Genomic DNA, 57,671 nt, shown 5'->3' with positions numbered 1-57,671 from the left:
AAGGGGTATTAGTTGTAGTTGAACCTGGTATTATGTTTCGTACTATAGGTGTCTTTAGCCTTTTAGGCGGAACTATATTTTTAATATGGCTTGGTGAGCGGATCAGTGTGAGCGGTATAGGCAATGGTATCTCATTAATCATTTTTACTGGCATAACATCTGAATTACATAATGCTTTATCATCTCTGCTAACATTAAATAAAAATGGTAGTATGTCGTTTTTCATTACCCTTTTTGTTATAGCATTGTTTTTTTTACTTCTCCTCTTAGTCATTTTTACAGAATCTTCTTATAGAAAGGTAATTGTTCAATATCCCAAAAAACAGTTTAAAAAATTACATAATGATGATTTTACTTACATTCCATTGAAGATCAATTTATCTGGTGTAATACCAACTATTTTTGCTAACGCAATTTTATTAACGCCTATTTCAATAGCAAATTTCTATAAAGGTCATGCCATTGCTGATTTTATTTTAAACTACTTTATGGCAAATAAAGTGATGTACATTATAACTTACTTAATACTCATAGTACTTTTTAATTTTTTCTATACCAATTTTATATTTAATCCAGAGGAAAATGCTGATTTTCTTAGGAAAAATGGTGGTTTTATTCCTGGTAGAGGGCCTGGAAAACATACTTCTGATTATCTTCAAGATATAGTTTTTAAATTAACATTTATTGGGTCTGCGTATTTGGTGGTAATATGTACTATACCTGAAATTATGAGGTATCATTATGATATACCATTTATTTTTGGTGGGACGAGCTTGCTGATTATAGTTAACGTTATTACTGATACTATTATGCAAGTACAATCTTATGTTTTTTCAAATAGGTACGATAGTTGGATAAAGAAATATGAGTCTAAAACAAGGAGACTAAAGTGATTACTACAATTTTTGGTCCTCCTGGCTCTGGTAAGGGTACTCAGTCCAGTTTGTTAATAGCAAAGTATAATTTTAAATTAGTTTCAGTAGGAGATTTATTAAGGAATATTATATCTAGTGGGAGTAAATTAGGTAAAGGAATAAAGGATACTGTTGAATCTGGTAATTTAATTCAAGATGAAGTTATATGTAAATTATTGTGTGACCAGCTTGCATTAATAGATGGTGATTTTTTGTTAGATGGTTTTCCAAGAAATTTAAATCAAGCTCATTTTTTAACTCAAGTTTTGCAAAAAAGATGCAATAGGGATGTTGATCTTGTAATTGAGTTGCAGCTTGACGATAATATTGCAATTGATAGATTAAAAGATCGTCTTACTTGTTTAGATTGTAAAAGTATATATAGTATATCTTCTTTTAAAAATACTACTTGTGCTAAATGTAAAAGTACGAGATTGGAGAAGAGAATTGATGATGCTAATATGCTTGCAATTAATAAGAGGATAAGAGAATATCATTTTCAGATGAAGGGTTTGCACGAATATTATAAGGGCAAGTTGTTAACAATTAACGCTAATTTGAGTGTTGATAGAGTAATGCAAGAGATTGAAAGTAAAATTTCTTGTAATTTGATTTGACTATAAGTTGTTTTATGGTATAAATTAAGAGTTATTATTAATAAAGTATCGAGGTATCAGTGGCACGTATTGCAGGCATAAATGTTCCAGTGAAGAAGTGTATTCCTTTTGCATTAACTTATATACATGGTATAGGTATTACTACTGCGAATATCATTTGTCGTAGCTGTAAAATTGATGAGCGTAAGCGTGTTTCAGAATTACAAGATGAAGATATAGAGAAAATTAGTAGTTTTATTAGGCAAAAATATGTCATAGAGGGTGAGCTCAGAAAAAAAGTGGCTATGGATATAAAATTTTTAATGGAAATCGGTTGCTATAGAGGATTAAGGCATAGAAAAGGTTTGCCTGTGAGGGGACAAAGAACCCATACTAATGCTAAAACTCGTAAAGGCAGATCTAAATTGCCTATTGCTGGGAAAAAATAAAATTTGTTATTATCGTGAGTTTTTATGAAAAAAGTTAAAACGGTTGGTAAGAATACAAAAAGGTTTATTACTGGTATTGTCCATATTCGTGCAACTTTTAATAATACTTTTGTAAATGTGACTGATGTTTGTGGTAATACGCTTTACCAGACTTCTGTTGGTGCATCTGGTTTTTCTGGTTCGAGAAAATCCACACCTTATGCTGCAGGTAAGGTTGCCGATTCTGCTGCGAAGAAAGTAATAGAGAGATTTGGTATGAAGGTTGTTTCTGTAATAATTCGTGGCCCTGGTTTTGGTGCAGAAGCTGCAGTTAAAGCACTTCGGAATTGTGGATTGACTGTCACTTCAATTGCAGATAAAACGGCGATACCTCATAATGGGTGTAGATTAAGGAAAAAAAGAAGAGTATAGGATATTTGGAAGGTTTTTGTATGTATTATAGTGATAGTGTTTCTTTCTGTGCAAATTTAGATAGATTAACTAAGCCTAATGCGATTAAGGTAATATCAGGTGATTCAAGTAAAAAAAGTGATATAGTTCTAGAACCTTTGGAAAGTGGTTTTGCTTTAACGTTGGGTCATGCATTAAGGCGTGTAATGTTGTCTTCTCTTCGCGGTAGTGCTGTTTATGGAGTAAAAATTGAAGGCGTGAATCATGAATTTACTTCGATCCAAGGAGTTAGGGAAGACATAACTGATATAGCATTAAATATGGGCATGTTGAGATGTAAGCTAAATAACACGTCTAATAAGTGCTTAAATTTGAGCGCTAAAGGGCCTTGTCAAGTATTAGCTGGAATGATAGAAACTGATGACCAATGCTCTATTGTTAATAAAGATTTGGTGATATGTACACTAGGTCAAGATGTGGAGCTTAACATTACTATATATGTTGCTAGTGGAAAAGGTTATCTTTCTGTAAATAAATATAAAGAAAATGAATTTTTAAAGTCTATGAATGAACAAGATTTAATTGGTTTTATTCCAGTTAATGCTTTATATAGTCCTGTTGAGAGGGTTTCGTATAGAGTAGAGAATAGTCGTGTTGGTCAAGTTACTGATAAAGATAAGCTGATATTGTCAATTGAAACTGATGGTACAATCTCTCCAAGTCAAGCTGTTGACTATGCTGCAAGAATATTACAGGAGCAATTTCAGCCTTTTATTAGTTCTGATATGAGTTATAAAAAATCGCAAGTTTCTTTGTCTAGTGGTGCTAAAGATTTGGGCTATGATCCTGTTCTATTGCGTAAAGTAGATGAAATGGAATTATCTGTTAGATCCCATAACTGTTTGAAAAATGAAAATATCACTTATATAGGTGATCTTGTGCAAAAGACGGAAGTTGAAATGTTAAGAACTGCTAATTTTGGACGAAAGTCTTTGAATGAAATCAAGGCAATTTTAAATAATTCAGATTTGTCTTTGGGTATGAATATACCAAATTGGCCTCCTAAGGATATAGATGAACTGGCTAAACAACATACTGATGAGGATTAGGTAGTATATGAAACATGGAATAAAGAAAAATAAACTGTCTCGTTGTACCGAGCATAGGTTATCAATGTTAAAGAATCTATCTATCTCGTTAATTAATCATGAGCAGATTGTAACTACTTTACCAAAGGCTAAAGCACTTCGTCCATATGTGGAAAAGTTTATTACAATTGCTAAGAATAACGATTCTTTACATGGTAGAAGGCTTTTGCTTTCACGTCTTCATAATAGTAAGTTAGTAGTTGATAAATTATTAAGCGTTCTAGCTAATCGTTATCAAGACCGTAAAGGTGGATATTCTAGAATAATAAAATTTGGTACTCGAAAGGGTGATTGCGCTTCAATGGCAGTGATAGAGCTAGTTGATAGAGATATTTCAGCAAAAGGTGAGATTTATAGTAAAAATAAAAAAGGAAGCAAAGTAGTTACACAAAGCTAATTATTCTTTTTATGGTAAGTAGGTTACGCTATTTTGTAGGTTACTTTGGAGAATTGTTAGTTTCGATATATTTAAAGCTGAAATTCTATAATGTTACAAAACGTCGCTTCCGTTGTAAGTTGGGTGAAATTGACTTAATTGTATCTAAAAAAAAGGAGCTGATTTTTATAGAAGTTAAAACAAGTTTATTTGGAAAAGAAGTACCGATATCTCATTTTCAGTGTCAGTCTATTATAAATTCTTCTAAATATTTCTTAAGTAAAAATCTTGATTTTTTAGATTATTCAGTCAGATATGATTTATGTTTTCTTTCCTTAAGGAGAAGACCTATTTATATAAAAAATGCTTGAATTGAGGAATGGTAGCTTAAATAACTTAGATTTACTAGAATAGGTAATTTAATATGAAAAACAATAATTTAGTTTCATCTTATGCTAGAGCACTGTTTCATGTCTCAGGAAGCAGATTAGGTATTATAAGAAAAGAAGTAGAATTTTTGTTAGCTTTTTTTAAAGATCAAGATGTTTTTGTGTATCTATCTCATCCTATGGTTTCTCTTTTGCATAAAAAAGAAGCGATACTTTCTATAAATGAGAACTTGAGTGAAAATTTAGTCAAATTTATTATGGTTACACTTGCAAACAAGCGCTCCCGTTTATTAATCCTTATATTAGAAAAATTCTTAAATCTTGTAAGGGAAAGTGAAAACGAATTGGAAATTACTATAAAATCAGCAGGGGTTTTAAAGAAACCTGATATAAAAATAATTACTGAATCTTTGAACTTTCTTGGTAAAATAATAAAAGTCAATAATGTGGTTGATCCTTCTATACTAGGTGGCTTCGTAGTTAGGTATGGTTTTAACTTGATTGATGCTTCGCTTAAGAGTTATTTGGATAGATTGGTTGATTTGAGTAAAATGGAAATGTTGAAAATAAGGAATTGTATATGAAGAATAGCATAAATGCCTCTGAAGTAGTAAACATAATAAAAGAGAAGGTTGAGACATTTGATAATCCTATAAAACGAGAAAATATAGGTGAAGTAATTTCAGTAACGGATGGTATCACATTGGTCTATGGGCTGGAAAAAGCAAAATTTGGTGAAAAGGTATCTTTTGCAAGCGATGTAGAAGGAATAGTTCTTAATTTAGATCATGATACAGCTGGAATAGTTGTGCTTGGCAATGATCGTGATGTAAAAGAAGGGGACGTTGTAAAATGTAGTGGTGATGTTGTACAGGTGCCTGTAGGTCATGAATTATTAGGAAGAGTTGTAAATGCATTAGGCGATCCTATAGACGATGGCGAAGAAATTAGAGCCAAGAACAAAATGTATATAGAATCTAAAGCGCCAGGTATTATTGACCGTAAATCTGTGCATGAACCTCTGCAGACAGGAATTAAAATTATAGATTTGTTGATTCCTATAGGTAGAGGGCAACGTGAATTAATTATTGGCGATAGACAAATTGGTAAAACCACTATTGCGATTGATACTATTATCAATCAGAAGAAGATTAATGATGAGGTAAACGAAAATCAAAAAATTTACTGTGTTTATGTTGCTATTGGACAAAAAATTTCGACAGTAGCAAAAGTGGTGAATAAGCTAAAAGAAAGTGGAGCATTAGAGTATACAACCGTAGTTGTAGCTAGCGCATCTGACTGCGCGCTTATGCAATTTTTAGCACCTTATACCGGTTGCACTATTGGAGAATTTTTCCGTGATAATGGAATGCATTGCTTGGTGGTATATGATGATTTATCTAAGCATGCTGTGGCATATAGGCAGATGTCCTTATTGCTCAGACGTCCTCCTGGTCGTGAAGCTTATCCTGGAGATATATTCTATGTACACTCTCGCTTGCTTGAAAGAGCTGCCAAAATGTCTGATGAAAAAGGACAGGGATCTTTGACTGCTTTGCCGATTATTGAGACTCAGGCTGGTGATGTATCTGCATATGTTTCAACTAATGTGATTTCAATTACCGATGGACAAATTTTTCTTGAGTCTGAATTGTTTCACAAAGGATTTCGCCCTGCAGTGAATATAGGTTTATCGGTTTCTCGGGTTGGCTCTGCTGCACAATTGAAATCTGTGAAAAAAGTTGCTGGTTCTATAAAGCTGAGTTTGGCCCAATATAGAGAACTGGAAGACTTTGCTAAATTTGGTTCTGATCTTGATGCTACTGTTCAATTGTCCTTAAACAAAGGTAAATACCTTATTGAATTATTAAAGCAAAAACAGTATTCACCTATGCAAATAGAAGAGCAAGTATTGCTTATGTATATCTTTTCTAATCTGTATGGTCAATTAAATAAGGTACAGGTGAGCAACATCAATAGGTTCGAGTGTGATCTTATCAATTATTTTCAAACTGTTCACCCTCTAGTTTTAAAAAAGTTGTCGGGTGACATGAATGATGATATAAAAGATGATATTCTTGGTACTGTGAGTGATTTTGTCACTCAATTTAATTACGTTTAGGCGGTGATTATGACTTCATCCATTGTTAATAAGTTTCCTATTACAAGGGAAGGTTTTGAGAGTATGCAAGTCGAACTTGAGAAATTAAAGGAAGAAAAACCTTCTATCATACAGGCTATTTCTGATGCTCGTGATCAAGGCGATTTATCCGAAAATGCAGAATATCATGCAGCACGGGAGAGATTAAGTTTTATTGAAGGCCGTATAATTGAGGTAGAAAGTAAACTTTCACATGCAGAAGTGATAGAAGTAAAAAATTTGTCTGGTGATACAGTAATGTTTGGTGCAACTGTTACGGTAAGTATGTTAAATGATGATAACAGTGAAATTGAATATGTTTATAAGATTGTAGGTGGATATGAAGCTGATGCTTCAAAGCAGTTGATCTCTACGGATTCACCACTCGGTAGTGCTTTAATTGGCAAAAAAGTTGGTGAGTATGTGGAAGTGATAGTGCCAAATGGAGAGAAATTGTATAAAATAGTTAAGATTGAGTTTAAGTAAATCATGGTACAAGTAACTTATCCTTCAATTAGTCTACCCGGTATTTCTTCTGTGGAAGATGTATTGAGGGATGCTAGTTCTGGTAAATTATTCATTTTAGTTGACGATGAAAACAGAGAGAATGAAGGTGATTTGGTTATTTTAGCTGAAAAGGTGAAACCAGAACATATTGCTTTTATGGTTAGGTATGGCACTGGTATTGTGTTTTTAGCTATGACAAAGTTTTACATGAATAAACTTAACCTTGAATTTATGAAGAGAAGTAATGTAGATGAAGCACTTATTCCTCACACTGCATTTACTACGTCAGTCGATGCTCGTTATGGTATTACAACGGGTGTTTCTGCTCATGATAGAACGCATACGATACTTACCGCTATTGATAAAAAAAGTACTAAGGATGATATTATTACTCCTGGTCATGTTTTTCCTATTATTGCAAGTGAGGGTGGGGTTTTAGCACGCAACGGTCATACTGAGGCAAGTGTTGAGATAGCAAAATTGGTTGGATCTAGTCATGCGGCTGTAGGGTGTGAATTAGTGAATGATGATGGCTCTATGATGCGCTTACCCCGATTGCTTGAATTTGCTGAACAACACAAAATTAAGTTAACTACCATTGATAAACTTATCAGTTACGTTCAAAATTTAAACTAGCGTTTATAAATTCGTATAGTTAAAATGTAAAATTCCTAAAAGTTATACAAACAAGGAACTTCCATGTCTAAGCTTTTTGTTTTACTATTTTTTTTCGTATACTGTAATAGCGCTTACTCTGTTAGTATTATTAGAGATAGTGAAATGGAAGCGGTAGTGAAGGATCTAGCGCAACCTTTATTTTCTGCTGCAGGTATTGATAATGATAAAATAAAAGTTTTTATAGTTGATGATAGATCGATTAATGCTTTTGTAATTAATAATAATAGCATTTTCATTCATTTAGGGCTTTTACAATATTCGACTGAACCTTATGTCTTACTTGGTATATTAGCACATGAAATTGCTCATATATCTGCTGGTCATGTATTACAAATGAGTAGTGATGTAGGTTATTTTCAATCAATAGCAATGGTTAGTTATATGGTAGGATTAGTTTCTAGTATTGTCATTAACCCTCAGGTTGCGAGTGCAATCTTGCTTAGTGGTGTAACGCTTAGTTCAAGGTTGTTTTTTAACTATTCTCAAGAGCAAGAGAGTGTAGCAGATAGCTATGCTTTAAGATACCTAGATGAATCTGGCTATGATAATTTGGGTATGAAAGAGATTTTTGACTATTTTAAGAGTATTGAGCATGAAAACACTGAAGAGTATTTCCGCACTCACCCACTTAGTGATAAGCGTATATTTGCTGTACAGAATTATAAGGTTAAAAACAATATAAAACCAATCCTTGCAGATAAATTGCTGAAGTTTGAGCATATGGTTGCAAAGCTAGACTCTTTCTTTGCTCCTATTCATGTGTTATCTAATAAATATGAAGGTAGTTCTAAGTATGTAAATGCTGTAATTCACTGTAGGCAAGGAAAGATAGAAGAGGCTATTACTAAAGTTAATTCATTGATTCAAGAGTCACGCAATGATCCTTATTTATATGAATTAAAAGCGGAGATGTTATACAAAGCTGGAAATTTAAGTGAAGCAATAAAAATGTATGAAGAATCACTTAGATATTTATCTGAGAAGAATAACTATTTAGTGAAACTTGCGTTATCTCATACTTTATTATTACACGGTGAAATAGAGAAGGCAATTTTTTACCTAGAGCAGGTTGCAAACGTAGAAACAAATAACGCCTTTGTCTGGAAGTATTTAAGTATTGCATATAAACGTAGCGCTGATATGGCAATGTATTATTTTGCTTTGACGAAAAAGGCTTGTATTAAAGGTAATTTAGAGAAATTTATGAAGTATGCTGAGTTAGCTATTAAAACTTTACCGAAAGATAGCTCTTGCTTGCTGCAAATTGAGGATATGAAGGAACAATACACACAAAAACACACTTATTTTTAGGGTTGTTTTGTTCCACACTTCTTCAACATGCCTTCTACTTCAGAATTCATAACGGGTATAATTTTCATTATAATCGTTTTGGCGCCAAAAAATACACCACAAAATATACCTAAGGCAAAGAGAGCTGGCCATGGCATTCTGCCAAATATTGCAAGCAAAGCTGCACCTATTATCACTACGGTCATAAGCGGTCCACCTATTCCCCAAATATAACCAATAATATTGCATATTACTTGGGCAGTTGTATCATCTATATCATTAGCAGCATTTGCGTAATCTGAAAAAGATAGAAACAATACTATACATAAAGCATCAAAAATTTTTTTTATTATATAGCTCATTCTTTTGCCTCCAAGTAATAAACTAATGCAAACCTACACATATTCTTATTTTAGAGTAAAACTTATAATTTGTCCATAAATATAAGTGTTGCTACATAAATAGCCCACCATTGATGTTAAGCACATGTCCCGTTATATATTTTGCTTCATCACTTGCTAAAAACAGGACTCCTGCTGCTATTTCTTTCCCTGTTCCCATTCTTTTCATTGGGATGTTATCTAATATTTTTTCCTTTTGCCCCTCATTTAAAACTTCAGTCATTTTAGTATCTATAAACCCAGGAGCAATACAATTTACTGTTACACCACGACTTGCAACTTCTTTTGCTATAGATTTACTCATAGCTATTATTCCAGCTTTAGAAGCTGCATAATTTGCCTGCCCGGCATTGCCTGTTAAACCTACTATTGAGGAAATATTTATAATTCTTCCCCAGTTGTTTTTAATTAATTTCCTGCATGCTTCCCTATTTAGTTTAAATATAGAGTTCAAATTAATATCAATTACCTTTTGCCATGCTTCATCTGTCATTCTCAACAATAAGCTGTCTTGTGTAATGCCTGCATTGCATATGAGTCCATCAAAGCCTTTCATCAACTCACTTGCTTTATTTATTAGTTGATTTATCTCTTCAGGATTTGATAAGTCGCAAGGAAGTACGTGAATGTTTTTTTCATATTTTTTAGCAACTTCTTCGAGTACTTCTTTTTTTGTACTAGAAATACATAAAGTTGCTCTGGCCTTATGCATAATTTCTACAATTGCCTGGCCTATTCCACCTGATGCACCAGTAATCAGAAGTTTCTTATTCTCTAATCCAAACATAATAATTTTTATTTGTTCCAGCTCTTAACAGAATATTAAAAGACTTGCAATAGATTTTTTTCATAACTTTCATTTAATAGAAGCTTCTTGACAAATCTTGTATTTATTGGCGAAATTATGGCGGCTGCATGCCTTTTTTATTTTTTCTATATTCGGCCAGATTGCGCTTATTTTAAGCGTTAGCACATTATCAATTACAGTAATAAAATTAGCACCATGTGGATTCTTTTGCCTTTTTTTTGATTGATAAATTTCTTAACACTTATAGCTAAAGTAATTTAAGAGAGCCAGCGCGTGACTAGTTCTTATTACTTGATCAGTCTTCTGGATTCTGCAACAGTTTTATCTGGCAGTCCAACAATATTGACTGCTAGTACAACATTGCATAATTCTATTATGGCTATTTTGATCAAAATTTGCAAGACTTTTTATTCGAAATACTATATACAAGTGGTTATGGTTGATTTCAATTTGATGAATTAACATTCTAATAATATTTTGCTTAGTCTGCCAATCTACTTGATCAAGCTTTGATTCAACACTTGAGGAAAAGTTTTTTAAGCTATCTGTAACAAGGCTCAATTCTTCTTGTAATTTCTCTTGATCAAGTACTTTTTCTTTTTCCTCCTCAATTTCTTTCAAATACTGTTTCATTGTTGTAATTCTTGGCTCAAATTCTTCTTGGCTTATAAACCCTTTAGCATAGCTATCAATAAATTTTTTGATACTTAATCTTAACTTATTTTCTTGCTTTTCACGTATTTGATCATGTAGAGGTTTTTTGTTCTCTGACAATCTACGTTGATATTCATTTGCAATCCTATCTGGCTCTTTCAAGATACTCTTTACTTCTTCCCATATAACTCCATCTAATACATCAGTGCGTATTGATTTATTATCGCAGATTTTATTGCCATTGAATTTGCTAGAGTTTGTACCAGAGCAACGATAGTAATAATATGTCGACTTTTTATGAACGTGGTTTGTACCACAATAAGTATATTGACAACGTTGGCATATCATTAAACCTTGTAATAAATATGTTTCTCTTCTTTGCCGTACTCTTGCTATTTGTCTATTTTCAGCTAATTGTGTTTGCACTGAATCAAATAAATTTTCATTGATTATTTTTGGTACTGGAATATAAGTCCAATTCTCTTTATCACTATTAAAGCGACCACTTTTAAATTTACCACAAGTTCCTTTTTTTGACTTTTTTACTTGTGGTTTTGAGCATGTCCTAGTTTTACCATAAGCTGCTTTTCCTATATAAGCAGGATTTCTTAACATGTTCCAAATAGTTCTCCCTTTTCCAATACCTTTTTCCTGTTCGTGTTATTACCGGTATCTTATTCAGTTCATGTACAACTTCTCTTATACTTGCTCTTTCTTGGCCAACCCGACTAAATATTTTACGCACTATATTTGCCTCTTCTTCATCAACCTCAAATTGAGCACTTCCTTCACCTACATGTTTTGCTATGTAGCGATAACCGTAAGGCGCCCTACCCATCACACTTATACACCCAGCTTTGGCCGCATGAAATTTACCTCTACGGTTTCGTTCCATAATCTTTGCACGTTCATACTCTGCTATTGCTTCCTGAATCTGTAGAAATAAATGGGAATCTGGATTATCATCAAACTTATGATTCAAAAATACTATTTCAGATCCAGCCTTTTTAAACTCTTCGAGTAAGATCATTTGATATGAAAATTTACGTGATAGCCGATCAGGTGAATGAATATATATCTTATCAATCTTACCTTCTGCGAATCTATCACGTAAATTTTCTAAGCCAGGACGTTCTAAATTTGATCCACTATAACCATTATCGACAAACTTATGCTCATCTAATAACTCATGTCCATCACTACTAATGCGACGCTCCAACTCTACAATCTGACTCTCTATTGTATTCTCCTGTGCCTGTTGTCTTGATGAAACTCTTGCATACAAGCTTACGATTGTCATTTTCTTCTACCTCCTCTGTTTTACATTTCAATAATTGTTCATAAGCATTTGCCAAATATGTACTCGCCAATCTGTGAGGTTCATAACGGCAATTAATAGTTAATTCCCCTTTTTGCATGTTTTTCTTCCTGTGAGTTTTTTTATAAGGTTAGGAGACTTCTATTAAACTAAATCAACGCACACCTTATTTAAGAAAGCTATCTAGTTCACACAAATTCTCCTTAATTAAATATACAAGATTTGAAAAAATTATGTCCAAAAAATCTTTTCTTGAATTGTCATATTATGTATAATATAGCTTATTTAATCTGTTATGAATATTCATCCAAGTTACGAATTCTGGGAAAGTGATTTAGAAGTTCCGGTTAACCTTTTACTAGATCGCTTTCAGGATTTTAAGATATGTCAATCTTGGTTAGATTCCCTTTTTGGTAAACAACTGAGCATCATTTTTCAGCATTGCTTTAAAAGTCATTTAAATGGACAATTTTTTCAAGATGGAGGTTATGATGATAGATCCACTCAACAAAAACGCAAGATACTTACTAGTTACTCTGACTCTCTTTTTAACTATTATCTCATTAGCTACTTTGATCGTACAAAGCTTGAAGCTACAGTCAGTGAAGTAGCAAAATTTGCCCTCACTCAAGAGTTAATGAGATCGTACCTGATAAAAAATAATACTAAGTATGATAAAAGATCCTTGTTGTTTTTACTGTTTCACATAAATTGCAAACTTCTAAAATCTGTTTATCACTTTGATAAAGTGCAAAAGAAAGGTTTCGTATCATTTGCTCTACAGAAATCACCAAGACAAATAAACAATTCATTCAAGGGATTTATGTCACAAGAAGCTGTAGAGCAGATACCGAAGTTTGAAAACCAATTGCAGGGTTTTTTCCATCACCAAGATCGGATATATATTTTTGTACGCCGAGGAAGTGACATAGATTTACTACTTAATTCAAACAAGGTTGTTTATGGTCATAAACCTGAGTGGATGATTTTAGATTTCTCTCTTGATGGTACTGAGGTTAATCTCTGTGCTAAAAATACTAATAAAGCTGTGGAAATAGCATTGTAAGTGGGTATTTTGACTGCGAATGTACTTTTGTAAATATACAGGATAAGAACTTTCCACTACAAGTGCATAAATTTCTTCAAGCATTTATAGAGGGTTCTTACCCTAATATTTGTATATTTGAGTTAAATTTTAAGTCAGATTATTTTAAAAATAGTAATACATATTTTACTTTGAGTGTAAAGCCGTATGATCCTATTGCACCAGAGTTACATATTTTAAAGCCATCTATTGGCAACATACTACAATCTATTCAATCAGCTAAAGTAATGTTCCAAAACAAAAAGGTAACATTTTCTTTCAAATCAAGTGGGGAAATTTATTATTCAGAGCATCCGCTCAATAAAAAAGAAAGAGAGGACCTGAAGAAACATATGGAACAATCTTATGGTCTTAAAATCCTTTCACGAGCGAATTGCTGATCTTTTAAGTTCAAATAGTTCTTGGGTTAATCCAAGTCAAAATCACATTAAAGCAGCAAGATACTTATTTGATCTTGGATTGATAAAAATGCAAGAAAGGTATTAGAACCTGTTCATAATCTTTTGAGGAGGAAAGCAGCGAAAGCAAGAACGACCATTTGCAGGCTAGTGTTGAGTTTCCGCTCGCAATTTTTCCAAAGTCGCCTACATTTTTGCAACCAAGCAAAAGATCTCTCAACAACCTGTTTTGCTAGCTCTAATAAACCTAGTTTTGGTTTTAATATTTTTGTTTGTATTGTATTCATTTCTAACACTCCTTTCTTTTATTATTTTATAACTTACTTTTTTAAAGTGTAAGATTAAATCTTGTTTAATACATTTTAGCAGCGTGTGGTAGTTTATGCTTGTTTTGTCTACTAAGTCTTTCAGAGTATATTTTCTCTTTAACCTCCAGCTCCTTACTTTTTGTGCTATTTTGTACCTTATCGAGATATTTGCCATAAATATTATACAGGTTAATACTATCAAATAAAGATATACAAGAGGGATGCTTCTTTCTATGTTTGAATTTTAGTTGAATATTTCTTCATAATTGTGTATAATTATTAATGCTTTTTATCTTACTTTCTCATGGATCTTTCGAAGTTTCTTGACGCACGCAATGATTATTCTTTTAAAAGAATACTTGGCACTGAGAAAAACAAAGATATTCTCATTCATTTCTTGAACGATATTTTAGGTTTTACTGGTTTAGCTGCTATTCACGGTTTGAATTCTTAGCTACCATTTTGGACCCTAAAATTGCCGCTAAAAAGCAGAGTATTGTTGATGTTCTTTGTAAAGACTCTCAAGGTTCCAGATATATTATAGAAATGCAGTTCACTAAGACCAAAGGCTTCGAAAAACGTGCTCAATATTATGCTGCTAAAGCCTACTCAAGTCAAGCTGATCAAGGTGATAATTATCATAATCTCAAGGAAATTATCTTCATAGCTGTTGCTGATTGTATTATTTTTTCAGATAAGACTGAGTACAAATCTAATCATGTCATTTTAGATCAAAATAGCTTTGAACATGACTTAAAGGATTTTTACTTCGTATTCATAGAACTACCTAAATTTACAAAGACAAAAGAAGACCAACTAGAAAATATAGTAGAAAAATGGTGTTATTTTTTCCGATATGCAGCAGAAACAAGGGAAGAGGATCTAGATAAGATAGTTGGTAGTGACGTAATAATAAAACGAGCTTATGAAGAGATGAATAAGTTTAATTGGTCAAAAGAAGAGTTACTAGCATATGAACAAATGAAAAAACGTATAATGAATGAGGTAGCTGCTTTAGCTCAAAAATTTGATGAGGGTCTTAAAGTTGGTCAAGAAAAAGGTAGACAAGAAGGCATCCACATCGGCCATCAAAAAGGTAAAATTGAAGGTAAAATCGAAGTTGCAAAAAATTCACTCAAGGCCGGTGTATCTATTGATGTTATCGCTGAAATCACTGGCCTCTCTCTGGACGAAATCAAAAAGTTAAGAAATTAAATATACCCTCTCTTAGCCTGAGTCAAATGACCTTGAACTGAAACATTACTTAAATAACCTTGAGGCTCTAAACTCATTTCCTTTGCACCATCAACTTCTAATCTACTATCTCCGTTGTGTAATATCTGCTCTATTGATTGATTTAGCAGCCCCTTATTAAACTCTACCATAAACTTGTCAAACTTTTTTGGACTTAACTTGCCAGCTCCTCTACCAGGGAACGCTTTCTCTACATATGAGCTTAAAATCCCTAAAATCTCATTAAATCTACCACTCATGACTTTTCTAGTAATCTCTTTTTGCATTCCCATATAATCAATATTTAACCGGTGCATTGATACACCACTTTTTAATCCAGCTTGCTCTACTACTTTCTCAAATCCCTTTTTAATATTGCGTGCATATCCCTGTGCTTCTAGTGGAGATATAGACTGATCTACTGTAGAAACATACTTTTGACCTGTAACTTTTCTAATGAGCATGTCAAGTAACATTATCGTACCATTTACATCCATTTTTGCATTTACTTGTGAGATTGGACTTGGAGTGCTCTCAGGTTTAGAACTTAACAATCCACTTACAGAGCTTTTTACCCAGCCAAATAAATCATTTATAGCTCTTTTTACAATAATCCGAACAGATCGTAATATGCTACTGGCCTGCTATAGCCATCAATACATATCTTATCGCATTCGGACTATTATAAGAAAAGCTATAATTTAAGGTATTCTTGTTGAGTTTTTCCCACTTGATAGGAGCTTTCCTGAAATTTTTTCATAGCAATGCAACAAAAATCTTCTATGAAACAGTAAAGTTCTGTAATATCTTTTTTCATGGGTAACCTCTTAATTATTGCTAAAATACTCGAGTTTACCCTATTTCCTTCTTTATTAATTCTACTTTTATCTGTTTTCTAATCCATAACTGGGGTTATTAAGTTAATATCTCAAGATAGTTTTTAAAAAATCTACTACTATGCTTATGATTTTGGAGTATGATGAATTTTTCTTCTTCAGTATTACTTGGCTTTATTTTAGCTCAAAAGAGGTCATTTGAAGCATTTGGTGTTTCTATTGGAGCATTTTGGGTTTCTTGCTAGTTTCTTACAAGTAGATTAGGATTATTATTATCTTCTTTGTCTAAAATTGTAATAAATATACGTGTGATTAATAGAGGTTCTTATAACTTACTTGTTAGATTAAGTTGTGTCTATTACACATTCTTAGATTGAAAGATAAATCCTCCAGAAACGATGTTAATTTTCTGTTATTTCTCATGAATATTAGTTTGTATCTCAAGTTCGTTCACCTATTACTGTCCTGTTTTTACTTTCAATATTTACCTCTCTCACCTCGGTATTAGGTTCTTTAATATTGGAGGCGGAAAAACACTCACTACTTTGCTTACCTCTATGCATTGAAAATGATGTTCCTATCCACTTTTCAATACCATTGACTGCTTCATTAAACCTTTTTATATCTACGTTGTTTAGAAGTTTAAAGACTTGTAGAGAAACTTCCTCTGGAACTAACACTGGTAAATTATCAGAAACTTGTTCCAACAAATCCAGTATTTCTATCACTGATTTATTTTTACTCTCTATTAGGTAAGCAAGGATAAGAAATTCACTTTTAGCTTCTTCTAACTTGTTTTCCATATCTTTCTCTCGTAGAGAAGATGCTAATTTATTGGACTCCTTACTTGTCAGAACGTTATTCAGAATATTATAAAGAAAAGCTTTTGGTGGAAATATCTTGCGTAAATTACTCGAACCTTGTTCTAGTAAATCAAGTCTTCCTTTCCCTTTTTAATATTGACTTTCTATTCGTTCAGCAAAGATGGGAAATTCACTTTTAGCTTTTTCTAACTTTTCTCTCATATTTCTGTCTCGTACGTAAGATGCTAATTTATTAGCTTCCTTACTTTTCAGAATATCATACAATGTACAACTTTTATTAATCTTTTTTTTCTTTCATTCTTTCTAGTTCATCTATACACCTACTACGATATTCTAACATTTGTTGCGCAAGATCGTGAGATAACCTACTTTGTATGAGATTATACAACTCTTCTCTGTTCTCAAAGTAATCTAATCTAGTTTCAAGTGCTATTAAGGTTTCTACCATTTCCACTCTTTCGGAAACACAATATTCTAAGAAAGTAACCTCAGAGTAGAAACTTACATCTGTATCAGCACCTTCTTCTATTAAAAGTTCTACTACTCCTTATATGTTAAAAACAAGTCTTTGTTAAAGAATAGTAATATAATGACATATAGAGAAGAGGAACCGTACTACTTCTTGGTCATAAGGACCGTCGAGCAGCAAGGTTCTCTTCCCTAATTGATATACTGAAAGTTCCGAACAACTGATTGAGCTTTTAGGCTCGTATATAAGAGTGGAAAATGCAGTATGTATTATTTATTCACATTCACGGAGGAATTATGAGCTCATTAAGTATAATTGCTGGCGTTGACGTTAGCAAAACTAAACTAGATATTCACATTCACCCACTTGGACATTATAAAACATTTGAAAATAATATACAAGCTATTGACAAAATACTTGACTTTTTGTTTCTACATAATGTAACCAAAGTTGGGTGTGAAGCAACTGGTGGATATGAAAGATTATGTACTTACGCTTTACTAGGTAATGGTTTTGAAGTGTATATCATTCAACCTAGATGGATTAGAGATTATGCTAAAAGCCTTGGTATTACTACAAAAACTGATAAAATAGACTGTAGTATCATCTCACGTTATATTAATAACACAGATATGCGCGTTACTCCTCTAAAAGTTAGTAATATTAATTACTTGAAACAAAAATTATCTCGTAGAAATCAATTAGTGGAAATAGTAAAGATACAAAAAACTCAAGCTTATCAGATAACTGATACATCCACAATCAGACAAATAGAAGAGCTACTTGCCGTTTTACAAAATCAAATTCAAACCTTAGAAGATGAGATGATGACGTTCATTGATCAAAGCCAAGATTATAAAAGAAAATATATATCATTAACTAGTATACCAGATATAAGCAAAATCACAGCTATTACTTTGATTTGCTATTTGCCAGAACTTAGAACCCTTCAAAAGAAACAAATATCTAGTCTTGCAGGACTTGCACCTTTCAACAGAGACAGCGGTTTTAGTAAAGGAAAAAGACGTATTCATGGAGGTAGGTCACAGGTTAGAACAGTTTTATATATGTGTATTCTTAGTGCACAAAAGTGGAATTCTTATATAAAAAATTTCTTTACTAGATTATACAATCAACATAAAAAACCATATAAAATTGCTTCCACTGCTGCTATGAGAAAGTTACTTTTACTTGCTAACTCTTTGGTAAGAGATGGTAGAACGTTCATTGAGGAATATAGCCAAAAGTCTACTTCTACCTAGAGTTAACGTAGCTGTGGATAAGTACGCCCACATAAATTATAAGTACTTATCCATAGCTATATAATTAAATTTGTTTGTAAAAGCGAATCTGACTCAAATACTAGGTTAAAACTGTCAGCACGCTTTTGATCTTCGGCAATCTCTTGATCAATTTCTTCAACATCATAACCAAGTTCTGACACTACTTCAGATCTACTTTTGAATCCATTTCTTACTGCCATTCGCTGCGCTTGCTGATCTTTAAGCGGGTCAACCCAATCAAATCCCTGTGGTATCCATTTTACCTCTTTCACCGTTTCTTTTGCTGTTGTAGGAAGTTTTTCAGATATGGTAGCAAGTTCAATCCATATATTCCATACTGGCCTACAAAACTGAAATACTATAATATTGTGTTGTAGCATTGTACATCTTATTCTAAACTCTATTAATCCTGCTCTAATTGATGAGTAATTTACATTGGTCAAATCTCCAGTAAGCTGCTCATATGTTATTTCCATGCCTATTGCTATTGCCCTCAGCTACTGTCTCATGAATGCTTCATAACTTTCTCCAACATCTGATGGCTCTAAAAATTTAATATCTTCACCTGGATCAAGCAATTGCATAGTGCCTGGCTCAAGTCCTGATAATGCTACTCCATGCTCATTTGCTTGCGCCTCACCTAAAATATTTGCTTCAGGATCAAGTCTTGTTATGAATCCTGCAAACATTTCCGCAGTTTTTTTCCGGACTAATTCTGCATCATCATATTGATCAAGTTCATAGAGTTTTAAAAGTACATTAGAAAGCCAAGGTTCTCCCCTTATTTGCCCAGGTCTTAAGGGTTTATAAATATGTAAAACTTCACTTACAGGTACTCTGATAGATTCTCCAAACGAGCCTTCACCTGGGTGCTCTCTAAAAAGATAATAAGCTTCTCTCTGCCCAAGTCTGTTAAATTCAATGCCACTACAAATAATATTACCATTTACTAAAGTTTGATTGGTCTTATTATCTAAATGCTCTGATTCCAACACTTGAAGTTGCAGAGGGACAGAAAAATCATCCTCAGGTTTACGATTTCGCAGCCTTACAAAACATTCCCCTCCCTCTATCATGCTGCGACATACTAAAGCTTGCAGACCATAAAAATCACTTGTTCCGCTGCTGTCTGCTTCATCTGTCCAATTAAGCCATAATTCCTGGACTTTTTTTTCTAAATTCAGCATCTTTTGCCTTTGATTGCGGTTTTATTCCCGTACCAACACAGTTGCTAACTATTGTATCAATAATATTTGTTGCATATGGATTTTTTCTCACCATGTCACGAGATCTGCTGCGTAAGTGTTCCTGGCTATGAAAAAATAAACTATTTATACTGCCTCTCTCTGGCTGCCAATACATCAATCTTCTTCCTGATCTTGCTGCATCCCATGCAGAGCTTTTAATCTTTGGTTTATTAAATAGTTGTTTTAGTGATTTTAGTAACATTTAGCCTCTCTTATACAATAAATCATTTCACAAATTTTGAAATAAATATACATCAGCCCACTAGGTGAAATTCTTTCATTTTTTCTATTGACTTTTAACACAACTGCTGCTCTGAAATAAATAACGACGGAGCAGCTAATGAAGTTAATGACCAAATTTTAGAAAGTCTGCAACCTCAAATTCATTTGCAAGATAGATAAATTCGGAAGTTAGAAAAGCCAGGTAAAGAATTAAAACATGTTGAGAAAGAACTAGAAAAATTAAAGAGTGACGTAGCTGGACATGAGACTCGGTCAGAAGTACTTGATAAGCTCAGTGAAGAGAATCAATCACTAAAGCAAAAAATAAAAGATATGGAAAACGAGAATACAACACTTAATAGTGAATTAAGCAAAACCAAAGCAAATAAAGTATTACTAGAAAAAACAGAAAAAGGACAACTATCTTTCTTAAAAATTGCTTCTGTAAACTTTGCAATCATGTTGACAGTAGGTGTTGCCTTTAGTATAGCCTTCCAATTACCAATTCTATTGATGATTGCAACTTCTGTGATGTCTTCATTGATAGTCGGTGGAGTTACATACGCACTATCACCGCAACCTACTGAATTAAAAGAAGTAAGTATTGAATGCTCAATGCAACATGATGCTTGTAAAACTTAACTTGTGCGCTTCCTGATAATTTTGATATAGTTATTTCAGTTGAAATTTACAGATTTACAAATGGCAAGCTTAAGTGTAAGAGAAGCGTTATGCACAGCAATCAGAGAAGAAATGCAAAATGACCCTGATGTATTTATCATGGGTGAAGAAGTTGCAGAGTATGATGGTGCTTATAAAGTAACAAAAGGATTACTGAAAGAGTTCGGAGAAAATAGGGTAGTTGATACACCTATTACCGAACATGGATTTGCTGGTCTTGCTGTTGGAGCAGCGTTTGCTGGGCTCAAACCTATTGTTGAGTTTATGACTTTTAATTTTTCTATGCAAGCTATTGACCAAATTGTGAATTCCGCAACAAAAACAAATTATATGTCAGGTGGACAACTTGGGTGCCCTATAGTGTTTCGTGGACCAAATGGAGCTGCAGCAAGAGTTGCCGCACAACATTCTCAGTGCTTTGCATCTTGGTATTCGCATGTTCCAGGTCTGAAAGTAATAGCACCTTACTTTGCCTCTGATTGCAGAGGTCTGCTTAAAGCTGCAATTCGTGATCCTAATCCAGTAATATTTCTAGAAAACGAGATCGCTTATGGGCATGAACATGAGATTTCTGATTCTGAGCTATCAAATAAAGATTATCTACTTGAGATAGGCAAAGCCGCTATTATACGGGAAGGAAAGGATGTAACTATCACTGCTTTTTCATTGAAACTAATGGATGCGTTAAATGCAGCAGATTTACTCTCTAGTGAAGGAATAGAAGCTGAAGTTATCGACCTCAGAACCTTAAGACCACTTGACACTGAAACAGTTATTAACTCTATTAAGAAGACGAATAGATTAGTAAGCATAGAAGAGGGTTGGCCATTTGCAGGAATAGGAGCAGAACTCTCAGCCATGGTTATGGAACAAGGATTTGACTACCTTGACGCTCCGGTTGTACGGGTAACCGGCAAGGATGTCCCCTTACCTTATGCTGCAAACCTAGAAAAGAAAGCATTACCACAAGTGGAAGATATAGTTGAAACTGTGCACCAAGTCTGCTTTAGAAAGAAATAGTCCTATTGACTCTTTTTTTTATCTCCCGTTCCATATTCTTGCATAAAAGAGGCATTTGTAGAGTTTATACCACCCATTACTTTTATGACAATAGTTTTAGCGCCAAAAAACACAGCGCAAAATACAACGAGGGCGAAAAGAGCAGACCACGGCATTCTACCAAATATTGCAAGTAAAGCTGCTCCTATTATCACTATGGTCATAAGCGGTCCACCTATTCCCCAAACGTAGCCAATAATATTACATATTACTTGAGCAGTTGTATCGTCATTAGAGTTAGCAGCACTTCCAACATGAGAAAAAGAAATAAATAATACTATAAGTAGAATACAAAAAACCTTTTTAATTGTAGGGTTCATCCCTATACCTTAAGTTTAAATATTATAATTATATCTAAAATAGTATAATTTTAGTAAAACTAGCATTGTGATTTATACAATATTGCATAGCAAATGATGTCTATTGGTTATCAATCACTGTCAATTACTTGAGAGCTTATTTCGATTTTCGAAAAAGAGCAATAACACCCATGAGTAAAATTTCACATTACCACTTTTATGTGTTATGATAAGCTTAAATTTATAAAGAAAATAAAATTGAAAGAATTAAGAGAGAACCGGATAACAAGAACGAGAAAATTTTTATCTTCACTGTTTTTTTTGCTACTAATTGCGCTATCAATACGTAGTTTTTTATTTGAGCCATTTCATATTCCTTCTGGTTCAATGAAAAGCACTCTACTTGAGGGAGATTATATTTTTACTAGTAAATATTCATATGGTTATAGTAAACACTCTTTTCCATTTTCTCCAAACATCTTTAGCGGTAGAATCTTTTATACCCCTCCGGAGCGTGGTGATATAATAGTTTTCAAGCCTACAAGAAATGACAGCATTAGATTTGTTAAGCGGTTAATAGGAATACCGGGCGATAAAGTGCAAATGATAGAGGGGGAGTTATATTTAAATGATCAGAAAGTAAAGCGAAGACAAATTGAAAATTTTTTTGATTATGAGTCAAAGCGTAATATAGCAAGATACATCGAAACACTCTCAAGCGGCAAGGAGCATGAAATTCTAATAGATAATCTTTCTAATAAGTTATCATACAATACTCCAGTTTATTATGTGCCTGATGATCAATTTTTTGTTATGGGAGACAATAGAAATAATTCTTTTGATAGCAGGTTTTCTGAAATTGGGTTAATACCAACTGAAAATATAGTTGGGCGCGTAAGCATGGTTGGTTTATCGTTTAAATTAGGCAAAGTTGATTGGTTGCCGTTTGATTTTAGGTTACCTATTGCTCTGAGATTTGACAGGGTACTTCACAAAGTTTTATGAATTCTATCTGTCTGCTGATTCGCATAATTCTAAAGCAGAGTTTTCTAACTCAGAGATAGCATTATTAATGTTGTCTAAGTCATTTTCCTGTAAAGCGTCTTTTGCGTTCTGTAGTAAAATTTTTAACTTTTGCTCAGTGGAAACATTTTCAACTAGATGTATGAGCTTGTTACCGTTAATTTTAGCCTCTGCAAGGGAACGAGCCTTCATGTCTTCATCAAAATTACTTACTGACTGATTGACCATATCTTGAATATCTTCTTCACTTAAGCCAGAGCTTGAATTTATTTCAACTGTCTGTTCTACTCCAGTAGTTTTTTCTCTTGCAGTGACAGTCAATATTCCATCAATGCTAACTGTAAATCCTATTTCAACTTTTGCAGAACCTGCAGGCAATTGTGGTATACCTTTGAGTTCAAATCGTGCTAGAGATTTATTATCTTTTATCATTTCACGTTCTCCTTGACAAACGTGAATTTTCATTGCTGTTTGCCCGTTAGCGTAAGTTGTAAACTCTTTTATTTCTGAAACTGGTAGTGGTGTATTTCTTGGTATAATTTTTTCAACTATTCCCCCCATAGTTTCTATGCCAAGTGATAAAGGCAGCACATCAAGGAGAATATTCCTATCTTTTGAGTTTGAAGTTAAATAATGAGCCTGCAAAGCTGCCCCATTGGCAACTGCTTTGTCCGGATCCACATCATTCAGCACTTTATTGCCAAAGAGTTTGATTAGTGAATTTTGCACTAATGGCACTCTAGTTGCGCCACCAACTAAAATTACCCCTTTTATATCATCGATTTTAAGATCTATGTTGCTTATAGTACGAGTAACTATATTTATAGTCTTATTAACCAAAGGACTGATTGCTTGCTCGAATTCTTCTTTGGTAATTTTGCACTTAAATAATTCACTATTGATGCTGAATTCAAAAGTGCCAGAGGTATCTTCACTTAGGTACTCTTTTATAGCACGTATATTGCAGATACCAGTTTTAGTGTATGAATGTTGTAATTTGTAGTTAGTTGTATCAGATGGTGTCATTCCAGTGCTTGACACTGGAATCCAGTTCTTATTATATAACTTTCTGGTGTGTTCACTTGCAATCAAACTTTCTGGATCCCAGTGTCGGAGCACTGGGATGAAACTAGAGCATTTTTTATTTAAACCTACCTGTTCTCTATACTTTTCAAGCACGATTAAACTAAGTAGATGATCAAAATCATCACCACCAAGTTTAGTATCACCACCAACTGCAAGAACTTGAAACACTCCTTTATGTAATTTTAATATTGAAATGTCAAATGTTCCACCACCGAGGTCATAAACCGCATATATGCCACTGTTATTGTTCTTTTCAATGGAGTAAGAAAGTGCTGCAGCGGTTGGTTCATTAATGAGGCGAAGAACATCTATGCCAGCTAATTTTGCTGCATATTTGGTTGCGTTACGTGCTGAATCATCAAAATAAGCTGGTACAGTAATCACTGCTTTGTTAACTTTCATCCCTGTGAATTTTTTTACCCTCTTGCATAGAGTTTTTAGTATCTCAGCAGAGATCTCAATAGGAGTGAGATACTTTTCTTCTGAGCATTTTACCCTAATAACTTTTTCACTTTCGTTATCTATTTCACAATTGATACCTTCTTTATGCAAGTCTTTAACACTTTTACCCATTAAGCGTTTTATAGAGCAGATAGCGTTTTCGCCAACATCGTAGCCTACTTTTAGTACATCCTTTTCATATGAAATGACAGAAGGTAATAGTTCACGACCTTGCTCATCTTTAAATATTTCTACATTGCCAGCTTTATTTACCATGGCAATTAAAGAGTTAGTAGTTCCAAGATCTATACCAAAAACTACCTCATTTGAACTTGGTTCAGAAATTTGAACTGGCCGCATTTTCCTTCATCTCCTCAAATGACTTATATAAATATCTCAATCTAAAAACTTGCGTAGCAGCTTCATCAAAATTTTTTGTAGCAAAAGCATTAATTAGGTTTTTAGTACAATCTTTTACCTTTTCATCAATCATCCTACTTGCAAATTGTAAATCATCGCAGTCTAGAAAGTATTCTCTTATTTCCATTGATTCATTTAATATTTCAGGATCAAGATGCTCTTTTTTGCTTTGTACGTCAAAAAGATCCAACAAATGTTCGGCACGCTTTAGTGGTGACTTCAGTACCTGATAAGCTTTGTTGATATTTTCCATATTTTTGGACTCTTTTTCATTTATATCAGTTTTGCTTAGCTCAATATATTTTTTCTCCAGCTCATCAAAGCTGATGTTAAAAGCCAGTTCAATTCCAAATAATGTGAAATGGTTGCTAGACATGAAAACTCTCTCCACAACCACATTTTCCTTTCTCATTAGGATTTTTGAAAATAAAACCTGATGAGAATTTTTCCTCTACATAATCCATTTCAGAGCCAAGGATAAACATGATAGATTTTGGATCGATCAGCACCTTGACTTTTTGATTATCACTGCAGCTTTCTTCAATTACCGACTCCAAAGGACGAACATCATATGCATATTCAATATCATATTTTAAACCAGAGCATCCTTTTTGCTTAATTAGAACTCTTATTCCTATTGCTTCTTCAAGGTTAGCATGCTTCTTTTTGTCCAATAAAAACCTTACCCTCTCTACTGCATTTGCAGTTAGAGTGATAGTTTTTTTAACAGAATTTACTCCTTGAAATTCACTCATATTCCTCAATGTTTTTGTTTATTTTGATAATCATGAATAGCAGCTTTTATAGCATCCTCAGCAAGTACTGAACAGTGTATCTTTACTGGCGGCAAAGACAATTCTTCCACTATTTGAGTATTCTTTATCTTTGTTACATTCTCAATAGTTTTTCCTTTGATCATTTCTGTAAGCAAAGAACTTGAAGCTATAGCAGAACCACAACCAAAAGTTTTAAATTTTGCGTCTTCAATAACACCTTTATCGTTGACCTTTATTTGCAGTTTCATTACATCTCCGCATGATGGTGCACCAACTAAACCAGTACCAACATTTGGATCATTTTTATCCAGAGAACCAACATTCCTTGGATTTTCGTAATGATCTAAAATTTTTTCATTATAACTCATAGATTACCCGTAAATCATTACTTACATTATAACATATTTAGGTTAAAAACTAAAGTAAAATACACTAGCAAGCGGTACATTTTACTCACAAAATATATAGGTTACGAGTGTATTTACTTTACAAATACATATAGTGCATGTCATTCTTTATATGGTAATTTTAGAAGGAGTATTTCTTGAGTTTATTCAGTAATCTTTATCAAGGACTATTAAAAACCTCCTCCCGTTTTAGTGATGGAGTAAAAAATATTTTTTCTGGCAAAAAAAAATTAGATCAGTCGCTTTTAGATGATCTGGAAGAGCTGCTGATTAGCATGGATATAGGTCATAAAACTTCTAGATTGCTTATTGATAAGCTCGCAAGTATCAAATTTGAATCAGAAGTTGAACATAACATTATCACACAGCAGTTAATGAGCGAAATAGAAACAATATTAAACCCTATTGTCCAGCCGCTCATTTTAAATAAAAAACCACACATAATAATGGTATGCGGAGTGAATGGTAATGGAAAAACTACAACTATAGGTAAACTTGCCTATAAATATAAGGAAAAAGGAAAATCCGTTATGCTTGTTGCGTGCGACACATTCAGAGCTGCTGCGAGTGAGCAATTAAATATTTGGGCAGAACGTTCTGATTGCTCTATTGTTACTGGAGAGCACGGTAGCGATTCTGCAAGTGTGGCATATAGAGCTGTAAATCAAGCGATAAAAGATAGCGTTGATGTTGTTTTGATTGATACAGCAGGAAGGATACAAAACAATGTAAATCTCATGCAAGAGCTGTCAAAAATACATAGAACGATAAAGAAATTGGATGATACTGCTCCTCATGATGTTATTTTAGTTCTTGATGCAACTACTGGCCAAAATGCTTATAGCCAATTAGAGGCCTTTAGTAAAATGGTTGGTGTTACCGGATTAATTGTAACAAAGCTAGATGGTACTGCCAAAGGTGGAGTAGTGATTGGGCTTGCAGAAGCTTATAAGGTGAAATTACACGCTATAGGAATTGGTGAAAGTATAGAAGACCTGAGGGAATTTACTGGCAAAGAATTTGCTGAAGCGCTGTTTAAATGTGATTGAAGATCTCTTTAATTTTTTCATATGACCAAGCTTAATTATCATGAGAAGCCGTTTTTAGATGATATCATTCCAGTACTTCCTATTTGAGTAGCCTTTTCTTGTCATCTCAGTCTGGGATCCAGATTGCAAGTGGGTTGGGTGAGCCGTTATAGATAGCTAACGTATAAAAATTACTTCCGCATATTTTCAATCTAATTATAATTACAAATAGAGATATTTTAAGAGCTCAAAATCTATCTTTAGTCTGCAGACTTTTTAATCAAACTTATTAAAAAATGTATTCTTCAGTGTATATCTGTCGTATGTTCACTGCATTTTTTCCTAACTCTTTTTTATACAGGAGTATTTTATGTCCAGAATTTCAGATACTTGATCTTTACTTTAGCCAATAAAAATCAATGGGCGCCCATGGTTTTTATAAAGAAAGTATAAGAAAAAAATATTTTAAAGAATATGAAATAAGGATCTAATATGTTTTGTGGGCAACCAAAAACCACTTCAGCTTGTCACTCATGCCTAAAAAGTAATTATATTAATGTAATATTGATACTTTTATACCAACATAAATATTTTTTAAAAATTTAAGGAGTATATTATGACAATGTCTACCACAAATTAGTGAGAAATTAGCAGCTAGCGCAAAAAGTCTCTTTGATGAGAGCGAAAAATTATTGCTTATAGAAGAGGAAATACACAATTAAGATTTAATGTATCTTTAATCACAAAAAAGAAGATATTCTACATCTTCTTTTTTTATGCGATAATTAGCTACTTGTTTTCCTATTCGTTCAGGCAAGGAAAAATAGCAGATAGTGTCATGCCAGTCAAAGCTGTACGAACATTATCTGTAGGATGCCAGTGTCTGGGCACTGGCATGAAAACGGAGGGCAATTTACAGTAGGTATTATGGTGTCATTCCAGCGCGTGACGATGGAATCCAGAAATTTGATTATCGTAAGCAAACTGATTTGGTGAGCATAAAAGTAGCTGTTTTATTCTAGAACAAACTTCTTTGACGAGGTTGCGTAGAAAGCTGGACCGCAGCTAGGGTGGCATCCTTCCCACAAGCAAAATGTTCATGCAGATAGTATTTAACTGTGATTGAAGACCTCTTTTAACTCTTTTATATGACCAAGCTTAATTATCTCAATATCATGAGAAGAATAATTGCCATTTTTAGGCATAATCGCTTTTTTGAATCCTAATTTCTGTGCTTCTTTTAGTCTGAGATCAGCATGCGAAACGTTTCTAATTTCTCCTGAAAGTGCAACTTCACCGCAGATTATTGAAGAAGTTGGTAGCGGTAAATTTACTAAACTTGAAATAAGGGAAGCAGCAACAGCAAGATCAGCTGATGGTTCCTGTATTTTGAGTCCTCCCGCAATGTTTAGGTATACTTCTTTATCATGCAAAAACATTTTACAACGAGCACTTAGAACCGCAATTATCATAGCTAACCTATTAATATCCCAACCAACTACTGCTCTTCTTGGAGTTGCCATATTAGTCCTTGCTATTAATGCTTGCACTTCGATTAAGATTGGTCTTGAGCCTTCAACTCCTGCAAATACGGCGCTGCCAACTACTTCTCTATCATGTACGGTCAAGAATAATGATGATGGATTATCAACAGGCATGAGTCCTGCTTTAGACATCTCAAAAACACCAATTTCATTTGCAGGGCCAAATCTATTTTTAATAGTACGTAAAATGCGATATTGATTACTATTTTCACCCTCAAAATATAGTACTGTATCTACCATATGCTCCAGGGTTTTAGGTCCCGCTATTTGTCCATCTTTTGTTATATGGCCAACTATTAAGAGAGAAACACCATATTGCTTTGCAAGAACAGTCAATTCATGAGCGCAGGTACGGACTTGAGTTACAGTTCCTGGTGCTGATGTGACTTTGCTATCATACATAGTTTGTATAGAATCAATTATCAAGAACTTAATACTTTTATTTTTCCTTATTGTTGCTACTACATCAGTTAAAGATACTGTAGATAAAAGCTTAATTTTAGGTTCATTTATCTTAAGACGCTTTGCTCTGAGGCTCACTTGCTCTAAAGATTCCTCGCCAGATACATAAAGACATTCAAAAGAGGAAAGTTGTACAACATTAGCTGCAATCCTAAGCAAAAGAGTAGATTTTCCAATTCCAGGTTCACCACCAATTAAAATGCTAGCACCTTGAACGATACCTCCACCAAAAACTCTATCTAACTCTTCTATTCCTGTTAAAAAACGATCGGGGGTAATAATTTCACTATCTGATAACGCTTTTATTGAAATTGATGCAGATGTACTTCTCGTTTCTGTTTTTAGTACTATTTCTTCGACAACCGTATCCCAACTGTCACATGCAATACACCTTCCTACCCACCTTCCAGTGCTATGACCGCAGAATTGACATACGTATGCAATTTTCATAAAAGCCAAAATTATAATTGTAATAAAAATTAGCTAAATAAGTGAAATAAATTTAAATAGAGAAAATTACCAATCACACTTTTTATCTTGTGGTTTTATTTGCAATATTGCTACTAAGCTGACTAATAAGCAAAAAATTACATAAAGCCCAGCAGCAAAGTCTATTTTAGGAAACATTATAGTAAACCAAGTGCATATCATAGGAGTAAATCCTCCATGCAAGGCAAAAGAGATGTTGCGTGATAAGCTAACACCACTAAATCTAACATTAGTAGGAAAAAGCTCAGCAGTAACTATCCCTATAGGATTAATACCCCTCTCGATTATAGAAAGAGCCATCACACTCAACATAATTATTAGGTAGCTTTTATAGTAATATGCAATAGATAACATAGGACAACATATTACCATTGTTATCACTATAAATAAGATTGCAGTGCGTTCTCTTCCTGTTTTATCAGCTAAAATTCCAAGCACTATTGAAGATATCGGCATTAACATACTGGTTATAATGAGTACAACTTCGTTGACATACGTTGTTACATAAGTTTCAACAGACACTATTTCTTTTGCAATTGTTCTAAGAAATATGGTAAATCCAACAGCAACATTAACAGGTACAGATATTAAAATTGCAAACATCAGGGCTCTCTTATAGCGTTTTGTAAGCTCTATTATTGGTAAATTAGGTAAATTTCTTTGTTCTCGATCTTTTTCATACGCTGGAGTTTCTCCTAGAGTATATATACTATATGCGCTTATTAATCCTAAAATGGCTGAAAAAATAAACGGCAGCCTCCAACCCCAAGCGTTAAAATCAGTGGTTTTTTTACAGATGATCACTGCAACCACAGAGAGCAATATTCCAATGGAGCGACCAAAACTTATTATTCCAAAAAACATTCCTAGTTTTTTCTTATTAGGTAAATGCTCTATGAGATAAACAGAGCTACCTCCTTGCTCAGCGCCAAGTGCAATCCCTTGTATCAGATGGATTGTAAGAAGCAACATAGTAGAGGTTATTCCTATTTTACTATAACCTGGAATAAACGCAACGAGACTAGAAGGAATCGATATTAGCAAGATAGCAATCGTTAACGCCATTCTCCTTCCATACCTATCACCAATGTGACCAAATACAGATGCACCAAGTGGTCTTATCATTGCACCCATTCCTGCAATTCCAAACAATTGCAATATGCTGTAGTAGATATCTTTTGCATAACAAAATTCTCTACTAATTATATTAACCAGATCAATAAAGAGCATATGGTCATACCATATTGCGATTCTACAGAGTATTGTTGCAATCAATACTCTTGTTTGTTGATTGTACACTTAGTTTGATTTATAAATGTCTACTTATTTTTATTTTGGCTGCTTTTTAGAACTTTGCAACTCAAGCGTATGGCTTATATGTAAATATTATTAAAATTGGAACTTACATAACCAGCCAGTCTGAGATCAAATAAGAAAATCTGGTCATGCGCTGGAATGAAATGGTGGAATGTCCTTCTTGTCATTCCAGTACTCCTTTTCTTGTCATCCCAGTGCTCCGACACTGAGATCCATTTTTCCATCATCAGAAACGTTGATTACTTTTATACTCGTAAATTTAACTGGATCCCAGTGTCGGAGCACTGGGATGACACCTCTCTTAAATTACTTTAGCTACAAATATCAAGAAATTTACCAAGTAGAAAAAAGACAAAAGAAACCCCCTATTAGCTAGTTGTGACTCCTGAAAATTGGCCTGTCTTAAACAGCCCGTTTCAGCTTATATGGTTAAAAAACTGGAAGTTTTGTAAAGAAATAAGATGCACATAGTGCAAAAAATTAAAAATAAGACGACAACTGCGTTATGCTTTTGTCGTTTAATCTGCACAGACGAAGATAAATAGTATAGCCATATCCTTATGGTAAGGGAGTTGAAAAATTTATAAAGCAGGTTCTTTCATTAGTTTTTTTGAGAACATCAAACAATTACTTAGAACCTGTTCATAATCTTTTGAGGAGGAAAGCAGCGAAAGCAAGAACGACCATTTGCAGGCTAGTGTTGAGTTTCCGCTCGCAATTTTTCCAAAGTCGCCTACATTTTTGCAACCAAGCAAAAGATCTCTCAACAACCTGAGAGATCTTTTGCTTGGTTGCAAAAATGTAGGCGACTTTGGAAAAATTGCGAGCGGAAACTCAACACTAGCCTGCAAATGGTCGTTCTTGCTTTTACTTCTTTCCTCCTCAAAAGATTATGAACAGGTTCTAAGAGATAAGAAATATAAACCAAAAAGCCATTGGATGACAAAGTTAATGCTTTTTTAGTTTTAATGGTTTATATTTTATTTCTATAACAGTAAAGGAATATTAAAATGAGAGATGTTTTTTCGATGTCAATGGAATCTTCTAAAGACAATAAAGATAGAAATGAACAATTTCTCATGCAAGTAGCTGCTTGGTTGGTTGATAACACTAGCTTAACTTTTGATCAAATAGCACAATGTTGCAAGTTATCCCTTGAAAAAGTACAAAATATAGCTGATGAGGAAATAGAAGTTGAAAAGTATGACCTTATTATTTCTGAAATAATTACTGAAAAAGAAATCGATAATTGCAAAAAAAATCCAAATCGTGTACCAAATTTGATTATAAAAAATATGAAAAAAAGGGCAAAGACGATTAGCTTTCTTGCCTTTGCTTCCACAGCAAGGCGTAGAGATAAACCTAATGCGATTTATTATTTGGTAAAAAAATTTCCTATCTTGAACAATAATGTGATAGCTAAGCTAGTTGGTACAACAAATTACACAGTTGAGCAGGTAAGAGATAGATCTCATCATAACATACTTAATATCAAACCTCAAGATCCTGTACTACTTGGTTTATGTAGCCAGGAAAATTTAGAAGCGGAAGTAGAAAAAGCGAAAGTAGAAGAAGAGAAGAAACAAAGATTAAAAAATATAAATAATAGCTATTGATGATTCTCAAATTCTTGTACTTTGTTAATATTAAATTGACTTGACTTGTTAGTTTTTATCAGTATAATGTAAGTAAAGTGTCCAATTTAATGATAATTAAGTCTAAATACGCACTAAAAACTAGCTCAGCCTAATTCATTGTTTTGTATTCACATTTTAGGTTAGTAAGCATCAATTAAAATTTTTGGAGGATTATGACAACAATCAATGAAGATGTCTTAGCAAAAGGAGAGGTTGTAGGTCAACCTGAAAAAAGCGAACAAACTCATAATGCTGACGAAGTAAAACAAATGACCAGTGAAGGTGCTGAAAAAAACAAGAAAACATTGGACCTGAGCGAATTGAAAGAGAAAACAGCAGAAGAATTGTTAGAGCTAGCTGAAGAAAGAAAAATTTCAACTAGTGGTAAAGGCAATGGCAGGATGCTAAAACAGGAAATGATATTCAGTTTAATGAAGAAAATGAGTGAAGAAGGAGGCATAACCACAGGAAGTGGAGTAGTGGAAATATTGCCTGATGGTTTTGGTTTCTTACGTTCATCAAGTGCAAATTATGCTCCAAGTACCGATGATGTTTATATTTCCAATGGCCAAATAAAGAAGTTTAATTTACGTACAGGAGATATGGCATGTGGAAAAATAAGGCCACCTGGTGATAAAGAAAGATATTTTACTTTAACTAAGGTTCAAAGTATAAACTCTACTGAAATCAGTGAATTAAGAAAGTACGTACATTTTGATAATTTGCTTCCGCTTTATCCTGAAAAAAGCCTCATCCTTGAAAACAACAGTAGCAGAGATAATAAAAAAGATATAAACATGCGTGCTGTAGATATAGTTACACCTCTTGGAAAAGGACAAAGAGCATTGATAGTTGCTCCACCTCGTACAGGAAAAACGATATTGCTTCAGCAAATGGCTCACTCTATAGCTACAAATCATACTGAAATAGAACTAATAGTATTACTTATAGATGAAAGACCCGAAGAGGTGACAGATATGATACGCTCTGTAAAGGGTGAAGTGGTAAGCTCTACATTTGATGAACCTGCCTATCGTCATGTCCAACTTGCTGAAATAGTAATAGAAAAAGCTAAAAGAATGGTTGAACACAAAAAAGATGTAGTGATTTTGCTTGATTCTATAACTCGCCTTGCACGTGCTTATAATGCAGTCATTCCTTCTTCTGGAAAGGTTCTAACAGGTGGTGTAGATTCAAATGCGCTGCAAAGACCAAAACGCTTTTTTGGAGCAGCTCGTAATATTGAAAATGGTGGTTCTTTGACAATCATTGCTACAGCCCTTATAGAAACTGGTTCAAAAATGGATGATGTTATTTTTGAAGAGTTTAAAGGCACAGGTAATGCTGAAATTATACTAGATAGAAAACTTGCTGATAAACGTATATTCCCTGCTATTGATATTACAAAATCCGGAACAAGGAAGGAAGAGCTATTAGTTGATAAGGCCATACTAAATAAAATATGGGTATTGCGTAGGATACTTAACCCTATGGGATCTGTTGAAGCAATGGAGTTTTTACGTGACAAATTACTTTTAACAAAGAGCAATGCTGACTTTTTTAACTCCATGAATCACTAAAAGTAAGCCAATTCTAATGGAGCAAAAAAGCAAAGCTCTCTTATAGCTAAAATAATTTGGATTTATCAAAATATATTAAGCTGGCAATCTACCTTAAGTTGCTACTCCAACTTATAGCACTGATTTTGATCAAAAATTTTATGTAGTCAGTTTATTTACAATCGATTTTTCAGTGTCAGCCACTTAGATGACATCTTTTTGACTCTTAATATTAATATGTTTATACAATTGTGTACCAGTGTTGAAATGACACACTCAAAAGGGGATTGTATTTACTCTGAATCAGATGATAAATTAGATGCTTGGTAAGCGTAATTTGGAGCTTCCTGTGTAATGATTATATCATGAGCATGACTTTCTCTTAACCCTGATGAAGTAATAGTGATAAATTTGCAGTTTTTTTTCATCTCTTCTATATTACGGTTGCCAGTGTAACCCATTGCAGCTTGCAACCCACCAATTAACTGACAGATCACTCCTGAAGCTGGACCTTTAAAAGGAACTCTTGCTTCTACTCCTTGTGGGACTAAATCAAGTTTTGAATCTTGAAAATAACGGCTAGCTGACCCTCGTTTCATTGCACTAATAGATCCCATTCCTCGATATTCCTTATATGCTCTACCCTTATACATGATAATCTCACCTGGGCTTTCCTCAGTACCAGCAAAGATTGAACCTATCATCACAGTATCAGCACCAGCTGCAATAGCTTTTGCAACATCTCCCGAATATTTTATTCCACCATCAGCAATTAGTTTGACATTTTTTGTTTTACAAACCTCTGCAATATTCTTAATCGCAGAGAATTGTGGCATACCAACGCCTGTAACTATTCTAGTAGTACAAATTGATCCTGGCCCTATTCCAACTTTCACTGTATCAACACCAGCATCAATCAACGCTTCAGCAGCCTCTGTTGTTGTGATATTTCCGCCGATTAATTGAGTATTCGGATACATCTTTTTTATTTCCTTAATAGTGCTGATAACGTTCTGGGAATGACCGTGAGCGGTATCTACAATAACCACATCAACTTCTTCTTCGACCAAAGCTTCACATCTTTCTATACCGTCTTTTTTACCAGTACCAATTGCAGCGGCAACTCTGAGTCGACCTTTACTGTCTTTACATGAATTTGGATATCTATTGTATTTTTCGATGTCTTTAACTGTGATTAGACCTATGCAACAAGAATTTTCATCAACAACCAAAAGCTTCTCTATTCTATTTGCATGCAACAATTTCATTGCTGAGGCGCTGTTTACTGCCTGCTCTCGAACTGTTACTAACTTATCTTTTGTCATTACCTCGGAAACTTTTATATTCATGTTCTGGTCTTCAATAAACCTCACATCTCGATTAGTTAAAATTCCCACTAACTTGCGTTGATCAACTACAGGAATGCCGGAATAATTATACTCTCTCATTAATGAAACTGCTTCTGCAACTGTTTTATCTGGGGAGATTGTAATTGGGTTATACACGATCCAGCTTTCATATTTTTTCACCCTTCTTACTTCTAACACTTGTTCATCTATTGATAAATTCTTATGTATGCAACCTATTCCACCATGTTGGGCAATAGCTATTGCAAAGCCTGATTCAGTGACAGTGTCCATTGCAGAGGATATGAGAGGGATATTTAGTTCTATATTATTTGTTAGATAAGTTCTTGTATCTGCATCACGAGGCAATACATCAGAATGGGCCGGTAAGAGAAGTACATCGTCAAACGAATAACAAGCTTCCATTTTTTTCATATGCTTTATTTAAAGCTTATACGCCAATTAATGAAATTGCAATAGAGCTTTTGCAAAATTAGCCTGGCTCCAGCTATTTTTAGATCAAAATAGGATAGAAGAGGTATGTAGCTCCTAATATATTTATCGCATAATTATATTTATTTGCTAGCAAACAGAACTGCTCAATAGTTAAGCTTTCTGGACGTTCGTCTCCACTCAGTTTAGCATTCTCAAGAGTAGTTGAGACATCACTAGTTATACTTTGCAAGCTATTTCTCAGCATCTTTCTTCTTTGAGCGAACACAGCACGTGTTAGCTTTGTTAAGGTTTCTAAATTTACTGCAAATCTTGGAGTGGGTAAAGGTTTTGCTGTAATTACTGAAGAATATACTTTTGGTCTTGGAAAAAATTCTTTAGGTTCAATATCAAATTCCTTTTTTATGTCGCATAGTAACTGGCTTAGCACTGATAGGGAACCATAATCTTTAGAATTAGGTTCTGCTGTAATACGCTCTGCTACCTCCTTTTGGAACATTAACGTCAAATTCGTAAAAAATTTTATATTATTTAACCACTTTAAAAACAACGCTACTGAGATATTGTAAGGCAAGTTAGCAATGACTTTGACTGGACATTCTACCAGCTCTTTTTCTACAACATTAAGTGCATCTGCTTCTATAATTCTATATTTTCCCTGATGCTCATTTAGCAATTGTTCGTGATGTTTCACTAAACTACTATCTTTTTCTATAGAAAGTAGAAACTTTGGATTATACGCCAATATTTCTCTTGTTAACGCACCATACCCAGGACCAATTTCAATAACATTAAAATCTTTCAGGCTACCAGCTAAGGCAACTATTCTTTTTGTTATCTCATTCGATAAAATAAAATTTTGCCCTAGATTCTTTTTTGGCTTCAGTGAAAATTTTTTCATATGATCTTAGTATGCAGTATTTTAAAAATTAGTTGACGAAAATTCATCAATAATTGTATATTGTCAGTGTATTTAATGCCGGCTTAGCTCAATTGGTAGAGCAACTGACTTGTAATCAGTAGGTTGTCAGTTCAAGTCCGACAGCCGGCACTCTTATCCATACAAGTAAAGTTGATGTCCTTTTTAATAGTAGCAAATTGGAAAATGAATGGAACACGTTCTTCATTTGTTGATTTTATAGGCAAACTTAACAACAAGAGCAACGAAATTACCTCTAAATTAGTAATTTGCCCTCCTTTTACATCATTTCCAAGCAGTATAGAGTTGAACAATAATATTAAAATAGGAGGACAGAATTGCCATCATAAAGAGTTCGGTTCTTACACAGGTGAAATTAGTGCAGGAATGTTGAAGGAACTAGGATGTAGTTACGTAATACTTGGACATTCTGAAAGGGCTCATGAAAAAGATAGTGAAATAAAACTTAAATCGAAAACAGCAATAGAATCAGGATTACACCCAATCATCTGTGTAGGTGAAAACTCAGAAGATTATAAAAATAAAAAAACAAAAGAAGTAATAGAATATCAATGCAAAAACCGTTTGCTAACACAAGGTGAATATACCATAGCATACGAACCGATATGGGCAATAGGAACAGGAAATGTGCCAAATAATGACGCAATTGCTGAGGTGATAGAGATAATAAAATTGTGTACTGGTAAAAAACGCATTATATATGGTGGCTCAGTCAGCTCAGAAAATATAGAAAAATTGCTCAGTATTCCAAATCTATTAGGAGTTTTAATTGGTAGTGTAAGCTTAGATTTTGATCACTTTTATCAAATTATACAACAAGTCAAGAAAAAATTTTCTCTTAATTAATTCTAAAGGATAAATACTCTTATTGTCATGACGTCCAGTACAATGTTGCAAATTAAAAATCTCTCCATCTTGTTCTGGTTCTTCGATTCTAAACGCCACTTCTACCTGGTCATAACCAATCTGAATTCGTTCTACTAATGCTTTAATGATGCCACGCTTAATTTGCCAATCTAGCTGTTCCAAATTAGATTTTACACTGGAATAAAGACTCTTTATACTGTTGATGATAAGGTTCATTCTCTTCTCTATTGCTTTTTGATCAACTACCTTTTTCTTCTCTTCTTCTATCCCTCTTAAGCGTTCCCTCATTCTTTTCATCGTCTGTTTAAATTCTTCCTCACTTATATATCCTTTATCTCCTACATTTTCTTGACTATAATAGCCTTCCATTAACTTTTCGATGCCTTGTTTTATTTGATTTTCCCTTCTTGCAAACTTCTTATCTGATGATTCATCATTTTTATTTTCTGCAATTCTACGGTGATACTCATTTTTTATTATCTCTGGGTTTTTTAGTAAATTTTTCACCTTTTTCCATATAGCTGTTTCTAACATATCTGTACGGACCAATTTATTAGTACACTTCTCCCTACCATCAGTAATACGTATAGTACTACTACAGCAATAATAGCTAAACTTTTTTCCCTCAACTCCACATTGTGCACCACTATACGCATATCCACAGTTTTGACACACAACTAGACCTTGTAATAGATATTTCTTTTTTCCTCCCTCTCTCTGCATCCTTGCTCTTTTTCTATTTTCATCCAGTTGCTTTTGTACTTTATTAAATAACCCTTCATCAACTATTTTTGGTACTGGTATATAAATCCAGCTTTCCTCATCTGTGCGACAGATAGAAACCTTTTGTTTATTTCTTTCTCTTTTTTCAACCCTCTTTAATTTACCAAACGCTGCTTGTCCTTTATATGCTGGATTTCTTAATACCTTCCAAATTATTATTGGACACCACACCTTCTTTCCAGTTCTTGTTCTAATTGACTTATCTCTTAGTCTACGTATCACTTCCCTTATACTTATTCTTTCTTGCCCTACCCACATGAATATCTGCTTTACTATTTTTGCTTCCTCTTCATTTATTTCAAACTTTGTCTTTTCTCTATCTACATGCTTTATACGATTATAACTAAAAGGTGCAATGCCAATTACACTTACACAGCCTTTTTTTGCTCTATGGAGTTTTCCCCTACGACTACGTTCCATAATCTTTGTACACTCATATTCTGCCACTAATCCTTGCATTCCCAATAACAATTTAGACTCTGGATTATTTTCAGTCTTATGATTTAAGAATATTACTTCTACTCCTGCTTTTTCAAATTCATCAAGTAATATCATTTTATGTGCAGATTTTCTTGATAGTCGGTCAGGTGAATGAATATAAATTTTATCAATTTGATCTTCTCCTACTTTATCACGTAATGCATCTAAACCTTCACGTTCTAAACTCCACCCAATAAGCCCATCATCCTTAAATTCATACTCATTCAATAACTCATGCTTATCTGCAGCAATTCTATGTTTGAGCTCGGCAATTTGACTCTCTATTGTATTGCTCTGCGCTTGACTCTTCGATGAAACTCTTGCATATAAGGCCACTGTTATCATTTTTCTTTATCTCCTTTTCATTGTTTCTTTTTACCGCATACCTTAGTAACAGCTCATAGGCGTCTGCTAGATGTTGTTCCGCTAATTCATCTGGCTCGTATCGGCAAGTTAATGTTCTTTTTCTCATAGTTTCTCCTGCAAATGTTTTTGTAGTGCAAGGAGCCTTACCACTCCTTTTTTCCATCAATCCATTTACTCTTATGAAAAAGACCAACTTTTATCAGCTACAGCCTTCAAATTTGGTCTAGCCCTTCCTTTGCCAACTGCTGTTGCGCTTTCTGATACGACTCTTATTTTTTTAACAAACTTTCCATTTTCTCTGTTTCTTTCTTTAATACCTCGGATATTTCTTTGCTATTTTTTGCATAATCCATCGCTGTCATTCCAAATTTATCTGCTTGCTCTATTTCAGCCACTGCTTTTACTAGCTCCTCCACTATTTCTTTTTCACCTACCATACATGCAAGGTGCAATGGAGTGCATTTATTTCCATATTCTTCCGCATTTACATTTGCTCCTGATTTTATTAATTCTCTCACGGTTTCTAGACGTTTCTCCGTTACCGCTAGGTGTAGTGCTGTGTATCCTTCTACATCTGCTGCATTCACATTCACTCCTTTTTCAACTAATAACCTCACTGTTTTTGCGTCTATTGCATAATACAGAGCTGTTCTTCCATTCTCGTCTCTTGCATAAATATTTTTATATGAGTTCTCTAATAGAGACTCCTCTTTTTTACCCAGCTTTACCATAACTTACTCCACTTTTTCTTTAAATTTAAATCCCTAAGCCTTCCTTCTCACCCCCTCATCTATCATTTCGTTCACTTTGCTCATTATCTTGCTTGCTAAATTTTAACATTCTTTCTTTATTAGCGATTTGTCTCTCTTCCTTATTTCTCCTATCTCTATTATTTTTAGCTCCGGCATGTAGCTTCCATTCAACATGTCTGCTATTTCTCCCACTAGCCCCTCTATTCCATAGCACGTCAGTTCTCTACTTTTTGTTACTCCACCTTTTTCTCTCAAAAATTTACTTGCCTTTTCACTCTCTTTGCTATCACATAGACGATACTTTTCACTTTCCCAGATGTAATACATTGGCGTTGCTCCGTACTTATTCAGTTGATTAACCTCAGCTCCTGCTTTTACTAGCTCTTTTATTATTTCAACTCCTGCTCCTCCTATTTTGCATGCAGAGTGCAGTGGCGTACATCCAGTAACATATTGAGTGGCATTTACTTCCGCTCCTTCCCTTAGCAGCACTTTCACATTTTCTAAGCTTTTTGCGAATACTGCATAGTGCAGAGGTGTATAACCATTTTTATCTCTTGCATTAACATCTGCTCCTTTTTCTATTAATAACCTCACTGTTTTGTAATCAGAGATTTCTACTGCTTGATGCAAGATCGTCTCTCCTTCTTCATTTCTTTTATTAATATCGTTACTTGACACTTCTTTAAAAAACTTACTCTTGCTAAAACTCATTTCATACCTCACAAAATTAGCTTTTCTAGCGCCAGACAAATTTCTTATATTTACCTGCTGCTATTCAAGTCATGTCCTTTTTGGAATGAAAAAGCAAGTCTTTTTCTTTTTATTTCATACATTTTTACCTATTATTAGTAATATATATGAGAATTTAAATATAAATACTTAACTTATTATAGATATAACTTGACTACTTTTCCAACTTCTGTTCAAATGTCGATGTTCGTGCCATTTCAGTACTCCTGGGTAAAATACTAAAATGTGCTTTTCTAATTCGTGTATTGAGTCTTTTTGCTCTGAATCTAATTCACTTTCAAAATGAATGTTGTGCTCTGCTAAAGCGTATTTTGTAATCTTTTGATCGGTATGATTTTTTACTTTGTAATCATGGGTAACGCTAAACCTTTCTAAAATTGGTTTGTGTTTTAAATTCCAACGTTGCCCTGAAAGTTTATCGTTTCCCAATACAAATTTATTTCCTTCTTCTTCTATGCTACTAACCGGAAAGCACGCATTTATTTCTTCTAAGTTCCAACTGTCCGATAATATAACTTGCGCCTTCGCAAACTTAATTTCTGGTAATAAACTCTGTGGTAATGGATATAGTGCTTTTAAATTGTACCACTGATGACTCCTTTCATAGATGCCTTTGTAATCCTTTGTGTGAGTCTCTGTTTCTCCAAGTACTGCTACACCTAATCGATATATGTCATTACTAAATGTTTTTTCATAATGCTCTCTTAAATAGTTGTCTACAATCTCTACTAACGGACCTCTAGAACTGAAAAAATTTATTCTTCCAAACGATAACACTGGCCCATCTTTTTCAACCTTTCTACCTGAATAGTCTGATAGTAAGCTGCCAAATATACTCTCATCTAAAATAAACCTATCAACGTTGTAATAATCGTTAAAAATCCTCATTAATCGCGATCTTGCTGGTAGTGATAGTTTTGCAAGTTCTAATACTGCATCTACAAAAAAGTCATTTGGAACATCTTTTATTCCTACTTGTAATTCAAAAAAATGTCTTCCTGGTGATTCTTCGATAATTGCAATATCTTCTATATTTGCCCACTTTAGTGCTATTTTGAGTGATGCTGGAGTTCCTCTCAGTCTTTGAAATTTCACTCCTTCTACTACAGCTTTTCTTTTGTCTTTTACCCAGCGCAGTATCTCTTCTAAACCATATTCTTCTATTATCCATGGTAATATTTCTTCTTTTAGGTTGAACTTAAACCCTCTGATACAGGTTGGATCAACCTTATAATCTATTGCATCTAACAGCGCTTTTTCTTGTTTTGTTGCGTTTAGTGGCAATAGCATTTTAAATTTCGCAAATTTGCACACTCGTTACCTAGCACCACAACATCCTCTCTTGGCTCGATTAATTCTACGTTTTCTACTCCTTTCACAAACAAATTCGCTATTATCCACGATCTTGTAACATCCCAGCCCAACCTTCTATTTGCTTCAAACTTCTTGATGAACTGCTTCTTGATTTCTTCCTCTGATATTACAGGACTTATGCTCATTCTGCTGTGAATATCTATTTCCGTAATATTGCAACTTATCACTGTTACTGTATCAGTTAAAACCCTTATATCATCTCTAGTAACCTGCTTTTTTACAATTTTAAGTAGCTCTTCTGACGCTGTGGATAATTGTGTTGATAAGATTGAAATTTGTACTTTTCCTGGTATAGGTGATTCCACTAGTGCATCTTTTACTCTACTATCTGCTGACAGTGCATAATACCTATAATACTCCTTGCTTCCACACGCTACTATCTTTGCTTTAATTCTTTTTCTAAATCGTTCATCATCTTCTTCTTTCTGCCTCTCCACTCCATAAAACCCAGCTAAATTATCAAGATCTTCTCCCGTTGCAAATTTTAGTAAATTGCTCTTTACTGATTCATTTATTCTTTGTCTTAGTAACAATTCCCTCCATGCTGCTACTTCTAATACCTTCATCGCTGGGTCACTTTCTACTAATGCTGTAAAACTTTTCACTAACTCTTCCTTCATCCGAGAAAAAATCTCTTCAAAGTTCAGTGGTTCGATAATATTTGGCTGCTGCATTTTTAAACAACTACTCCATTAATATTTATGAACTTACCTTCTGAAAGATAGACACCTTCTAAATTCAATGTTACTCTCCCTTCTTTTACTCCTTCAACTTTTACTTTTTCTAACTTAAATCTCTTTTCCCATTTTTCCAAAGCTTCTGCTGTTGCTGCATATATCTCAAGTGTTAAATCTCTATTTATTGGCTTATCTACTAATTCAAATAGTCTTGACCCATAGTCTCTCCTCATTATTCTCCTGTTAATAGGAGTAGTTAATATATCAATCATTGATTGTTTTAGATGTTCTATTCCCTCTAATTCTTTACCTGTTTTAGCGTCCATTCCTTGTATCTTGAAAAAAGCATCTGATGTTTTAAGCTTAAGCATTAGGTGGAGAAGGGAGAAATTCTGCGTTCATTCCTAGATATAAAATCTGCATGAAAGATTAAGAGTTCCCTTCTCAAAAGTAGAGGCTGGACGGTATCGTAGAAAAACCTAAATGGTTCTAATTCTGTATTCACAAGGTAAGCCTTACTTTTCATTTTAAATGGTAACGTATTGGGTTATATATGATCAACAACTTTTTAGGTATAGACATTTCAAAAGAACACTTTGATGTTTCTCTCTCATTCATAAGTAAAAAAGGAAAACGTGAAGCAAGGAAAAGAAAATTTAAAAACAATGATATTGGGTTTCAAGGTCTGCTGAGCTTTTTACAAAAACATAATTTAGAAGAAGTAAAAGCCTGTATGGAATTCACTGGTTGTTATGGCGAAGCTTTGGCTGAATTCCTTTACAAAGCTGGATATTTTGTTAGTGTTTTGAACCCAGCTTGCATAAGCTTTTATGCAAAAAGTAAGCTTGCACGGCAGAAGAATGACCAGTCTGATGCAGAAATTATTGCAGATTATTGTCAGAGACAGGAATCTTCTCGTTGGACACCACCTTCCCCTGAAAAGAAAAAACTAAAACATCTTTATTCCTCAAATGTTATTCCACAGAACGTAAATTCTGATCTCATATCGTTCCGGAGCGCCGCACCTTCTTGCCATCTTTCATATGCTTCTTTTACTTTTGCATGAGAAGTAAGTGCATCAAAAAACTCAGGACTTACCAGTGCATGAATTCCCGTCACATATTCACCACTTAAGTTATCCTCAATATGCCGCAATACTTCCATACATTACGCTTTACATCTGTTGTTGCTGTTCCAAGGGCAAAATTTACTACTTTTGGTGTGATTTCAAATTCGTTGTACAGATTTAACAACTCTGACCCGTCAGCATCTAAAATTATTCCCTCGACTACCAGCAAAGATTGTGCTGTACTTAATACCTTTTTTTTCGTCAAACCCACTTTGATCTATATGACTTGCTATTACTCCTATACTCCCAACTCCTGAAGTGCAGGTAAGAAAAATCTTTTCAGCGCTAGAGGCTATAGCATATGCAGCAGAGTATGCATCATCATTTGCTATCGCTATTATCCTCTTTTTTCCTCTTGCACTGTAGATAAAATCAGCTAAGTCAAATACTCCATTTACCTCTCCTACTGGGCTATCTATTTCCAGTATAATTGTCTCTATACTACTATCTGCTAATGCTTGTGTAATTTGTTCTTCTATTTGCTCATATGATGTCATCCTGAGCATTTTATCAAACGCACCTGGTTTTTTAGTCAAGATTCCATGTATTGGTATAATTGCAGTTCTTTCTACGTTACTTTTGATAGAGTGATTTTTGAAAATTGGCTGTTTTCCTTTGTATAGCGATAGTAGCTCAAAACTCCTTGGTTCAAGCATTAATGGCTTTCCTAGCAATATCATAACCCTTTGCAATCAGAGTCAAACATTAAATTGAGACTATTTGCACGCTTTTGATCTTCTGCTATTTCTTGATCAATTTCTTCTACATCGTAACCCATTTCTGATACTACCTATTATAGCTACGTGCAAAGAAGATAATTTCATTGCATTTCTGCCACTGCCAACTACATTAACATTCGCGCCAAGATTTGAAAGTAATTTTACTACTCCTAGCTTCTTGTTGTTTACTGCATAATGAATTGCTGCATGATTTCTCGCATCAAGAATGTCCTTATCCGCATTTCCTTCTTTAATTAAAATTTCTACTATTTCTTCATTTCCAGCTCCTACTGCTAAGTGTAATGCTGTATGTAGTAGAGCATTCTGCTCATTAACATTAACCCCTTTGTCGAGTAAAAACCTTACAGCATTTGCTTCATTCAACATCGCAGCTAAGTGAGGTAAGCTATCTTCCTCTGATCCGTATTTGTTATTAATTAGCGCTTGTAATATTTCTTCTCTTGCACAATCTAGCGCACTTTTACCATCATCATCAGTGATCAGTGGATTAATATTTTTCCTGTTCAGTAAGAGTGCAACCATACCAAACTCGTTAATTTCTACTGCATAATTCAGCGGTGTCTTTCCATTTAATCCTCTAAGAGACTGTACATGATCTCAAAAAAGGGATAGAATGAGAGGATAAAGTAGGATATGGGAAGTTTATATCCAAGTGATATAAGTCGAGGAAAGTTTGAGATTATTGTAGCAGATCTGAAGTCTTGCAGGAAGAGGACCCTCTTCCTGCAAGACTTCAGATCTGCTACAATAATCTCAAACTTTCCTCGACTTATATCACTTGGATATAAACTTCCCATATCCTACTTTATCCTCTCATTCTATCCCTTTTTTGAGATCATGTACAGTCTCTTAGATTGTTTGTTCTTGTGAAGAAGATTATCTTGATTGGCCAAATGTAATTGATCCAAGTTGTAGCAATGAGATTTTCATTGATCCAGACTTTGATGAAGCATGTGATGACGCTATTTGTGAAAACTGTTCTCGTCATATTCTGCCTAATACTTATCAAAAACAGAGATTTCATCTCTTATCCATATACTTAAATATAGAGAAAATCATAGACTGGTTTGAAACCGAGTTGAATGATTTAAGACTTATGTGGGAAAAAGTGGAAAAAGGAGTTTATTATGTTTGTAATCAAGGTCGTACTGTAAATCTAATAATCCTTGATTTTTGTACTGATGCAATATTTCTAACTATAGATAAACTTAGAGTCCATCCAACAGTTCTCATTACTCTAAAAAAAGATATACCGAATCTATTATTGAGCCTATATGTAGTGCGAATGGTAGAACTGTTTTGTCAGCTTAAGACTTTAACTGAGATATTTCAAGAAGCAGCTAAAAGAGGAGTACCAGAGGTAGTAGAAAATACTTCTTTGCAAATTTTACCAGCTTCATATATTTCGCTTAAACGTGTTGAACCAATTGTACCAACAAAGCTTTTGGAGTTACAGGTAGTTAAAGGTATGGTATACGTTGATATCGTTGAAGTTATAAATAAAAAAGCTGTATCATGTCTTAATATTTTTCGAATATTGTTCAAGCAATTTTTACATGACTGTGAGAAAGAATTACCACCGGAAAACCATACACTTCTCAATATTAATCAGTTAGAAAAACTCTTGGGACTTAGTTTAGAAGCAGATTTAGAACATCAAATCAGAAAACCATTAAATAAAATGCAAAGAACAATCAAAACTACACTTGCTGAGAGATTAGGATTAAGTATTGAACGTGATGATGTAATACAAACCCTTGGTTGGCAAAGATCATCACATGGTTATCGTATTAACCCTTTTACTTTGACTATAAAAAAATAGAATTTCCTGATTTTAAAAATTTTCAGCTCCATGAGTAAATTTTTCAACTCCACGTGCAAATGGTCCTGTTTTTACATCAAGCCATTTATCTTCTTTTGAACCATTAGCCATTTCTTTAACTATTTGCTTTGCTTGTAAAAGCTCTTGAACTATACGCTCTAGTCTATCTCTTCTCATAATATGAAAAATTTCAGGCAGTCTATGTCGTTGTTTATGTATTCCTGCACTTCCTGTGTGAGTAAATGGATGTCCTGAAATAGCAGCTCGCGCAATTGAATTAATAAGATATATTTTAAGATCCTTATCACTAATATTTTGAGCTTTTAATTGTTCAGTGATGTCTTCTAATAGTCCTGTTTCTTCATTTCTCAGATAAGTACGTACAGTACGATCAGCCAGGCCATTTGCCTTAACAACAGCTCCATAAAATAAGGCATTTTGTCTTGGGATTTTTCCAATTGATCTAAAAATCATTGGTTTAGTTATATCCTCAACAGGCCAAAAAGCAAAAGAACACCTGACTCCATTTACGAGAGCAGAAGTACCTCGAATAGCATCTCGTGCTTGCTCTACTGTTGATATAGGCTTTTCTCCCTTCAGCTTTCTCATATGATGTGCAGTAATTATTGAAGCTCCAGTGCTACATGCTAAATCAGATAATAAACACATGAGATAATCCCCTACTGCTGGGTCAGCATTTAAATCTGCATGAATGAAAGAAGCAATGGGATCAAATATGATGAGCTTTAAATCCTTTATCCTGCTCAGCTGCTTCATTACCGACTCAAATTCTGGAGATATTTCTACAACTTTACCGCGAACATTCTTAAGTATGGCAAAAGATCCTCCTATATTTGGCAGTGGTACAATAAATAGCCTATCTTTATATTTTTATCTTTCACATTTGGGATCAAGTCGTTCTAAGCGACGATGTATTTCATTTGTATCATCCTCTGCGGAAAATATCACCACAGATCCGTGTTCAGTAACAAGTTGGCCAAATCCACACACCTGATCTATGCTACCTGCAATCTTGATGGCTAAGTCAAGAAGAAGCATACCTTTACCAGTATCACCCATTGCAGCCAAAATAGATGTTACACCCAAAAGAAATAATCCTTCAACCAAGAATCCTTGCTTTGGTACTGGACCTACAAAACGCTCTACACTCCAGTTAAAAATATCAAGTGGTGGTTTAATAATTATTTTTCTTGAGTTTTTTTCAATAAATTCTTCAATATTTATTCCCTTTAACACACAATCAGCAGCATCCCAACTCCTTGGTTTATTCGGTGGAATCTTAAGCGTAGCAAGTGATGCAACACCAAGTTCTAAAAGCTTCTTTTCAGCGTTTTTGGCATATTTATTACCTGCTTCATCGTTGTCTGGCCAAATGATAACATGTTTACCTCTAAGTGGAGTCTAATCTGTTCTATCAATAGGCGCATTTGCTCCAAACATCGCAGTTGTAGCTGTAATTCCTTTCTCTATAAGTGCTTCTGCGCATTTTTCTCCTTCTACAAGAACAACTTTATCGGACCTTAAAATACCCGGAATGTTGTAGAGTGGCCTTATCTCTGGCTCTTTGAATCTTTGTTTTTTAACATCAAATGGTTTAAAATGTTTTTTCTCTAAAGGAGGATCATAACGGTAGACTATTACAATCAATTGGTTATTTTCATCGTAGTAGTTCCAACTACAAGTCAGGTATTGTTCTAGATCTCTAATATTATTTTTTTCTTTGATGCCAAGCCATTCACTTATTGAGAGCATTACTTCAGGAAATTCTGTTTTCGCATTCTTCCCGTGTAATGTTGCCCAAAGGTCAATAATGTCACCACCTTCTCCTGTTGCAAAATCTTTCCATAATCCAGCTCTTTCACCTGTTAACTCTATTACAGTGCTTTTGCCTTTGTTACCCTGTACATCACCTACATAAAACTTATCGCCACGAAATGTTCCTCTTGGTAGTAGGTGAAAAAGACAAGATCTGATGTTTTGCAGAAGCTGAGTTTTCACGTTTTTGCAGACAAATTAAGCCGTAGCTATAACTTTAGAGTTTTGCCAACGTCCATTTACTCTGCTAATGAATTTTGCTGGTATTGATTTACCGTTTCTTAGCTCATATACTACTTGCAAGACACTTGCACGTTTATTTGGTTGAAACATTACCATACCAGATGTATAAAAGCTTCTTAAAGCATTAGCACCAATTAAAGCTTGAAAAGGACTTTTTGCGAGTGTAGGTGTGGATACTTTTCTGGTATGACGTGTGATAATTATTCCAGCTGTAGGATTAATCACAGAACGTAATCTTTCTATTCTGCTTTGCAGGCCAGAAAATATATTTTCATAATCAAGAGAATCCAAAACGGTAAGGTCTATCATTTTGATATCAAACTTTTCTTTTATAATATCTTTTATTCTCTCTATACCTTCATCATTTAAAGTTAATCTCATCTTTGTAGTAACAATCAAGTTTTCTTCTGCTAGATTTGGTAGCCTTTGATTAGTTATGATTTGTTGTATGCGTTCCCTGATGTAATTGTACTCCATCTCATTTTGCAGATAGATTATTTTTAGTGGCCTTGCTGACTTCATCTTAAGAAACGACACTCCTGCTGCAAGATGTGCAAGCAAAGAGAGAAGAAAATAACTTTTGCCAACCTTTGGAGTACCACCAATTACTAAAAGACCACCTGGAGTGAGAATTCGTGGAGCTATTATATCTTCTGGTATTGGTGATTGATCACTTAAGTACTGCTTTACAGAAAATATTTTTTCTTCTCTTTTCCCCCCTTTTTTCTCCACTCTTTGATTTTTTATTGAGCCACTTTCTAGCAGAATATATATCACCCTTAATTAAAATCCAAAGATCAATAATATCACCACCAGTTCCTTCAGTAAAATTACGCCAATCACCAGCTTCCTTACCTACTATTTTAACTGTAATTGTATTTCCATTTAAGTCTCCAATATAAGTTTTTTCTCGGTAAAACTCACCATTTGGAAGTAGGTAAGAAACACACTCCTTGGATATTATCAATCAATAACATCTTTAACTCTTTTTGCTTTTTAGACATAAAATTCCCATACATATTTTTCATACGTGTAAAGTTGAGATTAGCTAGCTCACAAACAGTTTCAAAAGATTTTGAATTCAGCCAATTAATTGCTTCTTCTCTTAGCTTTGGGTTTTTGCCTACTGCATCCTGAATACCTCTAGTAACGACAGCAGACCAAAGCTTTTCCTCGTCGTACTTCAAAATGGTACTCTGTCAATTTCATAATTTTTGCGGTATTCTACCGAAGCAATTTTGTTCTTCTCTCCATATTCATCAGTTATAACACCTACCTTTACTGTAAACTCTAAGCCATTTAATTCTGCAATTGAATTTAGCTTACGAGCAAGGATTGCACTTTCTGAGTTATCATGTGGATGAATGTCACGTGCTGATTCCAAGATACTGCGAAGCATAGAGCGGCCCATTTCTCTCCAAGTATCTTCTGCTTTACTACTTTTAATACCAATTATTTGGTAAATCTTATGCTTTTCATATAGACCTTCAATAACGGTAAATTCTGTATTTAAATAAATGCTACCGGTATTGGGGCTTTTAGTAAACCAATGCTCATAACCTCCAGGCTTGATTGTCATTTTTACCTTTACTATTGTACCTTTAGGTATTAGTCTACTTTGCGGTTTTACAGTGTTAAAATCAGTTAATAGGTTTTGTAACATATATCACTCTCCATGTTTAAATTTTAAAACTTGCTTTTAATCTTTGTAAGCAGCTTACCTAAGTGTGGTTCTTCAACCATACTCAGACGTCTACTACGATCCTTAGCTGGGTATCCCCATGGATTTAAAGTGTGGCAAACAAAAGAGCGCTTCTCCGTTCCATCATCTTTCTTGATTCCAACCATACTGATTACTTCGTCAATTATTCCAGGAATTTCACTAGCAGTTTTAGTTCCTTCGCATTGAGGTAGCCAAATTGGACGATTGAAGTCATCGAGATATTGACCTAAAGTGCCAACTATAATGATGTCCTTATCTCTAATATGCTGAAACTGGTTGAGCCAAGCCATCATTTCCTGAGCAAGTAACCCATAGGCAGCTCTCATATCCTGTTTTCCTGATCTCTCAGAAAAAGCTTCAGGTTGCATTTTTGCCCATAATAGACATAAACGTGAAGCAACGGTTATGCTATCTACAAAAATGCATCGGTATTTAGAAAACTCAGAGAAAAGATCTTTGTACTTACCAGATACATGTTCATGGTGTCTTTGGCTATATGCTTGATCAGACTTCAGCGCAGGATTAGGCCCCCCTATAAGACAAGCAATATCTCTAGCTTCATTCCAAGTGCGAAGACTAATTGAATCTCCTTGCCAATCTTGAACAGCAAGAAGCCCTGCTTCAAAATCAAGGCAAAGTGTTGGTTCATCTACGGTCTTTAGGAGACTTGTTTTACCAATACCATAAGGACCAAAGATGACCATTTTTACAGTTGATATTGTTTGCAATCTTTCATTATTATGAAAAATTTTAAGAACCATTATTTATCCATGCTACGATGTATATATACAAGAAAGGCAAAAATTTTGTTCAATTTTTCTTTTTGCCTTCGTAGTAAATAGAAGAAAGTTTGGCACGTATCTTCTTGATAATATTGTTTAAAGTGGTTCTTGAAACGTTGTTCATTTTGGCAACTTCATGTAAGTTAAAAAATTTAAGTTGCTCACATATATTTTGCCATTCCTTTTGTAAAACCGAGATCATATAGTCTACATCAATGCGTTTTGTTATTTCACCCTCAAATAGCTCTGTTACATCAATACTAATGTAATTGTTGATATCACGTTTTGCACATCGCTGTTTCTTTAGCAAGTTAATAGCTTTATTTTCAGTTAATCTTGCTACAAAGGTATTAAAGCTACTTTTGTCTTCATCATACTGGTCAAGATATGGCCAAATTTCACAGAAGAGTTCTTGCTCAAGATCTTCGTGAGCTTCATTAATAAAGCACTTAGCAAGTTTCAGTCTATAAGCTTGATATTTTACATTTTTAATAACTATATGGTAGTTTTGTAATTTCATAACTTTCCTTAAAAACAAATTGATGCTTTTAAGGATGAGAGTTATTAATGCTATTATGTAGGACAGGAGCAAAAATAAATAATACTGATGCGATTTTTAATCTATTGATATTCTTTTATTTTATTGGAGAATAATACTGATGCAATTTAAAATAATACAGTTTAGGTTTTTGGAATCTATTTTAAATGGATTTCAATATTTTTAAGAATGGGTAGCTCAAGCTTCCTAAAGTTATATTAAAAATATATAAGAATTTCATATTTTGAAATTCAATATCACCTAAAGAGCTAAAAATGTGGATTTCGCTATTAAAAGAATAGCTTAGATTTTTAAGAGGAAAATAGTTGAAAAGTATGCTCTCTATAATCTTAAGTTCCGTTCCTAATTACTTGCTTCCTAAATCAGGAATTAGGAATCTAGAATTAGCCTGTATGGCAGGTTTTCACCATGCGTTCCTAAAACCTTTCTTAGGAACGGCATATCTGAAGTTGGAGGATTCTAGCTTCCTGAAACCCTTATATATAATATATATATAATACATATATAAAAATATACACATATATAAAAACATATAAAATATAAGAGTAGAATAATAAAAACCTCTAAAAGTAGAGAAACCCGTTTGAAAGGTCTTCAAATTCAAGAATTATAAAAAAAATTCCTAAAAATTTGAAGATTTTTTGGACGAAAATTTTTCATATCTTGTATATATATGTACCCAACAATTGAAAGGAAATGCTCACACTGGATTTTGGTAAACAAACTGGCTGTAAAAGAGTTTTTATGTTAGTTTCTAGTTGTTAAATTTCGAAAATTAAAGATCTTTTGGACGTAATTTTTTCAAATCTTGTATATATATGTACTCGGCAATTGAAAGGAAATGCTCACCCTAGATCTTGGCAAACAAACCGGCTGGACTATTTTAAATGATGGAATAGTGCAAAGTGGAAGTAAGAGTTTTCATGTTAGCAGGTTTAGTGGTGGTGGAATGTAGTTTTTAAATTTTCGTAATTGGCTTAATTCACTTAAGTATAAATTTCCAGGCATTGAAGTTGTATTCTTTGAAGAAGTGAGAAGACACTTGGGAACTGATGCTGCACATATCTATGGAGGGTTTTTAGCACACCTTTCTGCTTGGTGCGAAGAAAGTAATATTCCCTATCAAGGTGTTTCGGTTAAGACTATTAAACGTTTTATAACTGGCAAGGGCAATGCAAGTAAAGCTGATGTAATTGAAGCAGTGCAGGAAAAGGGTTTTTGTCCAACAGATGATAATGAAGCAGATTCTTTAGCATTAATGTTCTATGTTATGAATTTTAGTAAAGATTTTAATACATTGGAAATATCATAAAAAGTGGGTCCTTTTGGCCAGAATGGCGGATTTGGTGGTCCTGACCTCTGGCCTTCTTTAGCGTTAGATATATTTCAAATGTTAAATACTTACGAAATTATAGCTGAGCAGTGCTAAAAAAGAGAAAAAAAGGTGAGAATCACGCAGACGGAATGGGCAAAAGAACTAGGAGTTTCAAAGCAATATGTCTGTTATTTAGTAAAAAAAGGAATAGTTGAGTTGGAGGATGGTTTGATCGACCGAGAGCAAGCAAATGAAGCGTTAGCAGCAATAAGAGATCCAAGTCAATCACTTAGGAGAAAAGAGCGCGGAGAAAAACTTTCAACGATATTGCTAAAAACGCGAATAAAAAATGAAACGGAGCGTGGTAAACTTTTGGAAGCTAAAGTGAAAGCTGAAATAGGCAAATTTGTGTCAATTGAAGAGGTAAAAACTGAAGCATTTAACGTAGCAAGAGTTGTTCGTAATAATTTGCTTAATATTCCGAATAGAGTTTCAGCACTACTTGCATCACTGAGTGACACTGAAAAGATTCATATCGCGCTAACTGAAGAGATTACAAACTCATTACAAGAATTATCTAATACTAAATTTCAAATATAAAAAAGATTTTGAATATAAAATGGCTGATAACTTAAGTTTGGAGTTAATAAAGTGTCTCATTAATCAACCTGGATTAGATGTTAATGTCAGAGGATTAAATGGAAAGACACCACTACATTGCGCTATAGAGTTTGACGAGTTAAGCATGGTGGATTTATTACTCACGAAGAAGAACATTAATCCTTTTGTTGAGGACAATGAAGGCAAAACCTCCTTAGATTATGCAAAAGAAGGGAAAAAAGCAGAAATATTACAAGCGCTAATTAATAACAAATACGGATCAGAACAAGATAACTTACTTCATCTAGCTGCAATGATAGGTGAAGTTAATGCAGTTAGATATTTGATAGGAAAAGGTGTTGACGTTAATGTACGAAATGCTCTGCATCATACGCCATTACATCTAGCAGCAGGCATAGGACATGCAGAAGTTGTAAAGATTTTGATAAGAGAAGGAAAAGCTGAAATAGATGTCTTTGATACACGAAATCAGACACCAATGCACTATGCAGTTAATAATAAAAAGTTGGAGATAGTAAAGTTACTGCTGAAGCTTGGAGCAGATGTAAATAGTGCACATATGGGACAAAACTCAATGAAATTGTCGCCTGTGCATATAGCTGTAAGTAATACTAATTATGATGAAAGGGATTTATGTCTTGATATCCTCAAATGCTTAATAAAGGAGCCTAATGCTCAAGTAAATTTGCAAGACTATGAAAATAAAACACCACTACATTACGCTGAAAGACTTAAAACAATAGAAATTTTACTAACGCGAGAAGATATAGACCCTCTGGTAAAAGACGATAGCGGCAAGACACCATTTGATTACGCTAAACCTGAGATAAAGAAGGCTTTGATGAGTAATAAATACGGTTCTGAAAAGAATAGTCTACTCCATTTAGCTGCACAAAGAGGAGAAATTGAGATTGTAGATGCAATTTTAAAAGAAGAAATCAATATTGATATTGTAAATAATAAAGGTCTATCACCGATTTATCTTGCTGCGAAAAAAGGACATTTACATGTAGTAAAATTATTACTGAAAAAAGGAGCAAGCTATACACCTGTTTTGCACTTAGCAATCAAGTCAAATAATTTAGAATTACTTAAAGTTTTATTTAATGAAAAAAATGGAGCGTTACTCTGCATAGATACCGTTGTTAATTTTCCAACCCTTCATAATAAATATATAGCATAGAGAGAAATAGCAGATAAAAGGATGAAAAAACATAATAATATTATCTGCATCTGTATTACAGTTAGTGCAGTAGCAATAGCGGTATGTATAGGGTTAACAGCAACAACAATAAGCAGTGCAATCATTTTTGCAACAACAACAGGGATATTTGCGCTTATTATAGCACTAATGATAAGTGAGATGAGCAAAAGATATATAGAAAACGAATTTCAGAAAAAGATGTTTATGGAATTGGAGGAGTGTGGAGGAATAAACTCTACTGTTAACAATATTGAGATAGAACCAATTATGAGTAGATGCAGACAATGATATACGCTAGATTTTTCTGAAGGTTTAAGACCAGATCCCCAGCTTAAAATATCAGAGTGGGCGAATGAGTATCGAGTTTTAGCAGCAACTGCAGCATCAGAGCCAAGTAAATGGAGAACAGAAAGAACTCCTAATTTAAAAGAAATAATGGATTCACTATCTCCATCTTCATCAGCGGAGAAAGTAGTATTCATGAAAGGAGCGCAGATTTGTGGAACAGAAGCTGGTAACAATTGGATAGGCTATATCATCGATCAAACACCAGGTCCAATGCTAGTAGTACAGCCAACAGTTGAAATGGGAAAGCGTTGGTCAAAAGGAAGATTTGCGCCACTGATTGAAAGTACACCATGTTTAAAAAGTAAAGTAAAAGACCCAAGATCAAGAGATTCAGGAAATACTGTACAAAGTAAGGAATTTCCAGGTGGAATAGTAGTAATAACCGGAGCAAATAGCAGTGTAGCACTGAGATCTATGCCAGTAAAGTATCTCTTTCTTGATGAGATTGATGCGTATCCAGGAGATTCAGGAGGAGAAGGAGATCCAGTACTGCTTAGTATTGCTCGAACTAATACATTTGTACGGCGAAAGATTTTTTTTAGTGTCAACACCAACGATTCATGGAATAAGCAGAATTGAGAAAGAGTTTGAAGCAACAGATAAGAGATACTTTTTTGTACCATGTCCGCATTGTAATTACTATCAAGTATTAAAATGGCCACAAATTAAATAGGAAAACAACGACTCAAGAACAGCACATTATGTCTGCACTGAATGTAGCGGCAAAATAGAAAATCGTCAAAAGACAGAGATGCTTGAGCGTGGAGAATGGAGACTTACTAAAAAGTGAGAAAAAAGGATTTCATCTTTCAAGTCTTTATAGCCCAGTAGGATGGTATAGCTGGACTCAAGCAGTAGAAGATTTTCTCCATGCAAAAGAAAGTGAACAATTACTGAAAGTTTGGATAAATACTACGCTTGGAGAAACCTGGGTAGATAAAGGAGAAGTACCAGACTGGAAGCAATTATTTAACAGAAGAGAATTTTTTCAGATTGGCACAGTACCAAGGGGCGAAGTAGTTCTCACAGCAGGAGTTGATGTTCAAAAAGACCGGTTAGAAGTAGAAGTTGTAGCATGGGGAAGAAGCCGTGAAAGTTGGTCAATAGACTACCAAGTATTTGAAGGAGATACAGGAGGTGGGGAAGTATGGGGAAAATTCTCTGAGCTCTTAAATCATCATTTTATCGGTGAAAATGGTCTTGAATACATGATAAGCATGATGGCAGTGGATGCAGGATATGCAACACAAGAAGTATACAATTGGGTAAGGGGTCATCAAGGATCTGGAAGAGTAATGGCAGTGAAAGGTGTAAATAAAGCCCTAGTGCCACTGAGCAGCCCAAGTAAAGTAGATATAACAGTTGGCGGGCAAAAGCTGAAAAGAGGAATAAAGCTCTGGCCAGTAGAAGTATCAATATTAAAGTCAGAGCTTTTTCAATTACTTAATATTTTAAAAGAAGAAGAGAAAGTGCCAGCAAATGATGTTTTACATATTTACAGACCACTAAGACCTGGGCAAGTTATAGGGGAGCCATGGCTTTCGAGTATACTTCTGAAACTTTATGAGCTTGATCAATATGATGATGCAGAGCTGGTGAGAAAGAAAACTGCAGCAATGTTTGCAGGGTTTATTACGAGACTCGATCCTGAAGCAAATATTTTAGGAGAAGGCGAAGCAAATGAGCAAGGAGTAGCACTATCTGGCCTAGAACCTGGAACAATGCAACTTTTAGATCCAGGAGAAGACATAAAATTTTCAGAGCCGTCTGATGTTGGGGGAAGTTATGAAGCATTCATGAGACAGCAGCTGAGGGCAATAGCAATAGGCACAGGGATAACGTATGAGCAGCTAACAGGAGATTTAACAGGAGTTAATTATTTATCCATTCGAGCAGGGCTGATAGAGTTTCGTCGTAGATGTGCTATGCTGCAACACAACATTATAGTATTTCAATTTTGCAGACCAGTATGGAGTAGATGGCTAGAATTAGCAGTGCTTTGTGGAGAACTGAGTATAGATGAAAAAGTAGTAAAAGCAGCGAAAGAAGAAGTAAAATGGATACCACAGGGATTTGATTGGGTGGATCCGCTAAAAGATCAGCAAGCACAGCAAATGGCGGTAAGAAATGGCTTCAAGAGCCTCTCAGAAGTAGTATCAGAAATGGGTTACGATGTAGAAGAAATTGATCAAGAAATAGCAGAAGATCAAAAGCGTGCTAATTCTTTTGGACTTTGTTTCGATTCTGACATTAACCATAAAAGGGAAGGAAGGTGATGTGGATAAATAAGCCAATAATGGTAGAGAGAAGAAGCTTTGAACTACTATCATTATATAACAGCAAACAA

The 57,671-nt window shown here is 34.2% G+C and carries 54 protein-coding genes, 1 tRNA gene and 18 pseudogenes (2 of these 73 only partly in view); 34 read left to right on the top strand and 39 right to left on the bottom strand.

What is annotated here, in order from left to right; all coding sequences use genetic code 11:
• From secY to JSQ73_RS01820, 12 genes are all read left to right on the top strand, one after another.
• On the top strand, positions 1–893 hold the 3' portion of the coding sequence (gene secY, locus JSQ73_RS01875) for a preprotein translocase subunit SecY (protein ID WP_214250031.1). It extends 436 nt beyond the left edge of the window; the window shows 893 of its 1,329 coding nt (coding positions 437–1,329); its start codon lies off the left edge, out of view; the stop codon is at positions 891–893.
• The gene (locus JSQ73_RS01870) at positions 890–1,531 is read left to right on the top strand and encodes an adenylate kinase family protein (protein WP_214250032.1); all 642 of its coding nucleotides are present in this window, start codon (positions 890–892) and stop codon (positions 1,529–1,531) included. The genes secY and JSQ73_RS01870 overlap by 4 nt, the downstream gene beginning before the upstream one ends.
• Positions 1,532–1,590: 59 nt before the next feature.
• Positions 1,591–1,959, top strand: coding sequence for a 30S ribosomal protein S13 (rpsM, locus tag JSQ73_RS01865; protein ID WP_214250033.1), 369 nt, complete (start codon positions 1,591–1,593; stop codon positions 1,957–1,959).
• Positions 1,960–1,983: 24 nt separating this feature from the next.
• Complete coding sequence (rpsK, locus tag JSQ73_RS01860) at positions 1,984–2,370, top strand: 30S ribosomal protein S11 (protein ID WP_214250034.1); 387 nt, start codon at positions 1,984–1,986, stop codon at positions 2,368–2,370.
• Between the two features lie 20 nt (positions 2,371–2,390).
• Positions 2,391–3,458 carry a DNA-directed RNA polymerase subunit alpha gene (locus JSQ73_RS01855; protein ID WP_214250044.1) on the top strand — a complete coding sequence of 356 codons (1,068 nt, stop codon included), beginning with the start codon at positions 2,391–2,393 and terminating at the stop codon, positions 3,456–3,458.
• Between the two features lie 7 nt (positions 3,459–3,465).
• Positions 3,466–3,894 (top strand): 50S ribosomal protein L17, encoded by a 429-nt coding sequence (gene rplQ / locus JSQ73_RS01850; protein WP_214250035.1) that lies wholly within the window; start codon positions 3,466–3,468, stop codon positions 3,892–3,894.
• Positions 3,895–3,905: 11 nt separating this feature from the next.
• The gene (locus JSQ73_RS01845; RefSeq protein WP_214250036.1) at positions 3,906–4,244 is read left to right on the top strand and encodes a YraN family protein; all 339 of its coding nucleotides are present in this window, start codon (positions 3,906–3,908) and stop codon (positions 4,242–4,244) included.
• A gap of 53 nt (positions 4,245–4,297) precedes the next feature.
• The gene (gene atpH, locus JSQ73_RS01840) at positions 4,298–4,846 is read left to right on the top strand and encodes an ATP synthase F1 subunit delta (RefSeq protein ID WP_214250037.1); all 549 of its coding nucleotides are present in this window, start codon (positions 4,298–4,300) and stop codon (positions 4,844–4,846) included.
• Positions 4,843–6,384, top strand: a complete 1,542-nt coding sequence (gene atpA, locus JSQ73_RS01835) for a F0F1 ATP synthase subunit alpha (protein ID WP_214250038.1) — start codon at positions 4,843–4,845, stop codon at positions 6,382–6,384. Before atpH ends, atpA begins: the two co-directional genes overlap by 4 nt.
• Before the next feature lie 9 nt (positions 6,385–6,393).
• A complete protein-coding gene (gene greA, locus JSQ73_RS01830) occupies positions 6,394–6,888 on the top strand; it encodes a transcription elongation factor GreA (RefSeq protein ID WP_006012293.1) in 495 nt (164 codons plus the stop codon).
• Positions 6,889–6,891: 3 nt separating this feature from the next.
• Positions 6,892–7,545 carry a 3,4-dihydroxy-2-butanone-4-phosphate synthase gene (gene ribB, locus JSQ73_RS01825; RefSeq protein WP_214250039.1) on the top strand — a complete coding sequence of 218 codons (654 nt, stop codon included), beginning with the start codon at positions 6,892–6,894 and terminating at the stop codon, positions 7,543–7,545.
• A 63-nt stretch (positions 7,546–7,608) separates the two neighbouring features.
• On the top strand, positions 7,609–8,898 hold the full coding sequence (locus JSQ73_RS01820; RefSeq protein WP_214250040.1) for a M48 family metalloprotease: 1,290 nt from the start codon (positions 7,609–7,611) through the stop codon (positions 8,896–8,898).
• Here JSQ73_RS01820 and JSQ73_RS01815 read toward each other — a convergent pair.
• From JSQ73_RS01815 to JSQ73_RS01800, 4 genes are all read right to left on the bottom strand, one after another.
• Positions 8,895–9,239, bottom strand: a complete 345-nt coding sequence (locus tag JSQ73_RS01815; protein ID WP_214250041.1) for a TrbC/VirB2 family protein — start codon at positions 9,237–9,239, stop codon at positions 8,895–8,897. The genes JSQ73_RS01820 and JSQ73_RS01815 overlap by 4 nt on opposite strands.
• A gap of 91 nt (positions 9,240–9,330) precedes the next feature.
• Positions 9,331–10,065, bottom strand: a complete 735-nt coding sequence (fabG, locus tag JSQ73_RS01810; protein WP_214250042.1) for a 3-oxoacyl-[acyl-carrier-protein] reductase — start codon at positions 10,063–10,065, stop codon at positions 9,331–9,333.
• A 342-nt stretch (positions 10,066–10,407) separates the two neighbouring features.
• The gene (locus tag JSQ73_RS01805) at positions 10,408–11,355 is read right to left on the bottom strand and encodes a recombinase zinc beta ribbon domain-containing protein (RefSeq protein WP_214249416.1); all 948 of its coding nucleotides are present in this window, start codon (positions 11,353–11,355) and stop codon (positions 10,408–10,410) included.
• Positions 11,312–12,040 (bottom strand): recombinase family protein, encoded by a 729-nt coding sequence (locus JSQ73_RS01800; protein ID WP_214249415.1) that lies wholly within the window; start codon positions 12,038–12,040, stop codon positions 11,312–11,314. The genes JSQ73_RS01805 and JSQ73_RS01800 overlap by 44 nt, the downstream gene beginning before the upstream one ends.
• 313 nt (positions 12,041–12,353) lie before the next feature.
• Between JSQ73_RS01800 and JSQ73_RS01795 the strand changes: the two genes are divergently transcribed.
• Both JSQ73_RS01795 and JSQ73_RS01790 read left to right on the top strand, forming a co-directional pair.
• Positions 12,354–13,124, top strand: coding sequence for a hypothetical protein (locus tag JSQ73_RS01795; RefSeq protein ID WP_234301846.1), 771 nt, complete (start codon positions 12,354–12,356; stop codon positions 13,122–13,124).
• 62 nt (positions 13,125–13,186) lie between these two features.
• Positions 13,187–13,543, top strand: a complete 357-nt coding sequence (locus JSQ73_RS01790) for a hypothetical protein (RefSeq protein WP_234301845.1) — start codon at positions 13,187–13,189, stop codon at positions 13,541–13,543.
• Positions 13,544–13,656: 113 nt separating this feature from the next.
• On the opposite strand, the pseudogene JSQ73_RS01785 reads toward JSQ73_RS01790, so the two are convergent.
• Positions 13,657–13,785 (bottom strand): annotated as a pseudogene (locus JSQ73_RS01785) (IS5/IS1182 family transposase); the annotation flags it as partial.
• Positions 13,786–13,927: 142 nt separating this feature from the next.
• Positions 13,928–14,044: pseudogene (locus JSQ73_RS01780) on the bottom strand (XRE family transcriptional regulator); the annotation flags it as partial.
• Positions 14,045–14,173: 129 nt separating this feature from the next.
• Between JSQ73_RS01780 and JSQ73_RS01775 the strand changes: the two are divergent.
• Positions 14,174–15,084 (top strand): annotated as a pseudogene (locus JSQ73_RS01775) (Rpn family recombination-promoting nuclease/putative transposase).
• Here JSQ73_RS01775 and JSQ73_RS01770 read toward each other — a convergent pair.
• The 4 genes and pseudogenes from JSQ73_RS01770 to JSQ73_RS01760 form a co-directional block, all read right to left on the bottom strand.
• Positions 15,081–15,656 (bottom strand): latrotoxin-related protein, encoded by a 576-nt coding sequence (locus JSQ73_RS01770; protein WP_234301844.1) that lies wholly within the window; start codon positions 15,654–15,656, stop codon positions 15,081–15,083. The pseudogene JSQ73_RS01775 and the gene JSQ73_RS01770 sit on opposite strands and share 4 nt — an antisense overlap.
• A 150-nt stretch (positions 15,657–15,806) precedes the next feature.
• Positions 15,807–15,919, bottom strand: a pseudogene (locus JSQ73_RS06910) (IS982 family transposase); the annotation flags it as partial.
• 459 nt (positions 15,920–16,378) lie between these two features.
• Complete coding sequence (locus tag JSQ73_RS01765; RefSeq protein WP_214250200.1) at positions 16,379–16,741, bottom strand: hypothetical protein; 363 nt, start codon at positions 16,739–16,741, stop codon at positions 16,379–16,381.
• A gap of 298 nt (positions 16,742–17,039) precedes the next feature.
• Complete coding sequence (locus JSQ73_RS01760; protein WP_214250199.1) at positions 17,040–17,210, bottom strand: hypothetical protein; 171 nt, start codon at positions 17,208–17,210, stop codon at positions 17,040–17,042.
• Between the two features lie 317 nt (positions 17,211–17,527).
• Between JSQ73_RS01760 and JSQ73_RS01755 the strand changes: the two genes are divergently transcribed.
• Positions 17,528–18,493 carry an IS110 family RNA-guided transposase gene (locus JSQ73_RS01755; RefSeq protein WP_214250201.1) on the top strand — a complete coding sequence of 322 codons (966 nt, stop codon included), beginning with the start codon at positions 17,528–17,530 and terminating at the stop codon, positions 18,491–18,493.
• A 56-nt stretch (positions 18,494–18,549) separates the two neighbouring features.
• Here JSQ73_RS01755 and JSQ73_RS01750 read toward each other — a convergent pair.
• Positions 18,550–19,963: pseudogene (locus JSQ73_RS01750) on the bottom strand (phage portal protein).
• A 353-nt stretch (positions 19,964–20,316) separates the two neighbouring features.
• On the opposite strand from JSQ73_RS01750, the gene JSQ73_RS01745 reads away from it, so the two are divergent.
• Both JSQ73_RS01745 and JSQ73_RS01740 read left to right on the top strand, forming a co-directional pair.
• Positions 20,317–20,625: a hypothetical protein gene (locus JSQ73_RS01745; protein WP_234301842.1), complete on the top strand. Its 309-nt coding sequence runs from the start codon at positions 20,317–20,319 to the stop codon at positions 20,623–20,625.
• 60 nt (positions 20,626–20,685) lie between these two features.
• Positions 20,686–21,684, top strand: coding sequence for a pyruvate dehydrogenase complex E1 component subunit beta (locus JSQ73_RS01740; RefSeq protein ID WP_214250197.1), 999 nt, complete (start codon positions 20,686–20,688; stop codon positions 21,682–21,684).
• 2 nt (positions 21,685–21,686) lie between these two features.
• Here the strand turns inward: JSQ73_RS01740 and JSQ73_RS01735 are convergent, their stop codons facing one another.
• Positions 21,687–22,043: a TrbC/VirB2 family protein gene (locus JSQ73_RS01735; protein WP_214250196.1), complete on the bottom strand. Its 357-nt coding sequence runs from the start codon at positions 22,041–22,043 to the stop codon at positions 21,687–21,689.
• 198 nt (positions 22,044–22,241) lie between these two features.
• Between JSQ73_RS01735 and lepB the strand changes: the two genes are divergently transcribed.
• Entirely contained in the window at positions 22,242–23,027 is a 786-nt protein-coding gene (gene lepB, locus JSQ73_RS01730) for a signal peptidase I (RefSeq protein ID WP_214250195.1), read from the top strand.
• 3 nt (positions 23,028–23,030) lie between these two features.
• Here lepB and JSQ73_RS01725 read toward each other — a convergent pair whose 3' ends face one another.
• Genes JSQ73_RS01725 through iscU form a run of 4 tightly spaced genes read right to left on the bottom strand, consistent with a single transcriptional unit; the run spans position 23,031 to position 26,136 of the window.
• The gene (locus tag JSQ73_RS01725) at positions 23,031–24,932 is read right to left on the bottom strand and encodes an Hsp70 family protein (protein ID WP_214250194.1); all 1,902 of its coding nucleotides are present in this window, start codon (positions 24,930–24,932) and stop codon (positions 23,031–23,033) included.
• Positions 24,910–25,368, bottom strand: a complete 459-nt coding sequence (locus JSQ73_RS01720) for an iron-sulfur cluster co-chaperone HscB C-terminal domain-containing protein (RefSeq protein ID WP_214250193.1) — start codon at positions 25,366–25,368, stop codon at positions 24,910–24,912. The genes JSQ73_RS01725 and JSQ73_RS01720 overlap by 23 nt, the downstream gene beginning before the upstream one ends.
• Positions 25,361–25,747 (bottom strand): HesB/IscA family protein, encoded by a 387-nt coding sequence (locus tag JSQ73_RS01715; protein WP_214250192.1) that lies wholly within the window; start codon positions 25,745–25,747, stop codon positions 25,361–25,363. The genes JSQ73_RS01720 and JSQ73_RS01715 overlap by 8 nt, the downstream gene beginning before the upstream one ends.
• Positions 25,748–25,752: 5 nt before the next feature.
• A complete protein-coding gene (gene iscU, locus JSQ73_RS01710; RefSeq protein WP_007302620.1) occupies positions 25,753–26,136 on the bottom strand; it encodes a Fe-S cluster assembly scaffold IscU in 384 nt (127 codons plus the stop codon).
• A gap of 176 nt (positions 26,137–26,312) precedes the next feature.
• On the opposite strand from iscU, the gene ftsY reads away from it, so the two are divergent.
• Positions 26,313–27,224 carry a signal recognition particle-docking protein FtsY gene (gene ftsY, locus JSQ73_RS01705; RefSeq protein ID WP_214250191.1) on the top strand — a complete coding sequence of 304 codons (912 nt, stop codon included), beginning with the start codon at positions 26,313–26,315 and terminating at the stop codon, positions 27,222–27,224.
• Positions 27,225–28,315: 1,091 nt separating this feature from the next.
• Here the strand turns inward: ftsY and radA are convergent.
• The 3 genes and pseudogenes from radA to JSQ73_RS01690 form a co-directional block, all read right to left on the bottom strand.
• Positions 28,316–29,659, bottom strand: coding sequence for a DNA repair protein RadA (radA, locus tag JSQ73_RS01700; protein WP_214250190.1), 1,344 nt, complete (start codon positions 29,657–29,659; stop codon positions 28,316–28,318).
• Between the two features lie 66 nt (positions 29,660–29,725).
• Positions 29,726–30,997 carry an MFS transporter gene (locus JSQ73_RS01695; protein ID WP_214250189.1) on the bottom strand — a complete coding sequence of 424 codons (1,272 nt, stop codon included), beginning with the start codon at positions 30,995–30,997 and terminating at the stop codon, positions 29,726–29,728.
• Positions 30,998–31,657: 660 nt separating this feature from the next.
• Positions 31,658–31,786, bottom strand: a pseudogene (locus JSQ73_RS01690) (IS5/IS1182 family transposase); the annotation flags it as partial.
• A 2-nt stretch (positions 31,787–31,788) separates the two neighbouring features.
• On the opposite strand from JSQ73_RS01690, the pseudogene JSQ73_RS01685 reads away from it, so the two are divergent.
• The 3 genes and pseudogenes from JSQ73_RS01685 to rho all read left to right on the top strand — a co-directional run.
• Positions 31,789–31,911: pseudogene (locus JSQ73_RS01685) on the top strand (IS5/IS1182 family transposase); the annotation flags it as partial.
• 114 nt (positions 31,912–32,025) lie between these two features.
• Positions 32,026–32,631 carry a cell cycle transcriptional regulator TrcR gene (locus JSQ73_RS01680; RefSeq protein ID WP_214249460.1) on the top strand — a complete coding sequence of 202 codons (606 nt, stop codon included), beginning with the start codon at positions 32,026–32,028 and terminating at the stop codon, positions 32,629–32,631.
• A gap of 194 nt (positions 32,632–32,825) precedes the next feature.
• Entirely contained in the window at positions 32,826–34,232 is a 1,407-nt protein-coding gene (gene rho, locus JSQ73_RS01675; RefSeq protein ID WP_214249461.1) for a transcription termination factor Rho, read from the top strand.
• 272 nt (positions 34,233–34,504) lie between these two features.
• On the opposite strand, the gene guaB is transcribed toward rho, so the two are convergent.
• Together guaB and rsmA are read right to left on the bottom strand one after the other, a co-directional pair.
• A complete protein-coding gene (gene guaB, locus JSQ73_RS01670) occupies positions 34,505–35,992 on the bottom strand; it encodes an IMP dehydrogenase (RefSeq protein WP_214249462.1) in 1,488 nt (495 codons plus the stop codon).
• 123 nt (positions 35,993–36,115) lie between these two features.
• A pseudogene (gene rsmA, locus JSQ73_RS01665) lies at positions 36,116–36,911 on the bottom strand (16S rRNA (adenine(1518)-N(6)/adenine(1519)-N(6))-dimethyltransferase RsmA).
• Positions 36,912–36,988: 77 nt separating this feature from the next.
• On the opposite strand from rsmA, the gene JSQ73_RS01660 reads away from it, so the two are divergent.
• Both JSQ73_RS01660 and JSQ73_RS01655 read left to right on the top strand, forming a co-directional pair.
• Positions 36,989–37,061, top strand: a tRNA-Thr gene (locus tag JSQ73_RS01660).
• 24 nt (positions 37,062–37,085) lie between these two features.
• On the top strand, positions 37,086–37,796 hold the full coding sequence (locus JSQ73_RS01655) for a triosephosphate isomerase (RefSeq protein WP_214249463.1): 711 nt from the start codon (positions 37,086–37,088) through the stop codon (positions 37,794–37,796).
• Here the strand turns inward: JSQ73_RS01655 and JSQ73_RS01650 are convergent.
• The 7 genes and pseudogenes from JSQ73_RS01650 to JSQ73_RS01620 all read right to left on the bottom strand — a co-directional run bounded on the left by JSQ73_RS01650 (position 37,734) and on the right by JSQ73_RS01620 (position 43,337).
• Positions 37,734–39,425, bottom strand: a complete 1,692-nt coding sequence (locus tag JSQ73_RS01650) for a recombinase family protein (RefSeq protein ID WP_214249464.1) — start codon at positions 39,423–39,425, stop codon at positions 37,734–37,736. The genes JSQ73_RS01655 and JSQ73_RS01650 overlap by 63 nt on opposite strands.
• Positions 39,334–39,609, bottom strand: coding sequence for a hypothetical protein (locus tag JSQ73_RS01645; protein ID WP_214249465.1), 276 nt, complete (start codon positions 39,607–39,609; stop codon positions 39,334–39,336). Before JSQ73_RS01645 ends, JSQ73_RS01650 begins: the two co-directional genes overlap by 92 nt.
• Positions 39,610–39,715: 106 nt before the next feature.
• Complete coding sequence (locus JSQ73_RS01640) at positions 39,716–40,177, bottom strand: ankyrin repeat domain-containing protein (protein WP_214249466.1); 462 nt, start codon at positions 40,175–40,177, stop codon at positions 39,716–39,718.
• A gap of 33 nt (positions 40,178–40,210) precedes the next feature.
• A pseudogene (locus tag JSQ73_RS01635) lies at positions 40,211–40,912 on the bottom strand (ankyrin repeat domain-containing protein).
• 168 nt (positions 40,913–41,080) lie between these two features.
• A complete protein-coding gene (locus tag JSQ73_RS01630; protein WP_214249467.1) occupies positions 41,081–42,241 on the bottom strand; it encodes a phage tail protein in 1,161 nt (386 codons plus the stop codon).
• Complete coding sequence (locus JSQ73_RS01625) at positions 42,226–42,999, bottom strand: baseplate assembly protein (protein WP_234301839.1); 774 nt, start codon at positions 42,997–42,999, stop codon at positions 42,226–42,228. Before JSQ73_RS01625 ends, JSQ73_RS01630 begins: the two co-directional genes overlap by 16 nt.
• A 2-nt stretch (positions 43,000–43,001) precedes the next feature.
• Positions 43,002–43,337 carry a GPW/gp25 family protein gene (locus JSQ73_RS01620; RefSeq protein ID WP_214249934.1) on the bottom strand — a complete coding sequence of 112 codons (336 nt, stop codon included), beginning with the start codon at positions 43,335–43,337 and terminating at the stop codon, positions 43,002–43,004.
• Between the two features lie 218 nt (positions 43,338–43,555).
• Here JSQ73_RS01620 and JSQ73_RS01615 point away from each other — a divergent pair.
• A pseudogene (locus tag JSQ73_RS01615) lies at positions 43,556–43,966 on the top strand (IS110 family transposase); the annotation flags it as partial.
• Here JSQ73_RS01615 and JSQ73_RS01610 read toward each other — a convergent pair.
• The 4 genes and pseudogenes from JSQ73_RS01610 to JSQ73_RS01595 form a co-directional block, all read right to left on the bottom strand.
• A pseudogene (locus JSQ73_RS01610) lies at positions 43,966–44,291 on the bottom strand (major capsid protein); the annotation flags it as partial. The pseudogenes JSQ73_RS01615 and JSQ73_RS01610 sit on opposite strands and share 1 nt — an antisense overlap.
• A pseudogene (locus tag JSQ73_RS01605) lies at positions 44,278–44,811 on the bottom strand (S49 family peptidase); the annotation flags it as partial. The pseudogenes JSQ73_RS01610 and JSQ73_RS01605, both read right to left, overlap by 14 nt.
• A 105-nt stretch (positions 44,812–44,916) precedes the next feature.
• A pseudogene (locus tag JSQ73_RS01600) lies at positions 44,917–45,456 on the bottom strand (ankyrin repeat domain-containing protein); the annotation flags it as partial.
• Positions 45,441–45,668 carry a hypothetical protein gene (locus tag JSQ73_RS01595; protein WP_234301838.1) on the bottom strand — a complete coding sequence of 76 codons (228 nt, stop codon included), beginning with the start codon at positions 45,666–45,668 and terminating at the stop codon, positions 45,441–45,443. The gene JSQ73_RS01595 and the pseudogene JSQ73_RS01600, both read right to left, overlap by 16 nt.
• A gap of 281 nt (positions 45,669–45,949) precedes the next feature.
• On the opposite strand from JSQ73_RS01595, the gene JSQ73_RS01590 reads away from it, so the two are divergent.
• Positions 45,950–46,693: a hypothetical protein gene (locus tag JSQ73_RS01590; protein WP_234301837.1), complete on the top strand. Its 744-nt coding sequence runs from the start codon at positions 45,950–45,952 to the stop codon at positions 46,691–46,693.
• 12 nt (positions 46,694–46,705) lie between these two features.
• Here the strand turns inward: JSQ73_RS01590 and JSQ73_RS01585 are convergent.
• The 7 genes and pseudogenes from JSQ73_RS01585 to JSQ73_RS01555 form a co-directional block, all read right to left on the bottom strand.
• Positions 46,706–48,466, bottom strand: a pseudogene (locus tag JSQ73_RS01585) (AAA family ATPase).
• Between the two features lie 261 nt (positions 48,467–48,727).
• Positions 48,728–49,504 (bottom strand): AAA family ATPase, encoded by a 777-nt coding sequence (locus JSQ73_RS01580; RefSeq protein ID WP_234301836.1) that lies wholly within the window; start codon positions 49,502–49,504, stop codon positions 48,728–48,730.
• The gene (locus JSQ73_RS01575) at positions 49,443–49,739 is read right to left on the bottom strand and encodes a hypothetical protein (protein ID WP_234301835.1); all 297 of its coding nucleotides are present in this window, start codon (positions 49,737–49,739) and stop codon (positions 49,443–49,445) included. Before JSQ73_RS01575 ends, JSQ73_RS01580 begins: the two co-directional genes overlap by 62 nt.
• Positions 49,693–49,959 carry a hypothetical protein gene (locus JSQ73_RS01570; protein ID WP_234301834.1) on the bottom strand — a complete coding sequence of 89 codons (267 nt, stop codon included), beginning with the start codon at positions 49,957–49,959 and terminating at the stop codon, positions 49,693–49,695. Before JSQ73_RS01570 ends, JSQ73_RS01575 begins: the two co-directional genes overlap by 47 nt.
• Positions 49,956–50,435: a hypothetical protein gene (locus tag JSQ73_RS01565; RefSeq protein ID WP_214249414.1), complete on the bottom strand. Its 480-nt coding sequence runs from the start codon at positions 50,433–50,435 to the stop codon at positions 49,956–49,958. Before JSQ73_RS01565 ends, JSQ73_RS01570 begins: the two co-directional genes overlap by 4 nt.
• A 23-nt stretch (positions 50,436–50,458) precedes the next feature.
• The gene (locus tag JSQ73_RS01560; RefSeq protein WP_214249413.1) at positions 50,459–51,256 is read right to left on the bottom strand and encodes an ATP-binding protein; all 798 of its coding nucleotides are present in this window, start codon (positions 51,254–51,256) and stop codon (positions 50,459–50,461) included.
• A gap of 49 nt (positions 51,257–51,305) precedes the next feature.
• Complete coding sequence (locus JSQ73_RS01555; protein ID WP_214249412.1) at positions 51,306–51,797, bottom strand: RNA polymerase sigma factor; 492 nt, start codon at positions 51,795–51,797, stop codon at positions 51,306–51,308.
• Positions 51,798–52,677: 880 nt separating this feature from the next.
• On the opposite strand from JSQ73_RS01555, the pseudogene JSQ73_RS01550 reads away from it, so the two are divergent.
• From JSQ73_RS01550 to JSQ73_RS01525, 7 genes and pseudogenes are all read left to right on the top strand, one after another.
• Positions 52,678–53,148 (top strand): annotated as a pseudogene (locus JSQ73_RS01550) (Holliday junction resolvase).
• 132 nt (positions 53,149–53,280) lie between these two features.
• A complete protein-coding gene (locus JSQ73_RS01545; protein ID WP_234301833.1) occupies positions 53,281–53,751 on the top strand; it encodes a hypothetical protein in 471 nt (156 codons plus the stop codon).
• Between the two features lie 19 nt (positions 53,752–53,770).
• Positions 53,771–55,264, top strand: a pseudogene (locus tag JSQ73_RS01540) (ankyrin repeat domain-containing protein).
• Between the two features lie 147 nt (positions 55,265–55,411).
• A complete protein-coding gene (locus JSQ73_RS06615; protein ID WP_369409679.1) occupies positions 55,412–55,903 on the top strand; it encodes a phage terminase large subunit family protein in 492 nt (163 codons plus the stop codon).
• Positions 55,866–56,114, top strand: a pseudogene (locus tag JSQ73_RS06815) (phage terminase large subunit family protein). Before JSQ73_RS06615 ends, JSQ73_RS06815 begins: the two are co-directional and overlap by 38 nt.
• Positions 56,086–57,600, top strand: coding sequence for a phage portal protein (locus JSQ73_RS06710; RefSeq protein ID WP_214249409.1), 1,515 nt, complete (start codon positions 56,086–56,088; stop codon positions 57,598–57,600). Before JSQ73_RS06815 ends, JSQ73_RS06710 begins: the two are co-directional and overlap by 29 nt.
• Positions 57,600–57,671: pseudogene (locus JSQ73_RS01525) on the top strand (S49 family peptidase); it runs 968 nt beyond the window's last position. Before JSQ73_RS06710 ends, JSQ73_RS01525 begins: the two are co-directional and overlap by 1 nt.

Source organism: Wolbachia endosymbiont of Anopheles demeilloni, assembly GCF_018491735.2.
Lineage (GTDB): Bacteria > Pseudomonadota > Alphaproteobacteria > Rickettsiales > Anaplasmataceae > Wolbachia.
Note: the sequence above shows the minus strand (reverse complement) of the source record. Positions and strands in the feature narration are given on the sequence as shown.

Coding starts and splice junctions, on each gene's coding strand:
- JSQ73_RS01625 (WP_234301839.1), bottom strand. CDS start 42,999: ATGCAGCAGCCAAATATTATCGAACCACTGAACTTTGAAGAGATTTTT.
- JSQ73_RS01815 (WP_214250041.1), bottom strand. CDS start 9,239: ATGAGCTATATAATAAAAAAAATTTTTGATGCTTTATGTATAGTATTG.
- rpsK (WP_214250034.1), top strand. CDS start 1,984: ATGAAAAAAGTTAAAACGGTTGGTAAGAATACAAAAAGGTTTATTACT.
- JSQ73_RS01725 (WP_214250194.1), bottom strand. CDS start 24,932: ATGCGGCCAGTTCAAATTTCTGAACCAAGTTCAAATGAGGTAGTTTTT.
- radA (WP_214250190.1), bottom strand. CDS start 29,659: ATGAAAATTGCATACGTATGTCAATTCTGCGGTCATAGCACTGGAAGG.
- JSQ73_RS01630 (WP_214249467.1), bottom strand. CDS start 42,241: ATGCTATTGCCACTAAACGCAACAAAACAAGAAAAAGCGCTGTTAGAT.
- JSQ73_RS01645 (WP_214249465.1), bottom strand. CDS start 39,609: ATGGAAAAAAGGAGTGGTAAGGCTCCTTGCACTACAAAAACATTTGCA.
- JSQ73_RS01555 (WP_214249412.1), bottom strand. CDS start 51,797: ATGAAATTACAAAACTACCATATAGTTATTAAAAATGTAAAATATCAA.
- fabG (WP_214250042.1), bottom strand. CDS start 10,065: ATGTTTGGATTAGAGAATAAGAAACTTCTGATTACTGGTGCATCAGGT.
- JSQ73_RS01565 (WP_214249414.1), bottom strand. CDS start 50,435: ATGTTACAAAACCTATTAACTGATTTTAACACTGTAAAACCGCAAAGT.
- JSQ73_RS01640 (WP_214249466.1), bottom strand. CDS start 40,177: ATGGTAAAGCTGGGTAAAAAAGAGGAGTCTCTATTAGAGAACTCATAT.
- JSQ73_RS01855 (WP_214250044.1), top strand. CDS start 2,391: ATGTATTATAGTGATAGTGTTTCTTTCTGTGCAAATTTAGATAGATTA.
- rplQ (WP_214250035.1), top strand. CDS start 3,466: ATGAAACATGGAATAAAGAAAAATAAACTGTCTCGTTGTACCGAGCAT.
- JSQ73_RS01845 (WP_214250036.1), top strand. CDS start 3,906: ATGGTAAGTAGGTTACGCTATTTTGTAGGTTACTTTGGAGAATTGTTA.
- JSQ73_RS06615 (WP_369409679.1), top strand. CDS start 55,412: ATGGATTCACTATCTCCATCTTCATCAGCGGAGAAAGTAGTATTCATG.
- guaB (WP_214249462.1), bottom strand. CDS start 35,992: ATGAAAAAAATGGAAGCTTGTTATTCGTTTGACGATGTACTTCTCTTA.
- JSQ73_RS01650 (WP_214249464.1), bottom strand. CDS start 39,425: ATGATAACAGTGGCCTTATATGCAAGAGTTTCATCGAAGAGTCAAGCG.
- atpH (WP_214250037.1), top strand. CDS start 4,298: ATGAAAAACAATAATTTAGTTTCATCTTATGCTAGAGCACTGTTTCAT.
- JSQ73_RS01765 (WP_214250200.1), bottom strand. CDS start 16,741: ATGGAAAACAAGTTAGAAGAAGCTAAAAGTGAATTTCTTATCCTTGCT.
- JSQ73_RS01735 (WP_214250196.1), bottom strand. CDS start 22,043: ATGAACCCTACAATTAAAAAGGTTTTTTGTATTCTACTTATAGTATTA.
- JSQ73_RS01755 (WP_214250201.1), top strand. CDS start 17,528: ATGAGCTCATTAAGTATAATTGCTGGCGTTGACGTTAGCAAAACTAAA.
- JSQ73_RS01655 (WP_214249463.1), top strand. CDS start 37,086: ATGTCCTTTTTAATAGTAGCAAATTGGAAAATGAATGGAACACGTTCT.
- JSQ73_RS01795 (WP_234301846.1), top strand. CDS start 12,354: ATGAATATTCATCCAAGTTACGAATTCTGGGAAAGTGATTTAGAAGTT.
- JSQ73_RS01560 (WP_214249413.1), bottom strand. CDS start 51,256: ATGGTTCTTAAAATTTTTCATAATAATGAAAGATTGCAAACAATATCA.
- JSQ73_RS01800 (WP_214249415.1), bottom strand. CDS start 12,040: ATGACAATCGTAAGCTTGTATGCAAGAGTTTCATCAAGACAACAGGCA.
- JSQ73_RS01720 (WP_214250193.1), bottom strand. CDS start 25,368: ATGTCTAGCAACCATTTCACATTATTTGGAATTGAACTGGCTTTTAAC.
- rho (WP_214249461.1), top strand. CDS start 32,826: ATGACAACAATCAATGAAGATGTCTTAGCAAAAGGAGAGGTTGTAGGT.
- JSQ73_RS01760 (WP_214250199.1), bottom strand. CDS start 17,210: ATGGTAGAAACCTTAATAGCACTTGAAACTAGATTAGATTACTTTGAG.
- JSQ73_RS01745 (WP_234301842.1), top strand. CDS start 20,317: ATGGAAAACGAGAATACAACACTTAATAGTGAATTAAGCAAAACCAAA.
- lepB (WP_214250195.1), top strand. CDS start 22,242: ATGTGTTATGATAAGCTTAAATTTATAAAGAAAATAAAATTGAAAGAA.
- JSQ73_RS01680 (WP_214249460.1), top strand. CDS start 32,026: ATGAGAGATGTTTTTTCGATGTCAATGGAATCTTCTAAAGACAATAAA.
- JSQ73_RS01740 (WP_214250197.1), top strand. CDS start 20,686: ATGGCAAGCTTAAGTGTAAGAGAAGCGTTATGCACAGCAATCAGAGAA.
- greA (WP_006012293.1), top strand. CDS start 6,394: ATGACTTCATCCATTGTTAATAAGTTTCCTATTACAAGGGAAGGTTTT.
- JSQ73_RS01820 (WP_214250040.1), top strand. CDS start 7,609: ATGTCTAAGCTTTTTGTTTTACTATTTTTTTTCGTATACTGTAATAGC.
- JSQ73_RS01715 (WP_214250192.1), bottom strand. CDS start 25,747: ATGAGTGAATTTCAAGGAGTAAATTCTGTTAAAAAAACTATCACTCTA.
- atpA (WP_214250038.1), top strand. CDS start 4,843: ATGAAGAATAGCATAAATGCCTCTGAAGTAGTAAACATAATAAAAGAG.
- ribB (WP_214250039.1), top strand. CDS start 6,892: ATGGTACAAGTAACTTATCCTTCAATTAGTCTACCCGGTATTTCTTCT.
- iscU (WP_007302620.1), bottom strand. CDS start 26,136: ATGAGTTATAATGAAAAAATTTTAGATCATTACGAAAATCCAAGGAAT.
- JSQ73_RS01805 (WP_214249416.1), bottom strand. CDS start 11,355: ATGTTAAGAAATCCTGCTTATATAGGAAAAGCAGCTTATGGTAAAACT.
- JSQ73_RS01595 (WP_234301838.1), bottom strand. CDS start 45,668: ATGGGAAGTTTATATCCAAGTGATATAAGTCGAGGAAAGTTTGAGATT.